Annotated in this window: 44 protein-coding genes and 4 pseudogenes (2 of these 48 cut by a window edge); 36 read left to right on the top strand and 12 right to left on the bottom strand. The window is 62.1% G+C overall.

Features of this window, described 5'->3' with window-relative positions:
• The 6 genes and pseudogenes from NKH91_RS25605 to NKH91_RS25580 form a co-directional block, all read left to right on the top strand.
• Positions 1-4,540: the 3' portion of a HAMP domain-containing protein gene (locus NKH91_RS25605; RefSeq protein ID WP_352483997.1), read on the top strand. Its footprint begins 1,166 nt before the window's first position; 4,540 of the gene's 5,706 nt are visible here — the last part of the coding sequence; the start codon falls outside the window, past its left edge; it ends in the stop codon at positions 4,538-4,540.
• A gap of 52 nt (positions 4,541-4,592) precedes the next feature.
• Positions 4,593-6,632, top strand: coding sequence for a PAS domain-containing hybrid sensor histidine kinase/response regulator (locus tag NKH91_RS25600; protein WP_352847803.1), 2,040 nt, complete (start codon positions 4,593-4,595; stop codon positions 6,630-6,632).
• 78 nt (positions 6,633-6,710) lie between these two features.
• Positions 6,711-7,598: an alpha/beta fold hydrolase gene (locus NKH91_RS25595; RefSeq protein ID WP_352640724.1), complete on the top strand. Its 888-nt coding sequence runs from the start codon at positions 6,711-6,713 to the stop codon at positions 7,596-7,598.
• Positions 7,599-7,801: 203 nt separating this feature from the next.
• Positions 7,802-9,301 carry a helicase HerA domain-containing protein gene (locus tag NKH91_RS25590; RefSeq protein ID WP_352495732.1) on the top strand — a complete coding sequence of 500 codons (1,500 nt, stop codon included), beginning with the start codon at positions 7,802-7,804 and terminating at the stop codon, positions 9,299-9,301.
• Between the two features lie 378 nt (positions 9,302-9,679).
• On the top strand, positions 9,680-10,810 hold the full coding sequence (ampH, locus tag NKH91_RS25585) for a D-alanyl-D-alanine-carboxypeptidase/endopeptidase AmpH (protein WP_352847805.1): 1,131 nt from the start codon (positions 9,680-9,682) through the stop codon (positions 10,808-10,810).
• Between the two features lie 137 nt (positions 10,811-10,947).
• Positions 10,948-11,115 (top strand): annotated as a pseudogene (locus tag NKH91_RS25580) (ATP-binding protein); the annotation flags it as partial.
• Between the two features lie 288 nt (positions 11,116-11,403).
• On the opposite strand, the gene NKH91_RS25575 reads toward NKH91_RS25580, so the two are convergent.
• Positions 11,404-12,243: a hypothetical protein gene (locus tag NKH91_RS25575; protein WP_352847808.1), complete on the bottom strand. Its 840-nt coding sequence runs from the start codon at positions 12,241-12,243 to the stop codon at positions 11,404-11,406.
• A 428-nt stretch (positions 12,244-12,671) separates the two neighbouring features.
• Positions 12,672-12,908, bottom strand: a complete 237-nt coding sequence (locus NKH91_RS25570) for a hypothetical protein (RefSeq protein ID WP_352847810.1) — start codon at positions 12,906-12,908, stop codon at positions 12,672-12,674.
• A 32-nt stretch (positions 12,909-12,940) separates the two neighbouring features.
• Between NKH91_RS25570 and NKH91_RS25565 the strand changes: the two genes are divergently transcribed.
• Positions 12,941-13,540 carry an ANTAR domain-containing response regulator gene (locus NKH91_RS25565; protein WP_352483956.1) on the top strand — a complete coding sequence of 200 codons (600 nt, stop codon included), beginning with the start codon at positions 12,941-12,943 and terminating at the stop codon, positions 13,538-13,540.
• A gap of 2 nt (positions 13,541-13,542) precedes the next feature.
• Positions 13,543-14,781, top strand: a complete 1,239-nt coding sequence (locus NKH91_RS25560) for a CmpA/NrtA family ABC transporter substrate-binding protein (protein WP_352847812.1) — start codon at positions 13,543-13,545, stop codon at positions 14,779-14,781.
• Between the two features lie 243 nt (positions 14,782-15,024).
• On the opposite strand, the gene NKH91_RS25555 is transcribed toward NKH91_RS25560, so the two are convergent.
• The gene (locus tag NKH91_RS25555) at positions 15,025-15,153 is read right to left on the bottom strand and encodes a hypothetical protein (protein WP_352847815.1); all 129 of its coding nucleotides are present in this window, start codon (positions 15,151-15,153) and stop codon (positions 15,025-15,027) included.
• On the opposite strand from NKH91_RS25555, the gene NKH91_RS25550 reads away from it, so the two are divergent.
• The 8 genes from NKH91_RS25550 (at position 15,140) to NKH91_RS25515 (ending at position 26,376) form a co-directional block, all read left to right on the top strand.
• Positions 15,140-16,456, top strand: coding sequence for a CmpA/NrtA family ABC transporter substrate-binding protein (locus NKH91_RS25550; protein WP_352847818.1), 1,317 nt, complete (start codon positions 15,140-15,142; stop codon positions 16,454-16,456). The two genes, NKH91_RS25555 and NKH91_RS25550, sit on opposite strands and share 14 nt — an antisense overlap.
• Positions 16,457-16,530: 74 nt before the next feature.
• Complete coding sequence (gene ntrB / locus NKH91_RS25545) at positions 16,531-17,427, top strand: nitrate ABC transporter permease (RefSeq protein ID WP_352847820.1); 897 nt, start codon at positions 16,531-16,533, stop codon at positions 17,425-17,427.
• Between the two features lie 11 nt (positions 17,428-17,438).
• Positions 17,439-18,236 carry an ABC transporter ATP-binding protein gene (locus NKH91_RS25540; RefSeq protein WP_352847822.1) on the top strand — a complete coding sequence of 266 codons (798 nt, stop codon included), beginning with the start codon at positions 17,439-17,441 and terminating at the stop codon, positions 18,234-18,236.
• 547 nt (positions 18,237-18,783) lie between these two features.
• On the top strand, positions 18,784-20,085 hold the full coding sequence (locus NKH91_RS25535) for an MFS transporter (protein WP_352483961.1): 1,302 nt from the start codon (positions 18,784-18,786) through the stop codon (positions 20,083-20,085).
• A gap of 19 nt (positions 20,086-20,104) precedes the next feature.
• Positions 20,105-22,555 (top strand): nitrite reductase large subunit NirB, encoded by a 2,451-nt coding sequence (gene nirB, locus NKH91_RS25530; RefSeq protein WP_023718002.1) that lies wholly within the window; start codon positions 20,105-20,107, stop codon positions 22,553-22,555.
• A 66-nt stretch (positions 22,556-22,621) separates the two neighbouring features.
• Positions 22,622-22,951 (top strand): nitrite reductase small subunit NirD, encoded by a 330-nt coding sequence (gene nirD / locus NKH91_RS25525; protein WP_352483963.1) that lies wholly within the window; start codon positions 22,622-22,624, stop codon positions 22,949-22,951.
• 3 nt (positions 22,952-22,954) lie between these two features.
• The gene (locus tag NKH91_RS25520) at positions 22,955-25,786 is read left to right on the top strand and encodes a nitrate reductase (protein WP_352847824.1); all 2,832 of its coding nucleotides are present in this window, start codon (positions 22,955-22,957) and stop codon (positions 25,784-25,786) included.
• Between the two features lie 104 nt (positions 25,787-25,890).
• A complete protein-coding gene (locus NKH91_RS25515) occupies positions 25,891-26,376 on the top strand; it encodes a hypothetical protein (RefSeq protein ID WP_023717999.1) in 486 nt (161 codons plus the stop codon).
• Positions 26,377-26,403: 27 nt separating this feature from the next.
• Here the strand turns inward: NKH91_RS25515 and NKH91_RS25510 are convergent, their stop codons facing one another.
• On the bottom strand, positions 26,404-27,435 hold the full coding sequence (locus tag NKH91_RS25510; protein WP_352483965.1) for a hydroxyacid dehydrogenase: 1,032 nt from the start codon (positions 27,433-27,435) through the stop codon (positions 26,404-26,406).
• 177 nt (positions 27,436-27,612) lie between these two features.
• Here NKH91_RS25510 and NKH91_RS25505 point away from each other — a divergent pair, with 177 nt between their 5' ends.
• On the top strand, positions 27,613-29,049 hold the full coding sequence (locus tag NKH91_RS25505; protein WP_352847886.1) for an aldehyde dehydrogenase family protein: 1,437 nt from the start codon (positions 27,613-27,615) through the stop codon (positions 29,047-29,049).
• A gap of 46 nt (positions 29,050-29,095) precedes the next feature.
• The gene (locus tag NKH91_RS25500; protein ID WP_352847826.1) at positions 29,096-29,677 is read left to right on the top strand and encodes a DUF1349 domain-containing protein; all 582 of its coding nucleotides are present in this window, start codon (positions 29,096-29,098) and stop codon (positions 29,675-29,677) included.
• Positions 29,678-29,717: 40 nt separating this feature from the next.
• Here NKH91_RS25500 and NKH91_RS25495 read toward each other — a convergent pair whose 3' ends face one another.
• The gene (locus NKH91_RS25495) at positions 29,718-30,470 is read right to left on the bottom strand and encodes an SDR family NAD(P)-dependent oxidoreductase (protein ID WP_352847828.1); all 753 of its coding nucleotides are present in this window, start codon (positions 30,468-30,470) and stop codon (positions 29,718-29,720) included.
• A gap of 330 nt (positions 30,471-30,800) precedes the next feature.
• On the opposite strand from NKH91_RS25495, the gene NKH91_RS25490 reads away from it, so the two are divergent.
• Positions 30,801-32,072 (top strand): O-antigen ligase family protein, encoded by a 1,272-nt coding sequence (locus NKH91_RS25490; protein WP_352847830.1) that lies wholly within the window; start codon positions 30,801-30,803, stop codon positions 32,070-32,072.
• Between the two features lie 124 nt (positions 32,073-32,196).
• On the opposite strand, the gene NKH91_RS25485 is transcribed toward NKH91_RS25490, so the two are convergent.
• A complete protein-coding gene (locus NKH91_RS25485) occupies positions 32,197-33,438 on the bottom strand; it encodes a polysaccharide biosynthesis/export family protein (RefSeq protein WP_156948041.1) in 1,242 nt (413 codons plus the stop codon).
• A 175-nt stretch (positions 33,439-33,613) separates the two neighbouring features.
• Positions 33,614-34,291, bottom strand: a complete 678-nt coding sequence (locus NKH91_RS25480) for a sugar transferase (protein WP_023717993.1) — start codon at positions 34,289-34,291, stop codon at positions 33,614-33,616.
• A gap of 548 nt (positions 34,292-34,839) precedes the next feature.
• Between NKH91_RS25480 and NKH91_RS25475 the strand changes: the two genes are divergently transcribed.
• The 8 genes from NKH91_RS25475 (at position 34,840) to NKH91_RS25440 (ending at position 43,596) form a co-directional block, all read left to right on the top strand.
• A complete protein-coding gene (locus NKH91_RS25475) occupies positions 34,840-35,169 on the top strand; it encodes an exopolysaccharide production repressor protein (protein WP_352895156.1) in 330 nt (109 codons plus the stop codon).
• Positions 35,170-35,567: 398 nt separating this feature from the next.
• Complete coding sequence (locus tag NKH91_RS25470) at positions 35,568-36,590, top strand: glycosyltransferase family 2 protein (protein WP_352847833.1); 1,023 nt, start codon at positions 35,568-35,570, stop codon at positions 36,588-36,590.
• A 256-nt stretch (positions 36,591-36,846) separates the two neighbouring features.
• Positions 36,847-37,248, top strand: a complete 402-nt coding sequence (locus NKH91_RS25465; RefSeq protein WP_023717989.1) for a hypothetical protein — start codon at positions 36,847-36,849, stop codon at positions 37,246-37,248.
• Positions 37,249-37,384: 136 nt separating this feature from the next.
• On the top strand, positions 37,385-38,251 hold the full coding sequence (gene exoK / locus NKH91_RS25460) for an endo-1,3-1,4-beta-glycanase ExoK (protein ID WP_352483971.1): 867 nt from the start codon (positions 37,385-37,387) through the stop codon (positions 38,249-38,251).
• A gap of 85 nt (positions 38,252-38,336) precedes the next feature.
• The gene (locus tag NKH91_RS25455) at positions 38,337-39,668 is read left to right on the top strand and encodes a UDP-glucose dehydrogenase family protein (RefSeq protein ID WP_352847835.1); all 1,332 of its coding nucleotides are present in this window, start codon (positions 38,337-38,339) and stop codon (positions 39,666-39,668) included.
• Between the two features lie 31 nt (positions 39,669-39,699).
• Positions 39,700-40,779, top strand: a complete 1,080-nt coding sequence (locus tag NKH91_RS25450) for a glycosyltransferase (RefSeq protein WP_023717986.1) — start codon at positions 39,700-39,702, stop codon at positions 40,777-40,779.
• 70 nt (positions 40,780-40,849) lie between these two features.
• Entirely contained in the window at positions 40,850-42,136 is a 1,287-nt protein-coding gene (locus tag NKH91_RS25445; RefSeq protein WP_245278534.1) for a glycosyltransferase, read from the top strand.
• Complete coding sequence (locus NKH91_RS25440) at positions 42,133-43,596, top strand: lipopolysaccharide biosynthesis protein (protein ID WP_023717984.1); 1,464 nt, start codon at positions 42,133-42,135, stop codon at positions 43,594-43,596. Before NKH91_RS25445 ends, NKH91_RS25440 begins: the two co-directional genes overlap by 4 nt.
• A gap of 222 nt (positions 43,597-43,818) precedes the next feature.
• Here NKH91_RS25440 and NKH91_RS25435 read toward each other — a convergent pair.
• Positions 43,819-44,871 (bottom strand): annotated as a pseudogene (locus tag NKH91_RS25435) (polysaccharide pyruvyl transferase family protein); the annotation flags it as partial.
• A 292-nt stretch (positions 44,872-45,163) separates the two neighbouring features.
• Between NKH91_RS25435 and NKH91_RS25430 the strand changes: the two are divergent.
• The 6 genes from NKH91_RS25430 (at position 45,164) to NKH91_RS25405 (ending at position 52,776) form a co-directional block, all read left to right on the top strand.
• The gene (locus NKH91_RS25430; protein ID WP_023717982.1) at positions 45,164-46,336 is read left to right on the top strand and encodes a glycosyltransferase family protein; all 1,173 of its coding nucleotides are present in this window, start codon (positions 45,164-45,166) and stop codon (positions 46,334-46,336) included.
• A gap of 11 nt (positions 46,337-46,347) precedes the next feature.
• A complete protein-coding gene (locus NKH91_RS25425; protein ID WP_352483973.1) occupies positions 46,348-47,343 on the top strand; it encodes a glycosyltransferase family 2 protein in 996 nt (331 codons plus the stop codon).
• Entirely contained in the window at positions 47,343-48,293 is a 951-nt protein-coding gene (locus NKH91_RS25420) for a glycosyltransferase family 2 protein (protein ID WP_023717980.1), read from the top strand. The genes NKH91_RS25425 and NKH91_RS25420 overlap by 1 nt, the downstream gene beginning before the upstream one ends.
• Positions 48,283-49,233: a glycosyltransferase family 2 protein gene (locus NKH91_RS25415; protein ID WP_023717979.1), complete on the top strand. Its 951-nt coding sequence runs from the start codon at positions 48,283-48,285 to the stop codon at positions 49,231-49,233. The genes NKH91_RS25420 and NKH91_RS25415 overlap by 11 nt, the downstream gene beginning before the upstream one ends.
• A gap of 76 nt (positions 49,234-49,309) precedes the next feature.
• The gene (galU, locus tag NKH91_RS25410) at positions 49,310-50,206 is read left to right on the top strand and encodes a UTP--glucose-1-phosphate uridylyltransferase GalU (RefSeq protein WP_352483974.1); all 897 of its coding nucleotides are present in this window, start codon (positions 49,310-49,312) and stop codon (positions 50,204-50,206) included.
• Positions 50,207-50,355: 149 nt separating this feature from the next.
• The gene (locus tag NKH91_RS25405) at positions 50,356-52,776 is read left to right on the top strand and encodes a polysaccharide biosynthesis tyrosine autokinase (RefSeq protein WP_352548918.1); all 2,421 of its coding nucleotides are present in this window, start codon (positions 50,356-50,358) and stop codon (positions 52,774-52,776) included.
• A gap of 65 nt (positions 52,777-52,841) precedes the next feature.
• Here the strand turns inward: NKH91_RS25405 and NKH91_RS25400 are convergent, their stop codons facing one another.
• The gene (locus NKH91_RS25400; protein ID WP_023717977.1) at positions 52,842-54,122 is read right to left on the bottom strand and encodes a glucoamylase family protein; all 1,281 of its coding nucleotides are present in this window, start codon (positions 54,120-54,122) and stop codon (positions 52,842-52,844) included.
• A gap of 166 nt (positions 54,123-54,288) precedes the next feature.
• On the opposite strand from NKH91_RS25400, the pseudogene NKH91_RS25395 reads away from it, so the two are divergent.
• Both NKH91_RS25395 and NKH91_RS25390 read left to right on the top strand, forming a co-directional pair.
• Positions 54,289-55,357 (top strand): annotated as a pseudogene (locus tag NKH91_RS25395) (sensor histidine kinase).
• Between the two features lie 149 nt (positions 55,358-55,506).
• Positions 55,507-55,710, top strand: a complete 204-nt coding sequence (locus tag NKH91_RS25390; RefSeq protein ID WP_352951015.1) for a hypothetical protein — start codon at positions 55,507-55,509, stop codon at positions 55,708-55,710.
• Positions 55,711-55,819: 109 nt separating this feature from the next.
• On the opposite strand, the pseudogene NKH91_RS25385 reads toward NKH91_RS25390, so the two are convergent.
• Positions 55,820-56,152: pseudogene (locus NKH91_RS25385) on the bottom strand (BA14K family protein); the annotation flags it as partial.
• A gap of 222 nt (positions 56,153-56,374) precedes the next feature.
• Here NKH91_RS25385 and NKH91_RS25380 point away from each other — a divergent pair.
• Positions 56,375-56,542, top strand: a complete 168-nt coding sequence (locus NKH91_RS25380) for a Thivi_2564 family membrane protein (RefSeq protein WP_023717974.1) — start codon at positions 56,375-56,377, stop codon at positions 56,540-56,542.
• 102 nt (positions 56,543-56,644) lie between these two features.
• Here NKH91_RS25380 and NKH91_RS25375 read toward each other — a convergent pair whose 3' ends face one another.
• Both NKH91_RS25375 and NKH91_RS25370 read right to left on the bottom strand, forming a co-directional pair.
• On the bottom strand, positions 56,645-57,409 hold the full coding sequence (locus NKH91_RS25375) for a metallophosphoesterase family protein (protein WP_023717973.1): 765 nt from the start codon (positions 57,407-57,409) through the stop codon (positions 56,645-56,647).
• A gap of 128 nt (positions 57,410-57,537) precedes the next feature.
• Positions 57,538-57,671, bottom strand: partial view of a propionyl-CoA synthetase gene (locus NKH91_RS25370; protein WP_023717972.1) — the 3' end only. Its footprint extends 1,774 nt past the window's final position; only the last 134 of its 1,908 coding nucleotides appear in the window; the start codon falls outside the window, past its right edge; the stop codon is at positions 57,538-57,540.

Raw genomic sequence — 57,671 nt, 5'->3', positions numbered from 1 at the left:
GACGACCGCGGTTGCTTCGGGCGACTTGTCGAAGAAGATTACCGTCGCCGTGCAAGGCGAAATCCTCGAGCTCAAGGACACCATCAACACGATGGTCGACCAATTGAACTCCTTCGCCTCGGAAGTGACGCGTGTGGCGCGCGAGGTCGGCACCGAAGGCAAGCTCGGCGGCCAGGCCGAGGTGAAGGGCGTCGGCGGCACCTGGAAGGATCTGACCGACAACGTCAACCTGATGGCCGCCAACCTGACCGGCCAGGTGCGCAACATTGCCGAGGTGACGACCGCCGTGGCCCGCGGCGACCTGTCGAAGAAGATCACCGTCGACGTCAAGGGCGAAATCCTGGAGCTCAAGGACACCGTCAACACGATGGTCGACCAGCTCAATTCCTTCGCCTCGGAAGTGACGCGTGTGGCGCGCGAAGTGGGATCGGAAGGCAAGCTCGGCGGCCAGGCGCATGTCGAGGGTGTCGGCGGCACCTGGAAAGATTTGACCGACAACGTCAATGCCATGGCCGGCAATCTGACCGTGCAGTTGCGCGACGTGTCCAAGGTGGCGACGGCAATTGCGACCGGCGACCTCACCCAGAAGATCACGGTCGATGCATTGGGCGAGATCCTGCAGATCAAGGACGTCATCAACACGATGGTCGACCAGCTGAATTCCTTCGCCTCCGAGGTGACGCGCGTGGCGCGCGAAGTCGGTTCCGACGGCAAGCTCGGCGGCCAGGCGCAGGTGCGCGGCGTTGCCGGCACCTGGAAGGACCTGACCGACAACGTCAATGCGATGGCCGCCAACCTGACCGGGCAGGTGCGCAACATCGCCGAGGTGACGACTGCGGTGGCGCTTGGCGATCTGTCGAAGAAGATCACGGTCGACGTGCGCGGCGAGATCCTCGAGCTGAAGGACACCATCAATACGATGGTCGACCAGCTGAATTCCTTTGCCTCGGAAGTGACGCGCGTGGCGCGCGAGGTCGGCACCGAGGGCAAGCTCGGCGGCCAGGCGCAGGTGCGCGGCGTTGCCGGCACCTGGAAAGATCTGACCGACAATGTGAATTCGATGGCCGAGAACCTGACCGGCCAGGTTCGCAACATCGCCGAGGTCACCACCGCAGTGGCGCGCGGCGACCTATCGAAGAAGATCACCGTCGACGTCAAGGGCGAGATCCTGGAGCTGAAATCGACCATCAACACCATGGTCGACCAGTTGAACTCCTTTGCCGGCGAAGTGACGCGTGTCGCCCGCGAGGTCGGCACCGAGGGCAAACTTGGCGGCCAGGCACGGGTGGAGGGCGTCGCCGGCACCTGGAAGGACCTGACCGACAACGTCAATCTGATGGCGACGAACCTGACCAACCAGGTGCGCGGCATCGCCGATGTCGTGACCGCGGTCGCGCAAGGCAATCTCAAGCGCAAGCTGACGGTCGATGCCAAGGGCGAGATCGCCTCGCTCGCCGACACCATCAACGGCATGATCGAGACGCTTGCGACCTTCGCCGACCAGGTCACCAACGTCGCCCGCGAAGTGGGCATCGAAGGCAAGCTCGGCGGCCAAGCCCGTGTGCCCGGCGCTGCCGGCCTTTGGCGCGACCTGACCGACAACGTCAATCAGCTCGCCGCCAATCTGACCACGCAGGTGCGCGCGATTGCCGAGGTGTCGACGGCGGTGACCAAGGGCGATTTGACCCGCTCGATCAGCGTCCAGGCCTCCGGCGAGGTCGCGGCGCTGAAGGACAACATCAACGAGATGATCCGCAATCTGAAGGACCAGACGCTGAAGAATGCCGAGCAGGACTGGCTGAAGACCAATCTCGCCCGGTTCTCGCGCATGCTGCAGGGCGAGCGCGACCTGGCCACGGTCTCGCGTCTCATCATGTCCGAACTCGCGCCGCTGGTGAATGCGCAATATGGCGTGTTCTACGTGACCAACCGCGACGAGGATGAATTCTATCTGGAACTCGCCGCCTCCTATGGCGCCGAAAGCAAGGCGGAGATCAAGCAACGCCTCGATCTGCGCGAAGGCCTTGTCGGGCAAAGTGCCGCCGACAAGCGCGCCATCATGCTGGACAATGTGCCGCCGAATTTCCTGCGCGTCACGTCGGGCCTTGGCAATGCCGCGCCGGCCAACGTGATCATTCTTCCGGCTCTGTTCGAGGACGAGGTGAAGGCCGTCATCGAACTCGCCTCGTTCAGCGAATTCCGCGACACGCACCAGTCATTCCTCAACCAGCTGATGGAATCCGTCGGCATCGTTCTCAACACCATCGCCGCCACCATGCGCACCGAAGGCCTGCTCAAGCAGTCGCAGCTGCTGACCTCGGAGCTGCAGGCGCGTCAGACCGAGCTGACCAAAAAGCAGGAAGAGCTGCACGCCACCAACGAGGAGCTGCAGGAAAAGGCGCAGCTGCTCGAGAACGAAAAGAAGCAGGTGGAGAACAAGAACCTCGAAATCGAGATGGCGCGCCGTGCGCTGGAGGAGAAGGCCGAGCAGCTGGCGCTTACCTCGAAATACAAGTCGGAATTCCTCGCCAATATGAGCCACGAACTGCGTACGCCGCTGAACTCGCTGCTCATCCTTTCAAACCTGCTCGCAACCAACCAGCAAGGCAATCTCAACGACAAGCAGGTCGAGTTCGCGCGCACCATCAACTCGGCCGGCACCGACCTTTTGAGCCTCATCAACGATATCCTCGATCTGTCGAAGATCGAATCGGGTACCGTCTCGATCGATATCAACGACATGCCGGTGGTGCATCTTCGCCAGCATATGGAGCGAACCTTCCGGCAGCTGGCGACCGACAAGGGGCTTGGCTTCGCCATCAACGTCGATCCCGAGCTTCCGGAGACCGTCCGCACCGACGAGAAGCGCTTGCAGCAGATTGTGCTCAACCTCTTGTCGAACGCGTTCAAGTTCACCTCCGAGGGCGAAGTCAGCTTGAATTTCCGGGCCGAAAAGACTGGCCGTCACAACGGCTCGGTGCAACCGATGGAAGCGCTCGCTATCGCGGTCACCGATACGGGCATCGGTATTCCGCAGGACAAGCAGAAGCTGATTTTCGAGGCCTTCCAGCAGGCCGACGGCACCACCAGTCGCAAATATGGCGGCACCGGGCTTGGGCTCTCGATCAGCCGGGAGATCGCCCGGCTGATCGGCGGCGAATTGCGGGTCGAGAGCACGCCGGGCAAGGGTTCGACGTTCACGCTGGTCATCCCGTTCGACGGACCTCGGATGGCCTTGGCCCCGCAAGCGGCCTTGCTGCCGGCGATGGAGGTGGTCGCGACGACGGCGCAGCCGAGCCCGCCATCCTCCGAATTGCTTGATGACCGCGATACGATCTCACCGGAAGATAGGGTCGTGCTGATCGTCGAGGACGACCCGACCTTTGGCGGTTTGCTGCTCGGCCTGGCGCGTTCGGCCCGGCTGAAGGGCGTCCTGTCGACCGCGGGCTCTGGCACGCTGGCTTTGGCCCGCAAGCTGGTTCCCGATGCGATCACGCTGGATCTCGGACTATCGGATATCGACGGCTGGGTGTTGTTCGATCTGCTTCGCCATGACCCGAAAACCAAGGACATTCCCGTCCATGTCATCTCGGGTGCCGAAGATATCGAGGTGCTTGCCCGCAAGGGCGCATCCACCATTTCAACCAAGCCCGTGTCGGCGGACGAACTGATGAAGGTCTTCCAGGACATTCACTCCAGAAAGCTCCGCGTCCAGCGCCGCGTTCTGATTGCCGATACCGATCCCGAGCGCCGTCTCTCGTTGATCGAGGCGATCCGCGACGGCGTCACCTCGGTCACCGCGATCGGCCGCGTCGCGGCGAATGCCGACGACATCGGCATCGCCGGCTATGATGCCGTTGTGCTCGGCCTTGGCCGCTCGGCCAAGGACAACGCCCAGATGCTGGATGAGATTGCCGTCCTGTTCGGGCAGTCCGTGTCGCGACTGTTGTTCTTCGCGCCGCATCCGGAAGCGCTGCAACAGTCGCTCGCCTTGCATCCGGCATTGGCGGACGTTCCGCGGGCGGAGAATTTCGCGCAGCTGGCTCTCCTGATATCCGCAACGCTCCCGGGGCGAGGCCACGACAGTTCGGCAGCCGAACAGCCGGATAAATTCGACCTCGCCGGCGCAAAGGTCCTCATCGTCGACGACGACATCCGCAACATCTATTCGCTCACCAGCGTTCTTGAGACCTATGACATCCAGGTGCTGCACGCGGAGCGCGGTAGGGAAGGTATTGCGCTTCTGGAGCAGAGCCCGGATATCGACGCCGCATTGATCGATATCATGATGCCGGAGATGGACGGCTACGAGACGATGCGGCAGATCCGCGGCATGCCGGCAATCGCCCATATCCCGTTGATCTCGGTTACCGCCAAGGCAATGAAGGGCGACCGGCAGAAGTGCCTCGACGCCGGCGCCTCTGACTATATCGCCAAGCCGGTCGACCTCGACCTGCTGCTGGCCTTGCTGCGTGTCTGGATCGGCCGCTCGCGATCCCGTGTCCATCGTCCGGAAAAGACGCTCATGGCAGTGAACTGACGGCCGCTCGATGCAGAAACTGTCGAGAAACGGAGCGAGGAAGCTGGAGGTTATGGCCCCGGCGACAGGGCCGGCAAAGGCGCGCATCCTGGCCGTGGATGACGACGAGCGCAATCTGCTGGCGATCGGCGAGGTTCTGGCCCCTGTCGGCGAAGTCGTCTGCGTGCAGTCGGGCGAAGAGGCGCTGCGCGCTCTGCTGAAAGAGGATTTCGCAGTCATCCTGCTGGATGTGCTGATGCCTCGGCTGGACGGCTACGAGACCGCTGGATTGATTCGCCAGCGCGAGCAATCCAGGCGAACGCCGATAATCTTTCTCACCGCCATCAACAAGGAAGACGCCCACATGCTGCGCGGCTATGACGCCGGCGCGGTGGATTACGTGTTCAAGCCCTTCGACCCGGCCATGCTGCGTTCCAAGGTAGCCGTGTTCGTCGAACTTCATGAGAAGACGCTCGAAATCCAGCAAAAGGCGGCTGCCGAGCAACGGCTGCTGGCCCAGGCACTGCAGGCGCAGCAGGAAAAACTCGAGGCCGAGCGGGCGCTGCGTAGCGCCCAGGAGCGGCAGCATGCCATTTTGAGCTCTCTTCCGGTCTGCTTCCACGCAAGGGCGGCGGAGCCGCCGTTCGGCGCCAGCTTTGTCACCGAAGGGGTCGAACGCTTGACCGGCTTTCCTGCCGAACGGCTGACCTCCGATCCAGGCTTCGGCCTAAGCCGGGTTCATCCCGACGATCTGCCGAGAGTGAGGCAAGCCCTGCTCGCAGCCAACGCCATCGGCTCCTACACCTGCGAATTCCGCTGGCAATGCGCCGACGGCAATTACCGGATTTTCCTCGACCAGGGCGTCCTGTCGAACGGTTCCGATGGCCAGAGGCCCGAGATCCTCGGCACATTGCTGGACGTTACCGAGCGGCGCGAGCTTGAGAACCAGCTGCTGCAATCGCAGCGCCTCGACGCGATTGGCAAGCTTACCGGCGGCCTGGCGCATGATTTCAACAATCTGCTTGCCGCAATTCTCAGCGGATTGGGATTGCTCGAGCGCCACGCCGAGTTCGATGGACAGGCCAGGCAAGTTCTGGAACTGACGCGCCGGTCGGCAAAACAAGGCGCCGAGCTCGTCAACCGCATGCTTGCGTTCTCGCGCCGCCAGACACTGAGGCCGCAGGCCGTGCGCCTCGCTGCGCTTGGCGGCACCATGAACGGGTTGGTGGCCCCGGTTCTGGGCGGCCTGATCCGTTTCGATTGGCTTGTCGACGACACGGTGTGGCCGGCGCATGTCGATGCCGGCCAGCTGGAGCTGGCGCTGATGAACCTGGTTTTCAACGCGCGCGATGCCATGCCGTCCGGCGGCACGATAATCGTGGAGGCGCAAAATCGAACGCTGGGCAGTGCAGCCGAGGATATTTCGGCGGGCGACTATGTCGTGGTCACCGTCAAGGATACGGGGTCGGGCATACCGGCCGACATTCTCGCCAAGGTCGTCGAACCGTTCTTCACCACAAAACCGGTCGGCAAGGGCACTGGCCTCGGTCTGAGCACGGTGCATGGCTTCGTCAAGCAATCGGGCGGCACGCTCCGCATTGAGAGCACCGTCGGCAGTGGAACATCCGTCCAGCTCTGGCTGCCGCGTTCAATCGAGCGCCCGGTGGAAATCGCCGACAAGTCCGATGCCGACAACACCGTCGTGAATGCCGGCGAGGACTATCCGTCGGTCCTGCTGATTGACGACAGCAATGTGCTGCGGGAACTGACGGCGCAATCGCTTCGCCAACATGGCTTTGCGGTTACCTGCGCCGGGGGCGGTGCGGAAGCGCTGGCGATGATCGAGCGGGCGCCGTACGATTTCGATGTCATCGTCACCGATTTTGCCATGCCGCTCGTCTCGGGGCTCGAGGTCATCCGGTTCGCCCGCAATCTGCGGTCCGATTGGCCGGCGGTGATGATAACCGGATATGCCGACGCCGACGCGATCGCCGACCGGCCCCCCGACGTGCCGCTGCTCGGCAAACCCCTGCGCGAAAAGGACCTGATGGAGAGCATTCTTGCAGCGGCTGCGCGCGCCGGATCGCCGAGGGCCAAGCAGGCCAGCCGGTGAAAGGCGGACCATTGGAACCTGATCCATGGGTTGCCGTTGGGTAGGTCTCTGGCTGCGCTAGGATCGGAGGAGAGACTGATGGCGACAGCGGACTGGCCTCTTCCTGAACGCTTCACCTTTCAAGGGAACTCGATCGCCTGGGGCGCGATGGGCGAGGGCTCACCCGCGGTATTGCTGCATGGCACGCCTTTCTCATCGTCGGCATGGCGTAGAATTGCGCCTTTGCTCGGCCAACAGAGGCGAATCTATTGCTTTGACATGCTCGGCTATGGTCGATCTGATAAACCCGATAGCGACGTGTCTCGTGGCATTCAGAACGAGCTTTTCGCGGCCCTTTACGATCATTGGGGCCTGCGTGCCCCCGATGTCGTCGCGCATGATTTCGGCGGCTCAACAGCGTTACGCGGTCATTTGCTCAATGGGCTCGACTATCGGTCGCTGGTGCTGATCGATCCGGTCGCAATCAGCCCGCAAGGCTCACCACTTGTTCAGGCCGCCAAGAAACACGAGGCGGTCTTTTCCGGCCTTCCGCACTACATTCATGAAGCAATCCTGCGCGCCTACATCGGCGCCGCCGTAGCGAATGCGCTGCGCGAGGAAGAGATGGCGCTCTACCTCGCGCCGTGGCTGGGAGCCGAAGGTCAAAAAGCTTTCTGGCGCCAGGTCGCTCAGATGGATGACAAATACTCGCAAGAGGTCGAGTGGCGCTACGGCGAGATTCGTTGCCCCGTTGCCATCCTGTGGGGCGAGGACGACCAGTGGATTCCCATCGATGACGGTCGCGAGCTCGCGCGCCGCATTTCGAGTGCTTCCTTCCATGTCGTGCCGAACGCGAAGCATCTTATGCAGGAGGACGCGCCGGAAGCGATCGTGGCGACAGTGCTTGGCTTCTGGCGAGACCTGGAGGAGCGGGCAAATGTCCGCAAAAAACCGGCTTCGGCCGCTCGATCTCCATCGCGTCAATGAAGGCTTTGGGCGATCGGTTTGATCCGGTTGCCGATGCCAAGGACAGGAATCCACCCCTTAGCGGCAGTCTCGAATCGAAACGGTACGTTTCGTATCTTTGACCCTAGCAGCATCCAGCCTGTGCGCAACACGGAGCGCCGGCCATGGCGCGCTCGACGGGCTGTGATGCGGTTGATAAGCCCTCTCCCCAAGGAGAGTCGGACATGACCGTTGCGATCGAGATGGGCCAGACGAGCGCGGGCGCCCCGGCGGCGCTGGATCTTGAGGAACTGCTGGCGACGCGGCTTCTGGTGCAGGGCAATTCGGGTTCCGGCAAATCCCATCTGCTGCGCCGGCTCTTGGAGCAGAGTGCGCCCTGGGTACAGCAGACCATCATCGATCCCGAAGGCGACTTCGTCACGCTTGGCGACCGTTTCGGCCATCTGGTGATCGATGCCGAGGAGCATACCGAGCGCGGCCTGCAGAGCGCCGGCGAGCGGGCGCGCATCCACCGCGTCTCCACGGTGCTCAATCTCGAAGGGCTCGACGCCGAGAACCAGATGCGGCGCGCCGCCGCCTTTCTCGGCGGGCTGTTCGAGGTCGCCCGCGACCACTGGTATCCGATGCTGGTGGTGGTAGACGAGGCGCAGCTGTTCGCGCCGGCGGTTGCCGGCGAGGTTTCCGACGAGGCGCGCAAACTCTCGCTCGGCGCCATGACCAATTTGATGTGCCGTGGCCGCAAGCGCGGGCTGGCCGGCATCATCGCCACCCAGCGGCTGGCCAAGCTCGCCAAGAACGTCGCCGCCGAGGCTTCCAATTTCCTCATGGGCCGGACTTTTCTGGACATCGACATGGCGCGCGCCGCCGATCTTCTCGGCATGGAGCGGCGCCAGGCGGAGGCTTTTCGCGACCTCGAGCGCGGGCAGTTCATGGCGCTCGGCCCGGCGCTGTCGCGCCGTCCGCTCGGTCTGCGCATCGGCCCGACCGATACGAGTCCGCGCAACGCGACCCCGCGCCTGATGCCGCTGCCGGAATCGGCGCTGGAGGATGCCCGCGCGATCATCCTGGCGGCCCCGCCGCCGGAAACCGTCCGGCCGCAGCGCCGCTCCTCGCCGGACCTGCTCGATCAGCTGATGGCGGCGAAATCGGCGGCGCTGGAAATCCGCCCCGAACCGGTGGAGCCGCCGATCAGCGCCGAGGATCTGGCGGAGCGGCGCGAGCGCGTCGACCGGGTGCTGCGCGCCGTGCTGGCGCAGCCCGATGCCGGCTTCCGCGTCATCGGCGTGCTCTATCAGGAGTTCGTCGTCCGCTGCCGCATAGAAGGCCTCGCCTCGGTCGTGCCGGACCTGCCGGAGTTCCGCCGCATGCTGACGCGCGCCCGCGCCGGGCTCGGCTCCGACATGATAGGCGACGATGCCTGGCAGGACGTCTCGGCGCGCGCCTCGCTGCTGCCCGAGGACATGCAAGGCGTCTTCATGATGATCGCCCGCGCGGCGAAGGAAGGCTGGCCCTGCCCGAGCGACGCCGCGATCGCCCGCGCCTACGGCTCGCACTCGCTACGCCGCGCACGGCGCCTGCTGACCTATATCGAGGAGCAGAGGCTGATCGTGTGTCAGCTTGACGGGGGCGGACGGCGGACGGTGACGCTCGTGGAGCTGGCCTGGGCGACGGCGCCGGGCGATCCGAATGCGGTGGAGGCGGAGCAGCGGAGTGCGGTGGGGTGAGGCGGCGGCCGAGCGCGGTCTTCATCATACGACGACGATTGGCGCGACGCAGATCCGCTATTGTAAGTTGTTCGACGCTACAGCACTCCCTCTTGCCGACGGCGCTTTACATATCTTCTAATTACCAGCGGGTCGGTTTGCCAATGAAGAGATCAGCCGCGATCAACTGACGAAGACAAGAAATACGGCAGGACTGTAGCGCAAATATCCGCCGAACCTACGCTACCTCCGCCGATTACCCCTTCGGTTCATTCTGTTGACATCTCCTGCTTCTGGAGAGATGGTAAGATACTACGCGGCGGCCCTTTTTCCGAAGATTTTATTCTGCAGCTTTATCAAAGGATTTTGGCAATGCGTTTGTCTCGATCGCGCCGACTTATGGCCATCGCTTTGACGGCAATCGCAGCCGTCACGCTTCCCTCTTATGGACATGCCGAGGACAAGCTGCTGACGGAAGCGGTGCAGTTCAACGGTACGATCCTGTATCTCTCCACCAAGGTGCCTGGCCTGATCTTCGGCGCCGTGCGCAACGGCGAGACGGCCTTGGCCGGTTTCGGCAAGATTGCCGACGGGAGTGAAAAAGTGCCCGACGGCGACACAATGTTCCGCATCGCGTCCGTGAGCAAAGTGTTCTGCGGCGGTGTGCTTTCCTCGCTGGCGATCGACGGCAAGGTACAACTCACCGACCGGCTGCAGGATCGCCTTGGCTGGGACGTCACGCTCCCGGAGAAGGACGGCCGCGCCCTCCGCCTGATCGATCTCGTCGCGCAAGCTTCCGGCCTTCCGCGGGAGGTGCCAGTGGCCGAGGCGCCCCCCTCAGACCCTTTCTCTACGAACACCAAAGAGGCGCAGATTGCCGCCCTCAAGGACAATCCGCTGCTGTTCGCGCCGGGCACCGCCGTTCTCTATTCGAACTTCGGATACGACCTCCTCGGAGCGGCGCTCGCTAATGTCTCTGGAAAGCCTTATGCCGAGGTCCTTCGAGAGCGTGTCCTCGATCCCCTCGGCATGAAAGACACGGTTTTCAATCCAAGACCGGAGGACGAGCCGCGCCTGATGCAGGGCCATAACTTCGACGGCAGCCCCATGCCAATCGTGCCGACGAGCACAGCCATGGAGTGCGCCGGTGGATTGTACTCGACCGCGGACGACCTGCTGCGCTGGATGAACTGGCATGTCGACAACAAGCCTTCCGCGGCCGACGCCGAGTTGCGCCTTTTGAACCACGCGGCTTTTTTGTACCGGGACGGGCTCGCGTCGGTGATGGGGCTGGATGACGGCGGGCCGATGGACGCCATGGGTCTCGGATGGGTCATCATGCTCCCTAACGAGCATCGCCCGCTCATCCTCCAGAAGAGCGGCGGCCTGCAAGGGATGTTTCTCTATGTTGCGATTGCACCGACACGCGGCGTCGGCGCTTTCTTCGTCATGAACGAATTCAATGCCGCTGGCTTCATGGCTGGGGTCAAGACGACGAACGATCTCGTCGCAGAGATCGCTCCACGCTGATTTTCGCGCTGATCGGGAGGACGTGCGCGATGATTGGCGCTATGGAGGGGCCTGACGGACGGCATATTTCCCGGCAAGGCAAGCGCGACATCGGCTATTTCCGGCCGCTTAGCCTCCTGAGGATGACCTTTGCCGGCTTGCGCCGCGCCCGGCGCCTGCTGACTTACATCGAGGAGCAGGGGCTGATCGTGTGTCAGCTCGACGGGGTCGGACGGCGAACAGTGACGCTGGTGGAACTCGCCTGGGCGACGGCGCCGGGGGATCCGAATGCGGGAGAGGTGGAGCAGGGGCGTGCCGTGGGGTGAAGCGGCGGGGCAGGCGCACTGAGAAAGCGCCGCTGGATCAGGCCGGGGTGAAGTCTGCTTTGCGCCGCATTAACGTCATTCTCCATTCGAAGCGCTCAGGCCGGAAGCTGCCGTGCGTAAGGCGCCCAGTCATTGCCCGCCGCGGATAAGTTTGCAGCTGGACAATAATGGCCAGCCGGGGCGATCCCGGTATTTAGCGTTGCTTCGGCGAGTCAATACTGAGCCTGCGCTTACACGTCATTCCTCTCGACAAGACCAACGGCTGGATGCGATCGAGCGCAGGCGGGTTCAGTTGGTGCTGGTTGTGGCGGTGAACCCGCACTGCTTCTGTTCCATATCGATCTGCTTCGTGATGCGGACGGCGTTCTGTGCGTAGGCCTCCGTTACGGAGCCACTATTCACGGTCTTGTCCTTCAGCGGACTCACGCCTGCGCAGAGGTGGAAAACATGCGGCTCGGTGGACTTCGCGGCTCCGTTTTCGGGCGCGATCCAGTAGACGACATCCTGACCGGCGGGGTGGCTCGCGTCCCGCGTCGCCGCCGCCACCGCGGCGGTGTCCGTCGCGATCGCCTGCGCCTGAGCGGCGACGTCGGGCGAACAGGCGGTGGTGGGCTGCCCCGACTTGATCTGAGCTGCGCATGCGTTCATATCTTGGGTGTACTGTTCGACCGATGGGGGTTTGAAACTGATCCCCATGACCGTCGCGAGCACGGCGAGCGCAGCGCCGATGCTGCCGGCAACCTTCTTGGTCTGCGGATCCATGTTTTTGTCGGTGAGGATCAGGAAAACCAGCGGGAGGAAGGCAATCAGCGTGATGATTGCGCCGAGCTGGTTTTGGAAGAAGAACCTGGCCGCGTCGGATGCACGGGCCGGATCGTGCCTGTTGGCCGCCTTCCACAGCAAGTTGCCGGCGATTGCGAAAATCGCGATGCCGACCAGAAGGCCGATGATCAGCGGCAGGTGTCCCTGGTCGAACTTGTTCTGGCGAAGCAGAATAATCCCGTAGATCTCGCCGCCAATGGCGACGATCCACGAGAGTGCGGCGAAAAGGCGAAGACGCGTGGCGGAGGACTTCTGGCCCTGCGTCGCTTGCCAATCCTTGGTAACGTCTGGCTTGTTGTCGGTCATCGACCAGATCCCCTGATATCGACACTTCTGCAGGCGGCAACCCGCCCTGCGCAGCGTCATTGAACGAACGTCACCTGCCTCAGCGACGCGGCGAAAATGTGAGCGCCACGGCAGGCCTCCCCATCCATATTGCGCATGAGTGAATCCGTCCATACCCACGGAGGCAGACGCATGTGCGGCGATGGCTCCGTTCTTCTTAATCTCTGGCTCGAACTTGACGCTGCCTTGCCTCGCTTCCCTGGCGATCCGGTAGAAGCCGCGGTGGTCACAGGACCGGTCGAAAGCAACGTCGGCAGATCCGAACTGAGGCCGGATCGATGGTCCAAGGACCTAAAAGCGGCCAGTCCGCTTGCGTGAAAAGCAGCCATTCAGGATTTGGTCTGCGACGGTCGGCTTCGGCTCAAAAGCAGCTGGTGGTGTCGCGCCCCCTATCTCTCCTCCACAATCCGCAAACAAGCCGCCGCCACAAACAGCACGATCAGCCCAACAAAATCCGCCTCGTTGTCGCCGACGGCATAGAGCAGAAGGGCAAAGCCGGTGCGGCTCAAGGTGAAGGCTGGTGCCGGCTCCCGCGGCGTCAAGTTGGTCGCTGCGGCCGTCGCGTCCAATGCCTCAGGCGGCGCCTGAACGCTGGCTTTGTTTGCGTGAATCTCGCCATGCCGCATTGCACAATCGTCTCGCCTGCGCAAAATGCGGCATGATCCGCAAATCCCTCACTGTCCTGGTGATCGATGAAAACCACATCCGCGCTTCGATAATCGAAGCGGGGCTGCGGGAGGCCGGGCACCAGCAGGTCACCGTCATCCATGACGTCGCCGGCATTGCGCGGCGGATCGCCGAGATCGAACCCGACGTGATCGTCATCGACCTCGAAAATCCCAACCGCGACATGCTCGAAAACATGTTCCAGCTGTCGCGCGTGGTGAAGCGGCCGATCGCCATGTTCGTCGATCGCTCGGACCAGGCTTCGATCGAAGCGGCGGTGGAAGCCGGGGTGTCAGCCTATGTTGTCGACGGCCTGCGTCAGGAGCGGGTCAAGCCGATCCTCGACATGGCGATCAGCCGCTTCAACGCGTTTTCGCGCATGGCGCGCGAGCTGGAAGAGGCCCGCAGCGAATTGGAAAGCCGCAAGGTGATCGATCGCGCCAAGGGCATACTGATGAAGTCGCGCGGCCTGTCGGAGGACGCGGCCTATACGCTGCTGCGCAAGACCGCCATGAACCAGAACCGCAAGATCGGCGAAATCGCCCAGAGCCTGGTGACGGCGGCAGGCCTTCTGGATCCCGAGGAGAGTTGACGATGGCGGCCGAGCACCGGATCAATGCTGGCTTCATGCCGCTCTTCGACAGCGCTGTCCTTGTCGCGGCGAAGGAAATCGGCTTCGCCCTGCGCGAAGGCATCGATCTGATGCTCAACCGGGAAACGTCCTGGGCCAACATCCGCGACCGCATCGCCATCGGCCATTTCGATCTCGCGCACATGCTGGGGCCGATGCCGATCGCCTGCAATCTGGGGCTGACGCCGCTCGCCTCCGATACGGTCGTGCCGTTTTCACTCGGCCTTGGCGGCAATTGCGTCACCGTTTCGAACGCCGTCTGGGCGGGCATGGCCGCGCACGGCGCCCGACCCGACCTCGATCCGGCACGGGCCGGCAGGGCGTTGGGGGCGCTGATTCGTGAACGGGCGAATGCCAGTGGCGATCTGCTTCGCTTCGCCGTCGTCCATCCGCACTCCGGGCACAATTACGAACTGCGCTACTGGCTCGCCGCCTGCGGCATCGACCCGTCGCATGAGATCGAAATCGTCATCGTGCCGCCCCCCTTCATGGCGGACGCGCTCGCTGCCGGCAGGATCGACGGCTACTGCGTCGGCGAACCCTGGAACAGCGCCTCCGTCGTCGCCGGCACCGGCCACATCGCCACGGTCAAGGCGGCCATCTGGAAGACCAGCCCGGAGAAAGTCGTCGGCGTGCGCAAGGCATGGGCGGAAAAACAGCCGGACGCGCTCTCAGCCTTGCTGCGCGCGCTTCATCACGCGGCGCGCTGGTGCCAGGATCCGGCAAACCGCGGCGAACTTGCGGCCCTGATGGCGCAGCCGGCCTTCCTCGGGCTTGAGCCGGCACTGCAGATGCCGATCCTCAGCGGACATCTTGCGCTCGGCGGCGGCGCCGAACTGAGCGTCGGCGATTTCTTTCTGCCTTTCGACAAGGCGGCAAACTTCCCGTGGAAGAGCCATGCGCTGTGGTTCTACACGCAGATGGTGCGCTGGGGGCATGTCGCGCACACGCCGGAAAACCTCGCTATTGCCCGCGACTGCTACCGCCCCGATCTCTACCGCTCGGCGTTGAAGCCGCTTGGCGTGGCGCTTCCCGGTGCCAATGCCAAGGTCGAGGGCGCGCTGAAGGCCGCGACTCCGGTCGGTTCGGCGGGGGCAAGCCTGGTGCTCGGTCCCGACGGTTTCTTCGATGGCCAAATCTTCGATCCCGACGAGATCGACGCCTACATTGCCGGCCAGAAATTGGCGCGCGCCGAAGCCTGATCATTTCCGCGGCATTCTTGTGCGCTGCACAAAAAATGTGCGTGCAACTGCGCTAATGAACAATCTTTGGCTTGCTCGCCCAGCGGGCCGGCGCGCCGACGATTTTGGCATGCCGTTGATATCATTTATGTTTGTCGTCCACTCCGAAACTGGCACGGTTCCTGCTTTGTAATAGGTAGACTCTTGTCGGGTCACGGAATACGCGTCCAATGGCGGGCGCTACAGGCAAAGCTGCCGCTCAGGTCAACACGCGATCCCGGATGGACGGACGCGCGCGGCCTGGCTGGCGGCTTTTTTGTTTTGGTCGAACACGCAATCGACGGCGCCGATCCCAAGCCGCGCCCAACCGGAGATGACGATGACGAAACGCACCAATAGCCATTCCGCCCAACCGGCGATCAGCCGCCGCGATTTCCTGAGGATCAGCGCGGCCACCGCGGCAACGCTGGCCGCGGCGCGTGCGCTGCTGCCCTCCGGCGCCTATGCGGCGACCGCCGTACCGGAAGTCACGGGCGCCAAGCTCGGCTTCATCGCATTGACCGATGCAGCACCGTTGATGATCGCCAAGGAGAAAGGCCTGTTCGAGAAATTCGGCATGCCCGATGTCGAGGTGCTCAAGCAGGCCTCGTGGGGCGCAACGCGCGACAATCTGGTGCTCGGCGGCGAAGCCAACGGCATTGACGGTGCCCATATCCTGACGCCGATGCCCTATTTGATGCACACCGGCAAGGTGACGCAGAACAAACAGCCGCTGCCGATGGCGATCGTGGCCCGGCTCAACTACGACTGCCAGGGCATTTCCGTCGCCCAGGAATATGCCGCCACCGGCGTCGGCCTCGATGCCTCAAAGCTGAAGGAAGCCTTCGCCGCCAAGAAGGCCGCGGGCAAGGAGGTCAAGGCCGCCATGACCTTCCCGGGCGGAACGCACGACCTCTGGCTGCGCTACTGGCTGGCTGCCGGCGGCATCGATCCCGACAAGGATGTCTCGACCATCGTCGTGCCGCCGCCGCAGATGGTCGCCAACATGAAGGTCGGCAACATGGACGTGTTCTGCGTCGGCGAGCCATGGAACGAGCAGCTCGTCCATCAGGGCGTCGGCTTCACCGCCGCCACCACCGGCGAACTGTGGAAGGGCCATCCGGAAAAGGCGCTCGGCCTGCGCGCCGCCTTCATCGACAAATATCCGAACGCCACCAAGGCGATCCTGATGGCCGTCATGGAGGCCCAGCAATGGTGCGAGGCAAAAGAAAACAAGGACGAGATGGCCGCCATCATCGGCAAGCGGCAGTGGATGAACGTGCCGACCGCCGACATCATCGGCCGCCTCAAGGGCGACATCAACTACGGCAATGGCCGCGTCGCCAACGGCACCGATCTCTACATGAAGTTCTGGCAGGGCGGCGTGTCCTATCCCTTCAAGAGCCACGACAGCTGGTTCCTCGCCGAGAACATCCGCTGGGGCAAGTTCGCGCCGACCACCGACATCAAAGCACTGGTCGGCCAGGTCAACCGTGAGGATCTGTGGCGCGAGGCGGCCAAGGATCTTGGTGTCGCCGCGGCCGATATTCCGGCGTCTTCGTCGCGCGGCACCGAAACCTTCTTCGACGGCAAGATCTTCGATCCGGAGAATCCGTCGGCCTATCTCGACAGCCTGAAGATCAAGGCGTCGGCCTGAGCCCGACATAGATGCCCGACAGTGCGTTGGCAACGCCGCCCGTTGTGCATGTGCTGCCAAGGAGTTTTCGAGAAATGTCTATCCAAGCCATCGAGGACAGCAAGGTGAAGCCGTTCCCCGCGCCGGCCAAGCCCGCCGAAATCATCGCTTTCACCGCCAGGGCGCGGCGCCGCTTCGACCCGGCCGCGATCGCCGGCAAGCTGGCCAGCACGCTGGTGCCGCCGGTCATTGTCATCACCATCATGCTCGTCGTCTGGCAGGTCGCCTGTTCGTCGCCCACAGCCAGCCTGCCACCGCCAAGCCAGGTGTGGAACGAGGCCTATGACCTGATCGCCCATCCGTTCTTCGACAACGGCCCGCAGGATATCGGGCTCGCCTGGCGGGTGCTGATCTCGCTGCAGCGCGTCGCCGTCGGCTTCGGCCTTGCGGCGATCGTCGGCGTTGCGCTCGGCGCGCTTGTCGGTCAGTCGATCTGGGCGATGCGCGGCCTCGATCCGGTGTTCCAGATCCTGCGCACGGTGCCGCCGCTCGCCTGGCTGCCGCTGTCGCTGGCGGCGTTCCGCGATTCCAGCCCGTCGGCGATCTTCGTCATCTTCATCACCTCGATCTGGCCCATTATCATCAACACCGCGGTCGGCGTCCGCAACATCCCTGAGGACTACCGCAACGTCTCCCGCATCCTCAGGCTCAACCAGTTCGAATTCTTCGTGAAGATCATGGTGCCGGCAGCTGCACCTTACATTTTCACCGGCCTGCGCATCGGCATCGGTCTGTCCTGGCTCGCCATCGTCGCCGCCGAAATGCTGACCGGCGGCGTCGGCATCGGCTTCTTCATCTGGGACGCGTGGAACTCATCGCGGCTGCCCGACATCATCGTCGCGCTCGCCTATATCGGCGTCACCGGCTTCTGCCTCGACCGCCTGGTCGCGGCGGTCGGCGTCTTCGTCACCCGCGGCACAACGGCAAAGTGAGGAGAGGGACGATGACGGCCTATCTGAAACTCGACCACATCGACAAATCCTTCGCCCGCGGCAGCCAGGTCAGCGACGTGCTGAAGGACATCCGGCTGACCATCGACAAAGGTGAATTCGTCTCGATCATCGGCCATTCAGGCTGCGGCAAGTCGACCTTGCTCAACCTGATCGCCGGCCTGACCAAGGTCTCGGCCGGCGCCGTGCTGCTCGAGGACAAGGAAGTCGACAGCCCTGGCCCGGAACGCGCCGTGGTGTTCCAGAATCACTCGCTGCTGCCCTGGCTCACCGTCTACGAGAACATCAATTTGGCAGTCACGAAGGTCTTTGGCCGGAGCAAGAGCCGGGCCCAGCGACATGAATGGATCATGCGCAATCTCGATCTCGTGCAGATGGCGCATGCCAAGGACAAACGTCCGGCCGAGATTTCGGGTGGCATGAAGCAGCGCGTCGGCATCGCCCGGGCGCTGGCCATGGAGCCGAAGATCCTGCTGCTCGACGAGCCCTTCGGCGCGCTCGACGCGCTGACGCGCGCCCATCTTCAGGACGCGGTGATGGATATCCATTCGAGGCTCGGCTCGACGACGATCATGATCACCCACGATGTCGACGAGGCGGTGCTGTTGTCCGACCGCATCGTCATGATGACCAACGGCCCGGCGGCCACCATCGGCGAGGTGCTTCCCGTGCCGCTGGCCCGGCCGCGTCGGCGGATCGAGCTTTCCTCTGACCGCACCTTCCTGCGCTGCCGCGAGGCGGTGCTGAAATTCCTCTACGAACGCCACCGCTTCGTCGAAGCCGCGGAGTAAGGCAATAACCGGAAAACTCGTCATCATCATTGGCAATCTGCATCGGCAATGGGCAATCTGCCGCATTGCACAAATATTATGCTGCTGTGCAAGGCATTCTGACTGATCTTTGATCCGCTGCCGAGCTTGGTCAAGAGTCGCGCGGCTGCAGTTCACATTGATTTCATTCGATAATTCAGAGCGCTGTCGACTTGGCACGCTTCCTGCTTTTCAAAATGTAGGTCCGCAAGGGCCAAGTGACACGGCGTCCAATGGCGGGCGCTACAGGCAAAGCTGCCGCTCAGGTCCACACGCGCTCCCGGAACTCCGGACGCGAAGACTTGGCCGGCGGCTTTTTTGTTTTGACGCAATCGACGGCGCTGGTCCCAAGCGGCGCCCAACCGGAGACGACGATGACGAAACGGATCGGAACTGGCGCGTCCCTCGCGGACTTCACGCGCCGCGATTTTCTCGCCGTCAGCGCGCTGCGGGCGATGCCGCGCCGCTGACAGTCGCGAACGAACAGCACAAGGGCGGTGCTTCCCACGCCGCTAACCGGAGCCAGAAAATGACCGCAAATCTCCCAGCCGCGCCCAGCCAGGACAGTGCTCCCCGGCAGGCGCTTGTCATGTCCACCATCGCCTTCACCGTCTGCTTCGCGGTGTGGACGATCTTTTCAATCATCGGCGTGCGCATAAAGCAGGAGCTGGGGCTGAACGAGACGGAGTTCGGCCTGCTCGTCGGCACGCCGATCCTCACCGGCTCGCTCGTGCGTATGGTGCTCGGCGTCTGGACCGACCGTTTTGGCGGACGGCTGGTATACACCGCGACCATGCTTGCGGCGGCGGTCGCGACCTTTCTGCTCGCTTTTGCGCACACCTACGGGCAGATGCTGGTCGCTGCGCTGGGCGTCGGGCTCGCTGGCGGTTCCTTCGCCGTCGGTGTCGCCTATGTCTCGCGCTTCTTCCCGGCCGGCAAGCAGGGCACGGCGCTTGGCATTTTCGGTGTCGGCAATGTCGGCGCCGCGGTCACCAAGTTCCTGGCACCGTTCGTGCTTCTCTCCTGGGGCTGGCAGTCGGTCGCGCTGATCTGGGCGGCAGCACTCGTCGTCATGGCCGCCGTCTTCTGGTTCACGACCGGCGACGATCCGGTCATCCGCGAGCGCCGCGCCGGCAAGGCCGCGCCCTCGAGAAGCTTCTGGCAGGAGTTCGCGCCCCTCAAGAACCTGCAGGTCTGGCGCTTCGCCTTCTATTATTTCTTCGCCTTCGGTGCATTCGTGGCGCTCTCGCTATGGCTGCCCCGCTACCTGATCGGCGTCTACGGCTTCGGGCTTGCGACCGCCGGTATGATCGGCGCGGCCTATTCAATTCCGGCAAGTATTTTCCGCGCCTATGGCGGCGTGCTTTCCGACCGGATCGGCGCCCGCACCGTGCTCTACTGGACCTTCGCTGTCAGTGCCGCCGCGACTCTCGTTCTGTCTCTCCCCTCGGCAGACTACGTCGTGCGCGGTGTCAGCGGGCCGATCGCCTTCCATTTCGAGGTCGGCCCGCTCGCCTTCATAGCCGTTGCCTGTGTGCTCGGCTTCTTCATGAGCCTTGGCAAGGCTGCCGTCTACAAGCACATCCCGGCTTACTATCCGCAGAGTGTCGGCGCGGTCGGCGGCGTTGTCGGCATGATTGGCGGGCTCGGCGGCTTTATCCTGCCAATCGTCTTCGGCGCGCTCAACGACCTCACCGGCGTCTGGTCGAGCTGCTTCATGCTGCTCTTCGTCATCGTCGCCACCTGCTTTGCCTGGATGCATTTTTCCATCCGGCGGATGGAGCGCACGGCGTCTGACGAAGCTTCAGGCCTTTCCTACGCGGCTGAGTGAGACCGGAGTGGATCAGGATATGACCGAGAAACTCGTTATCATTGGCAACGGCATGGCCCCCGGGCGCATGCTGGAGCACCTCCTGGAAAAGGCGCCTGGGCGCTACCAGGTCACCATCTTCAACGCCGAGCCGCGCGTGAACTACGACCGCATCATGCTGTCGCCGGTTCTGTCGGGCGAAAAGGCCTATGAAGAGATCATCATCCATGGCGACGGCTGGTACATCAAGCACGGCATCACCCTCTACAAGGGCCACAAGATCGTCGCCATCGACCGGCAGGCAAAGACCGTCACCTCCGATCATGGCGTGACCGAGCCCTATGACAAACTCGTCATCGCCACCGGCTCGGTGCCGTTTATCATTCCGGTGCCGGGCCATGACCTGCCGGGCGTGCTCACGTATCGCGATCTGGACGACGTCCGGGCCATGATGCTTGCCGCCCAGTCGCGGGCCAAGGCTGTGGTCATTGGCGGCGGCCTGCTCGGGCTCGAGGCAGCAGCGGGCTTGAATGCGCAAGGCATGGACGTCACCGTGCTGCATGTCATGCCGACGCTGATGGAGCGTCAGCTCGATCCGGCCGCCGGATATCTCCTGCAGCGCGCCGTCGAGCAGCGCGGCATCAAGGTCATCACCAAGGCCAACACCCAGGCGATCACCGGCAACGGCAAGGTCGAGCGGGTGGAGCTTGCCGACGGCACTGTCATTCCCGCAACGCTCGTCGTCATGGCCGTGGGCATCAGGCCGAACGCGGTCCTGGCGAAGGAAGCCGGCATTGCCGTCAATCGCGGCATTGTCGTCGACGCCGGCATGCGCAGCAACGATCCCGACATCTATGCAATCGGCGAATGCGCCGAGGTCAACGGCCAGGTCTACGGGCTGGTCGCGCCGCTCTACGAGATGGCGCGCGTCGCCGCCAGCCATCTGGCCGGCAATGAGGCAGCGGCTTTCGTCCACATGGACACGCCGACCAAGCTCAAGGTCACCGGCATCGAACTGTTCTCGCTCGGCGACTTCGCCGAGGGCGATGACCGCCAGGAGATCGTGCTGCGCGATGCGGCGGCCGGCGTCTACAAGCGCCTGGTGCTCAAGGACGACCGCATCATCGGCACAGTGCTCTACGGCGAGACGGCCGACGGCGCCTGGTTCAACGACCTCAAGAAGAAGCAGACCGATATATCCGAGATGCGCGATACGCTCATCTTCGGCCAGTCCTACCAGGGAGGCGCCCCCCTGGACCCTATGGCGGCCGTTGCAGCCTTGCCGGATGATGCGGAAATCTGCGGTTGCAACGGCGTATGCAAGGGAAAGATCACCGGCGCGATCACGGCCAAGGGCCTGACCTCGCTCGACGACGTGCGCGCACACACCAAGGCGTCTGCCTCCTGCGGCTCGTGCACCGGACTGGTCGAGAAGTTGATGGTGCTGACCATCGGCGACAAATACAACCCCGCGGCGGTCCAGCCGATGTGCAGTTGCACCGCGCTTGGTCATGACGAGGTCCGCCGGCTGATCAAGGCCAAGGGCCTGAAGACCATTCCCGCCGTCATGCAGGAGTTGGAATGGAAGACCTCCTGCGGCTGCGCCAAATGCCGGCCGGCGCTAAACTATTATCTCGTCTGCGACTGGCCCGACGAATACGCCGACGACTACCAGTCGCGCTTCATCAACGAGCGCGTTCACGCCAACATCCAGAAGGACGGCACCTATTCGGTGGTGCCGCGCATGTGGGGCGGCGTCACCAACGCCGCCGAATTGCGCGCCATCGCCGACGTCGTCGACAAGTTCGAGATCCCGATGGTCAAGGTCACCGGCGGCCAGCGCATCGACATGCTCGGCATCCGCAAGGAAGACCTGCCGGCGGTGTGGGCCGATCTCGGCCAGGCTGGCTTCGTCTCCGGCCACGCCTATGCCAAGGGGCTGCGCACCGTAAAGACCTGCGTCGGTTCCGACTGGTGCCGCTTCGGCACGCAGGATTCGACCGGTTTGGGCATCCGTATCGAAAAATTCATGTGGGGCTCGTGGACCCCTGCCAAGGTCAAGATGGCGGTATCGGGCTGTCCGCGAAACTGTGCCGAGGCGACCTGCAAGGATGTCGGCGTGATCTGCGTCGATAGCGGCTACGAGATCCATTTCGCCGGCGCCGCCGGGCTCGACATCAAGGGCACCGAAGTGCTCGGCCTGGTCAAGACCGAGGACGAGGCGCTGGAGCATATCGTGGCGTTGACGCAGATGTATCGCGAGCAGGGCCGCTATCTCGAGCGTATCTACAAATGGGCCAAGCGCGTCGGCATCGCCGAGATCAAGCGCCAGATCATGGACGATGGCGAGAAGCGCAAGGCCTATTTCGCGCGCTTCGTCTTCTCGCAGAAATTCGCCCAGGTCGACCCGTGGTCGGAACGTGCTTCCGGCAAGGACAAGCATGAATTCCGGCCGATGGCTTCGGTCGGCTTTGCACAGGCGGCGGAGTAGGCGCGTGTTCCCGAAAAGTGGAATGCGGTTTCCGGACAAGAACACGCGCAAAAGAGGAATAGCCACATGAATTGGGTATCCATCGGCACGCTCTCGGACATTCCGCGTCGCGGTGCGCGCTGCGTCGCCACACCCGAAGGAAAGATCGCCGTCTTTCGCACGGCCGACGATCAAGTCTTCGCCATCGACGACCATTGCCCGCACAAGGGTGGGCCACTCAGCCAGGGCATCGTCCATGGCACGGCGGTGACCTGTCCTTTGCACAATTGGGTGATCTCGCTCGAGACAGGCAAGGCGCTCGGCGCCGACGAGGGCGTGGTGCGCACCATTCCGGTGCGGATCGACGGCGAGCGGCTGTTCATTGCGCTGGAAGCGCTGGCCAGCCGCGCGGCGTGAACCATGCAGATTGATGAAGCGCGCGAGGTGAGGACCACCTGCCCCTACTGCGGGGTGGGTTGCGGCGTGCTGGCGAAGGTCGCCGCGGACGGTGAAATAACCGTTCGTGGCGACCCGGACCACCCGGCGAATTTCGGCCGCCTCTGCTCCAAAGGCTCCGCACTGGCCGAGACCATCGATCTCGACGGCAGGCTGCTTCATCCGGAAATCCACGGTCGCCGTACCGACTGGGACCAAGCGCTCAATCTAGTCGCTTCGACCTTCTCGCAAACCATTGCCGAACACGGCCCCGATTCGGTCGCCTTTTATGTTTCCGGCCAGTTGCTGACCGAGGACTACTACGTCGCCAACAAGCTGATGAAGGGGTTTGTCGGCTCGGCCAATATCGACACCAATTCGCGCCTGTGCATGGCCTCGTCGGTCGCCGGCCACCGCCGCGCCTTTGGCTCGGACACGGTTCCGGGAAATTACGAGGATCTGGAACTTGCCGACCTGATCGTGCTCGTCGGCTCCAATCTCGCCTGGTGCCATCCGGTGCTCTATCAGCGCATTGCCGCTGCCCGGGAAAAGCGGCCCGAGATGAAGGTGGTGCTGATCGACCCACGCCGCACCATGACATCGGATATCGCTGACATGCATCTGGCGATCGCGCCCGATGGCGACGTCGCTTTGTTCACAGGGCTGCTCGCCTATCTCGGCCAGCATAACGCGCTGGACCGTACCTATATCACGGCGCACACGACCGGATTCGGGCAAGCGCTTTTCGCTGCCTCGGCGCTCGACCTTGCCGGCATCGCGGCTGCCACGGGTCTCAGTGAGGACGAACTGTCCCGCTTCTACAGCCTGTTTGCCGCGACGGCGAAGACGGTGACCGTCTACAGCCAGGGCGTAAACCAGTCGTCTTCGGGCACCGACAAGGTCAACGCCATCATCAACTGCCATCTCGCCACCGGCCGCATCGGCAAGCCCGGCGCCGGGCCGTTTTCGGTGACCGGCCAGCCCAATGCTATGGGCGGCCGCGAGGTCGGCGGCATGGCCAACATGCTGGCCGCCCACATGGAGATCGAAAACCCCGAGCACCGCAACCGCGTGCAGCGCTTCTGGAACGCGCCGACCGTCGTCGAAAAGCCCGGCCTGAAAGCGATCGGGATGTTCCAAGCGGTGGCCGACGGACGCATCAAGGCGCTGTGGATCATGGCGACCAATCCGGTCGATTCGATGCCGGACGCCGATACCATCGAGGCGGCGATCAAGGCTTGCCCGTTTGTCGTTGTCTCGGACGTGCTGGGCGAGACCGACACGGTCCGCCATGCTCAGGTCCGGCTGCCGGCGGCGGCATGGGGCGAGAAGGACGGCACCGTCACCAATTCGGAGCGCCGCATCTCGCGCCAGCGGGCTTTTTTGGCCACGCCCGGCGAGGCAAGGCCAGATTGGTGGATCATCGCTGAAGTCGCCAGGCGGATGGGGTTTGCCGAAGCTTTTTCGCATGTGTCGGCGGCCGACATCTTCGCCGAGCATGCGGCGTTGTCGGGTTTCGAGAATGACGGCGCGCGCGATTTTGATATAGGCGCGTATGGCGCGATTGATTCAGGGACCTTTGAGAAATTGGCGCCATTCCAATGGCCAGCGCCGAGCCAAGGCACCCCCCTCTGGCCTGCCGGCCATCTCCCCCTCAAGGGGGGAGATTGGATGTCGCCACCGGTTTCGCCAATCGTTACCATTGCTGAAAAGGCGGTGCCGGCAAAACTGCCAATCTCCCCCCCTGAGGGGGAGATGGCCGGCAGGCCAGAGGGGGGTGCGTGGCGCCAGCCGGAGGACAAAAGCACCCGCTTCTTTGCCAACGGCAATTTCTACACACCCGACGGCAAGGCACGCTTTATTGCCATCCGCCCAACCGCCCAAACCCGCACCAGCCTGGACTACCCGTTGGTGCTCAACACCGGGCGCGTGCGCGACCACTGGCACACCATGACGCGAACCGGCAAGAGCCCGCGCCTGTCGCAGCACATGGCCGAGCCTTTCGTCGAAATTCACCCGGCTGATGCGCAGCACTACGGCATCGGCGATGCCGATATTGTGCGCGTCTCGACAGCTTATGGCGAGGTCGTGGTCCGCGCGCTGGTGACAGGGCGCCAACGCCAAGGCTCTGTGTTCGTGCCGATGCACTGGACCGATCAGTTTTCCGCGCGCGCGCGCGTCGATGCCCTGGTCGCGCCGACGACTGATGCGATTTCAGGCCAGCCGGCCTCAAAGAACGTTGCCGCCCGAATCGAGCGGTTCGCCGCCACGGCCTTCGGCTTCGCGGTGCTTGCGGAACGGCCCGCATCCATCGACGCCGATTATTGGAGCCTCGCCCGCTGCCCCGCCGGCTGGCGCCTTGAAATTGCGTTGCAGGACAGCCGCGACTGGACCGGATTTGCCGCCGCGCTGTTCGGCCCGGAAGGCGAGGCGCTCGCCTATCACGACATCGCCGGCGGGCACCATCGCTTCGCCCGTTTCGCGGGCGGTCGGCTGGTCGGCGCGCTCTATCTTGCGCCTACCCCGGTAGCGGTGTCGCGCGGCTGGGCGGCCGAACAACTGGGTGCCGACCATGCCGATCGGCAGGCGCGGCTGGCGATCGTCGCCGGCAGGCCTGGCGGCAAGAGCGTCGACCGCGGCGCCATCGTCTGCGCCTGTTTCGGGGTCGGTGCCAACCAGATCGCGGAAGCGGTGCGCGGCGGCTGCACCAGCGTCGCGGCAATCGGCGCCGCCCTTCACGCCGGCACCAATTGCGGCTCCTGCCGCGCCGAGATCAAGACCATTATCGACGGGCGGCGTCTGCAAGCTGCAGAGTGAATGCGCCGAGGAACTCTGCCGCGCCGCTGCATGATGCTTACTAGCAATTTACAAACCATAGGCTACCACCGTTCTGACTTCGATTCGTTCGGAACGGGAGCCCCATGAGTAAAGCCCTGACCTCATTCGCGCTTGCGGCCGTGCTGACGGCTTTGCTGATGGCGCTCAGCCTGGCGGTGGCCAGGCATGGCTATCCCTATGGCGCGATCGGCGCCAAGCGCTTGAGTGACGTCGCCGATGCAGGGGCATTCATTCCGCTCGCGGCGGTCTACTTCCTCAGCGCACTGCTGATGATGGTTCTGCCGATCAGGCTCGCCGGCATCGTCCTGACGCATGCCGCCGATGCAATCTTCTGGACGGTCATCGTGTTGTTCGCGGTCATCGTTGGATGTCTCGCCGCCAGATTTGCTTTCGGTCAGCACGATGTGCTCTCGGCACTGCTGAACTGGCGGTTCCTGTTTGTCGCAGCCATCGTCGGATGCCATCTCTTCATCAACGAACTGCGGCGCAACATCCTGTTGAGAAGCCTGTTCTTCGTCGTCTTCGCCGCTGCGACACTGGCCTGCCTGTTTTGGTCCTTCACGATCTGAGCATGTGCGACCGTCGGGACAGACGGCTTAATTCTTGTCGACCGGCTTTGAGCGCATTCGCGAAACGGTCTCACGCTCGGCCCGCTTCGAACGCATCGGCGGCAGGCCGCGGTCGACCAGGTCCATGTCTTCCAGCACCATGTCGCCCATCCGCTTGAAAGCGATGTCGAGTGCGCCGGCCCGGTGGGCGGAGCGCAGGAACCCTGGCAATGTGCGGACCGGGTGATCTTGGGCCAGCGGCTCCTCAGGAAAAACATCACTGGCGGCGACGATGTGGCCGCTGCGGACAGCATCCATCAGTGCCGGAAAATCGACCACGCCAGCCCGGCTGAGTAGGATGAAAGCGGATCCCTCGCGCATCCTGGCAAAGGCTTCGGCGCCGAGGAAACCCTGGTTTTCGCTGGTCACCGAAGTGACGACGAAGACGAAATCGCTGCTCGACAGGACTTCATCGAGCGAGGCCGGCTCAACGCCGTTCTCGATCAGGATCGACGGCGGCAGCCACGGGTCGAAGACTTTTGTCCGCGTGCGAAAACCCGTCAAAAGCCGGTTGAGCGCGCGGCCGAGATCGCCGAAGCCGATGATGCCGACATCCGCGCCGGAAAGAAGCCGCGCCGTCCGGTTGCCGTCGCCGCCCCACAATTCCTTGCCTTGACGAAAAGCGAGGTCGGCATCGACGATGTCGCGGGCAAGGTTGAGCGCCATGGCAAGGCCGAGCTCGGCCACCGGTTCGGCAAAGACCAGCCCAGTGGTGACGACATGGATGCCGCGCGAAAACAGCGTCTCATATGGCATGTTGTTGATGAGGTTGCTCTCGACATTGAAGATGCAGCGCAGCGCCTTCATTTTTTCCAGTGTCTCTGGCGCGATCGGCGGCTGGCCGACAATGTAGCGCGCCTCGCCAAGGATATCGGCCGGCAGCGCCGCGACACCTTCGGGCGATGTTTCGACGATGCGGTATTTCGACCGAAATTTCGTCAGCGCAGCCGGCGTGAAGATCAGGTCGAGCGTGCGTGGATGGGGTGCGCTGATCACCAGCGGCAACGCGTTGTCGGACATGATACTTTTCCTCCCGTGCGATCCACGACGCACCATACTGGAATCATCTTTTCCAGCCCGACCCCTATCACATGCCTGTCGAGGAGGAGAAGTTTGCCCGCCTTTCGGCCTTGCGGTGTGGCGGTCGGTGGTCCAGATAGACGGCGATCGAAGGACGACAAGGAAGACAGCGACATGATCCCGTTTCGAAAGAACCTCATCGATGGCGAGTGGGTGGGCGATGCCGGCTCCCGCAATATCAACCCGTCCAATCTCGACGACGTGGTCGGCGAATATGCATCGGGAGACGCCGAGCACGCCCGGCAGGCCATCGCGGCGGCGAAGGCGGCATTTCCGGCATGGTCCCGATCGGGCCTGCTGGCACGCCACGCGGTGCTGAGGAAGGCGTCGGACGAGATCACCGCGCGGAAAGATGAAATCGGCCGGGCCTTGGCGCGCGAGGAAGGCAAGACGCTGGTCGAGGGCATTGGCGAGACTGTCCGCGCTGCCCAGATATTCGACTTCTTCGCCGGCGAGACGCTACGCCTGTCGGGCGAGCTGGTGCCAAGCGTGCGGCCCGGCGTCGGCGTCGAGATCACCCGCGAAGCGGTCGGCGTCGTCGGCATCATCACGCCGTGGAATTTCCCGATCGCCATTCCGGCCTGGAAAATCGCTCCGGCGCTGGCCTACGGCAACACTATCGTCTTCAAGCCGGCGGAACTCGTTCCGGAGAGCGCCTGGACAATTGTCGACATCCTGCACCGCGCCGGACTGCCCAACGGCGTGCTCAACCTGGTGATGGGCAAAGGTTCGGTGGTCGGCCAGGCCATGCTCGACAGCCCTGATCTCAACGCCATCACCTTCACCGGCTCGGTCGGCACCGGCAAGCGCGTGGCCGCCGCCAGCGTCGAGCACATGCGCAAGTTCCAGCTCGAAATGGGCGGCAAGAACCCGCTTGTCGTGCTCGATGATGCCGACCTTGCCGTCGCCGTCGACTGCGCGGTCAACGGCGCCTACTTCTCGACCGGCCAGCGCTGCACGGCGTCGTCCCGCCTGGTGGTGACGGACGGCATCCATGACCGCTTCGTCGAGGCGATGAAAGATCGCCTGGGCAAGCTGGTCATCGGCGACGCTCTCGATGCCAAGACCCAGATCGGGCCGGTGGTCGACCAGAGCCAGCTCAAACAGGACGAGGACTATATCGCCATCGGACGTCGGGAAGGTGCCGATCTCGCTTTCGGCGGTGAGCGGCTCGATCGCGAAACCCGCGGCTTCTATTTGCAACCGGCGCTGTTCACCGAAACCACCAACGCCATGCGCATTTCCCGTGAGGAGATTTTCGGACCGGTCGCCAACGTCATCCGCGTCAAGAATTATGATGAGGCGCTGGCGGTGGCCAACGACACACCGTTCGGGCTGACGTCCGGCATCTGCACCTCGAGCCTCAAGCATGCCACGCATTTCAAGCGCAATTCGGAAGCCGGCATGGTCATGGTCAACCTGCCGACGGCGGGCGTCGACTTCCACGTGCCTTTCGGCGGGCGCAAGGGATCGAGCTATGGCCCGCGCGAGCAGGGCCGTTACGCCGCGGAGTTCTACACCACCGTGAAGACCGCCTATACCTTCGCTGGCTGATCACGGCGGCACTCATCCGGGACCAGCCAGGCAGGCGAGCAAATCGATGGCATCTGAAAATACGGACCTGACCTGGCTCAATCCGCCGCCGCACTACGAGTTCGGCGACAATACGGTGCATGTGCGGACCGGCAAGGAGACAGACTTCTGGCGCGAGACGTTCTACGGCTTCTGGCGCGACAATGGCCATTTCCTCTATCGTGAGGTCGAGGGCGATTTCAGCGCCGAAGTCACCGTCAAGGGGCGCTATGAAGTGCTTTACGACCAAGCCGGGCTTATGGTCCGCCTGAGCGAGACCCATTGGATCAAGGCCGGCATCGAATACACCGACGGGCTGATGTATTTTTCCGTCGTCGTCACCAACGATGCCTCCGACTGGTCGCTGGCCAATATTCCGGCCGACCCGGACGGCGTCAGGATCCGCTTGACGCGTCATGCCGAGACGATCCGTGTCCAGTATCTGGACGCGTCCGACAAGCATTGGAAGCCGGTGCGGCTTGCCTATTTCCCACCCTCGAAAACGGTTGATGTCGGCATGATGTGCTGCTCGCCGCAGCGCGAGGGCTTCGAGGTCATATTCAGCGATTTTTTGATCGGCCCGCCGATCTCGCGGCAGCTCCACGACTGAGGCGCCGCGATCCGGTCGAGCGGTTGCCGTCCGGCCGGCCTCAGTAGGTCGCCCGGCCGCCGGAGACGTCGAAGACGGCAGCCGTCGTGAACGAGCATTCCTCGGACGCGATCCAGCAAATCAGCGCCGCTACCTCCTCGACCTCGCCGAACCGTGCCATTGGTATTTTAGAGAGCATGAAGTCGATGTGCTGCTGGCTCATCTGTTGGAAGATCGCGGTGCGCACGGCCGCCGGCGTGACGCAGTTCACCGTCACCTTGGTCTTGGCCAATTCCTTGCCGAGCGACTTGGTCATGCCGATCACCGCGGCCTTGGAGGTGCTGTAGGCCGAGGCGTTCGGGTTACCTTCCTTGCCGGCAATCGAGGCGATGTTGACGATCCTGCCGTAATTGCGTTCGAGCATATGCGGGACCAGCGCTTTGTTGCAGAAGAAGACGCCGTTGATGTTGATGTCGATGACCCGGCGCCAATCCTCTACGGAATACTCCCAGGTCGTCATGTTCGGTCCGGTGATGGCAGCGCTGGTGACAAGGACATCGACTGCGCCAATCGCTTCTATCGTCTCTCGGGCGGCGGCTTCGACCGCTATGGGGTCGGCGACGTCTAAGGTGACGCTGTGCAGGCCTGGAACAATGGCCTTGGCCTGCTCGATCTGGGCGGCATCGCGATCCCAGACCGAAACACGCCCGCCTTCCTCAGTGATCCTTTGCGCGACGGCAAGGCCGATGCCTGAGGCGCCGCCGGTGACAACAACAGACCGTCCGGCAAATCGTCCCGCGAAACTCATCGGCATGTGGTCTTCCTCCCAATCGGCGGCGAATGTGAAGTCAACGGCGCACAAGTTCAAGCGCGGACTTGCAGCCTCCGAACAGCTTCGTGATGGGCCAGCACCAGGCAATTGAACGGCACTGCCTCCTGGCCAAATCGTCTCGTCCGGCATGGGAGAACTGCAGGAACGACTTCGCCCAGTTTGTCATCCGGGTGACATGCGGCGCCGGATGCGCTATATTGCACTGCACAATGCGAGCGCCTGCAGGCGAGGCTCCCATCGATCCAATGAATCGACCCATGAGCGGCCCATGAAATCGGCATTGAGCTGCAAGGGCGGAAAACCGATACCGAGATGAAGATTCCAAAATCTCTGTTGATCGATCCGGACAAGAACACGGTCTATGGCAGCTTTGCCGTTGCCGTCTCGATCTGGGCGTTCTCCTACTCGACCATTTTCGGCCAGGCCATGATCCTGGCCTATTATGCAGTCTGGCTGCCGCTCATCCTGGTCGACTACCGGAAAATATTAAGGCACGCTTCCAGCGCCTGGCTTCCGCTGGCGTTTGCAGCCTATGTCTGCTTCTCGGTGTTCTGGTCGGCAGCTCCCGGCACCACGGCAAGGACGGCCGTGCAATATTGTTCCCATATCGCATGCGCCTACATTGCCGCGCGCACGGTCAGCGTCCGGACCTTGACCATAGGCGCCCTAATAGGGATTTTCGTCGTCCTGCTCTACTCGCTCAAGGTCGCGAGTTATTCCTACGACGTTCTCGACGGGACATACAATTTCGTCGGCGCTTTCAGCTCCAAGAACCAGATCGGCTTTGTCGCATCGCTTGGCATCTATTTCTGCGTTGTCTACCTGGCCTTTCTCAGGCGCGGCCGCATAGGTTTTTTGTTGATTGTACCAATCGTCCTTCTGTCGGGCTATCTGCTGGTCGTGTCGCATTCGGCCACTTCGATGGCATCGACCCCGGCGGTTCTCGCCCTGGTCGCGCTGCTTTCCATGGGCAAGCTGCTTTCGCTCCGCCATCGCCGGGTTATTTTCGTGATCGGTGCAGGCGGGCTGGTCGCCTGCACCGTGATTGCGCTGAATCTCGGGCTAATGGACTTTGTCCTTGGCCTCTTCGGCAAGGATTCGACGCTCACCGGACGGACCTACCTCTGGCAGCAGGGCTGGAATGCCGCGCAGCAATCGCCCATCCTCGGCGTCGGCTACGCGGCGTATTGGGTGCAGGGCTTCTCCGAGGCCGAGCGGCTGTGGAATGAATTCTACATCGCCGCGCGAAGCGGCTTCCACTTCCACAACACCTACATCGAGACCTTGGTGGAACTCGGCTTCGTCGGTGCGACACTGCTGTCGCTGATCATCCTGCGCACGCTCTGGGGGCACGTCTCGGCGCTGATATTCAGGACATGGCAAGCCGAGTCTGTGATTCTCGCTGGCGTCATGGTGCTTTTGTTCATCCGCTCCTTCGTCGAGGTCGAGACCCTCAATCCCTACATCATGGGATCGTTCCTGCTGTATTACAGCTACTTCAAGCTGGTGAAGGTGCCGTCCGTCGCCCGTTCCCGGCGGAGCGCCGTGAACCATCTCGAGGAACCGGACGCCGTGCGAGGCTAAAGCGGGCCGATCCGGGCTGTTCGTCGCCCAAAGGCCGCCTTGTTTTCTGATCCATAAACTACGAAGCCCAAAACCCCGCAGGCCGCCGCCTGCGAGGTGGGTGCTTCGCTCCGGTGGAAAGAAGCTACTGGATGGCCAGGGGCGCCGGTTTGACCTTGATCACGTCCCCGGGCAGTACCGGCGTGTCTTCGTCGGCGGTGATTTCGCTGGTCTTGCCGTCGACCACCCGCACCAGGGAAAACGACATGGCGGCTGGTTCGTTGTTGCCATAGAATTGCGGCATGGGGTTGCCCGACAGGGCTTCGGTCATCAAGCCTTTTTCCATATTCAGCTTCAGCGTCGCTTCGTTGAGGTCGGCTTCCGTCTGTTGCCGGTCGGTCGCGAGGGTGGAGTTCTGGGTGTTCTCCAGATCGATAGCGTCCTGAGTGGCCTTGCTGATCGACTGTTTGGCCGTGAGAATCGCCGTTTCGTAATCCAGTATCTGGCCTTCGAGGTCGGCGATGGTTTGCTGGGAATTCAAAACCCGGGTGTTGACGACCAGGCCTTTTTGCGCCAGCGAGCCGATACCGTTGAGCTGCTCCTTCGCCAGATCGACCTGCTTCTGCTGGTTGACGATCTTTTTCTGCAGCGAATCGATCTCGCTCTGCAGCAGCGCCTTCAAGTCGTCGAGCGCCTGCAAGCGTAGGTTGAGTTTCTTCTGGTCGGCCGCCAGGATCGCCGTCTCATCGGCAACGATGCTGGGCAGCTTCGGATCGTCGGCCACTTCTTTCGGCACTTCGAATGACGGTTTGTTCGCCAGTTCCGCTTCGATGCGGGCGCGCTTGACGATCAGCCTGACCTGTTGGTCTTGAAGTACGTCGAAATTGCCCTTGGCATTGATCAGGTCGCGGTCGTAGCGCTGCCCGCTCTCCGAGTTCCGCCGCGTTCCGCCGGCAATGCTCATCGCTTTCAGCACCGTCAGCCCAGGCACGCAAGGATACTGTCCGGGCGATTGCACCTCGCCAGAAATATAGAACGGCCGGTACTGCGCCATTTCGACGGAAGCCTCGGGCTTGTCAGCCAGGGCGAGCTTACGCTGTAGCGCCTCGCCGAGCGATGCCGCGATCTCCGAGGTCGTCTTGCCGGATGCGGGCATCTCGCCGACGAACGGCACCGACAAGGTTCCTGCCGGCCCGACCGTGTATTCTCCATTGATGGCCGACCAGTCACGGAACGTGCCTTCGACGGTCTGCCATTCCGCTACGCGGATGGTTAGCTTGTCTTGTGCTCCAAGCCGATAGTCATCGGCGAAGGCAAACTGCGGCAGGGCCAGCGACAGGCCGGTCGCCAGCGTGAGGCAAGTCGTCAAAAGTCGTACTCGCCGCATGCGTCTGGAGAGAATGCCGGTGCAAAAGATATCGATTATATCTGCTTTCAACTGAGCGTTTCCGATCTGGTTTGCCCCGCCCGATGCCTGAGTCCCGATGCCTGAGTCCCGGGGCCTGAGTTCCGGGCTCGAATTCTGGACAGTCGCTCCTCGATGCACGGCCAGCAAGCGGCCGTCAGTAGCAGCCTCGCGACATCCAGACCGCAGGTACGGTCTTGATGATGATGCGAATGTCTTCGAACATCGACCAGTTCTCGACATAGTGTCGATCGAACGCGACGCGGCTGTCGTAGGAAACATCATTGCGTCCGCTAACCTGCCAGAGCCCGGTCAGGCCGGGGCGCGATTTCAGGTAATAGACGGCCGAATTGCCATAGATCTCCAACTCATCGCGTACCACGGGACGAGGCCCAACCAGGCTCATATCCCCCTGCAGGATGTTGATGATCTGCGGCAACTCATCGAGGCTGAGCTTCCTCAGCACCGCTCCGACGCGCGTGATCCGCGGGTCGTTCTTCAACTTGCGGGTCGCTATCCATTCGGCGTTGGCCTCCGGATTCGCGGCGAGATAGGCAGCAAGCACCCGCTCGCCGTCTGGAACCATAGTGCGGAACTTGAGGCACGGAAAAATCCGTCCTCCGCGGCCGATCCGGCTATGACCATAGAAAATCGGCCCGCCATCGGAAAACCTGACAAGCAGCGCTATCATCACGAACAGCGGGCTGAGAGCGACCAGGCCGATCAGCGAACCGGCAATATCGAAGCTGCGTTTGAGCAGGCCGCCGATCGGCGGCGGAAAATCGACGCCGGCCTGCGAAAAATCCGCGTCGGCCGGCTTGGCTACGTCCCTCATGCGTAAACTCCATACGTTGAACGGATGGTTTAGCGCACGATACCAAAAAAATGTTGCAGCGCAACACACAATTTCCCAGCCGGCTGTAATAGTCGCGTCATGAACTGACTAAATAATGAACTCGTCCTGCACAAAATTTTGCCTTTATGTCGCAAAGGCGACAGATTATGGGCAATTTTGGAAAATCTAGTCCAATTTTGGGGCTGATTTTGGGCGAATCGCTCTTTATACCCGGTTGTGGAGCTTTGCCGTCATTTAGAAGTTCAAAATATCGACTGATGTTATGATAAGATACTGGTCAATATTATAAATCTTACTGGAGCGAGTCGATATCCGTCAATCAGTGGTGATGCCGACGTGTGCATTGCACCATGGCAGAGGCGATCCTGAGGATTCGCTTAAAATTATTCCGTAGCTGCCCTTGCCGCCTATTGCTCGCCTCAATAGAGTTGCAAATTGTTTCTGTCGGAGTATGGACAGATTGGGCAAGGCCGGAAGCAACCGGCCAGAAGCGGGCAACCTAAACAAGCTCGCAGAGTTTAAGGGAGGTGCTCGGGGTGGGCTTGTCGACATTTTTTCCCGAGCCGGTTGATGGGCTATCGGGTATGTCACTGCCAAAGTTCATTATCGGAATGTGTTTTGCGCTGGCGATCGTGGTCGTCTGGTCCTATTTGGGCGGCGCCTCGCTCGGCACGACGCTTTTTCGCGTCATCGGCTGCGCCATAGTCATCCAACTCGGTTATTTTCTGCTGGTCTTTGCCATGGTCGCAAGAAATGCCCCGACCTCGGCCGACAAAATTCGCGACGCAGAACGAAAGCTGAGTTCGAACGAAGCGGCCGAAGGCGAGAAATTAAGCGCCAGGAGAGGCCTTCACTGATTTCGGGCGTTGGCCTCCAGCAACACGCCGCAAGTCGGCATCCCGTTTCTTCAATTCCTCGATGCTCCCGGCCTCCACCAAGCGGCCGCTCTCCATCGCCACGACCTACTCGGCAGTGACTGGTGGGCCAACTGAGCGCGCCAGTGGCTTGATCCGGGCCGTGCAGGAGCGGCTCTGCCAAGCGGCGCCTTTCGGGAGCTATCCCGATTGCGGTTCGCCGCCTGCCCAGCCGCGTCATGACACCCAGCCAAATGAAAAACTGGACGGCGCCGATGATTTTGGCGATGCTTGCTTCGCACTTGCAGCATAGGCATTTGGGCCGATGCATGTCAGACGGGCGGTGAGGCATTGAACGGGGAGGGCGAGGAAATCCGCAACGATTTCTGCAATCGAGAGGCATGTCCATGACATCATCCCAAGTCTGCGTGATCATCGCTGCCCGTAACGCGGCGCGGACAATCCCGGCTGCCATTGCATCGGCATTGCGCGAGCCGGAGGTTGCGGAAGTCGTCGTCGTCGACGACGCGTCCACCGACGATACCGCGAAAGTCGCCCATGCAGCCGACGACGGCACGGGCCGCCTTTCCGTCATCCGCTTCGACGTCAATCGCGGCCCCTCCTTTGCCCGCAACGCCGCGATAGCCGGTTCCAGGTCGCCGTTCATCAGCATCCTGGACGCTGATGATTTCTTTTTCGAAGGCAGGTTTCACAGACTGTTCGCCAGCACCGATTGGGATTTCGCGGCAGACAACATCATGCTTGTCAGGGATGACGCGGCAACCGACGTCTCGAAAATCGTCGCTCCACCGTTTTCGCCCGAGCCGGAATTCCTCGATTTCGAGGGTTTCATCGACGCCAACATCTCCAGGCGCCGTGTGCAACGAGGGGAACTGGGCTTCCTCAAACCCGTGATCAGCCGCGCCTTCCTCGATCGGCATCGGCTGCGCTACGACGAGAAGCTGCGCCTTGGCGAAGACTATGAACTCTATGCGCGCGCGGTTGCGCATGGCGCGCGCTTCAAGGTCATCAAATCCTGTGGCTACGGCGCGATCGTGCGCGCCGATTCGCTGAGCGGACGGCACAACACCCAGGATCTGAAGCATCTGGCCGATGCCGACCTGGCACTGCTTGCGATCGACAGTTTGCCGGAGGCATCGAAGGCTGCGCTGAGAAGGCACGAGCGGCACATTCGCGACAAATACCGGTTGCGGAAGTTCTTAGACGTGAAGACTGAGCGCGGGCTGGCGCCGGCTGTGGCCTATGCCTTGGCCGGCTCGTCCAACCTCACGGCCGTCGTCCGCGGCGTTGCCTCCGACAAGCTGGATGCGCTGTTTCGCCGCGCTGGCTTCGCCGCGAAGCGTCAGCATGTGCCGCCGCTGCGCTTCCTCATGGCCGGAACCAGCACAGCCGGCGAAAGCTAGGCTCGTCAACGTGGCGATCGCCTTACCTCGGTCGGCTCGCACCATTTCGACGCGATTTATGAGTTTACGATCTAGGTGGTTGCCTATGCGCGCGGGGAATGGCAATCTATGTTGCGGTGCAGCAATTTTGGACGGCCAACCGAACTGGCCCGAGACATCCCCTGTCAGAGGAGCTGGACGATGCGAGAAATGTCTTTTGAACGTGGACGGGCGCCAAGGCCGGTCATCGTCTCGACGATGATGGGGCGCTGACTGCATGGCCTCGATCTTTCGCTTCCGATCGAGAGATCCGGCGCGCGACACGCAGACCGACACCGCGCGACTCGATCGCTTGGCGAAGCTGCTGGACCAGATCGCGGCCGAGGTCGAGGCGGAGAAGAACGGACTTGAGAACCGCTACAGGACAACGGCCACCAATGCCGCCTTCCTGGTCGAGGCCATGGAAAACGGGGCGGTCTCCTCCCGCAGGTCTTCCGAAGTTGGCGAACTGACGAGGTCGATCCTGAATTGCGAGCGGCGCATCGCTGCGCTCTCGCGCCAGAAGCAGATGATGAAGGATCTCCGTCATTCGCTGGATGAAATCTTCGAGGAGGATCGGCAGAACGGCCCAGACATAAGGACCGATTTTGTGAAACCCGCCGGTCCCGGCACAGGTTGAGCGAATATCCCGGAGTCGGCGCAATGGTTTTGGGCACGCTACACGGAGCCTAGGAGCGACAGAGGTCAAGATTAGCTTGTTTCGTCACGGTTCGAACGATCGCTTTGGGGGCGCACAGCACAAAGGTGAGTTTGATATGAACGCAGATCCTAAAAGCACGTCCACCCCGGCAACCGGCGGCACCCCGTTCACGCGCCCGATCCCAGGCAAGCTGCGGCGGCTCCGTTCAGACGGCGCGTTTCTGCTGATCGTTCTCGGCAGCCTGGTTGCGGGCCTGGTGCCCGTCCGCGCCCAGGATCTCCCAACCGCGCCGTCCTTTGTCGATGATTTCACCAGCCTCAGTCGCGCGCGCTGGTACATTTCCGACGGCTGGACGAACGGCAAGCATCAGAACTGCACCTGGTCCAAAAGCCTGATCGGCCTTTCCGACGGCATGCTGACGCTCGGTTTCGAGAAGCGCAAGCTGAAGGATCGCGAATTCGCCTGCGCCGAGATCCAGACCAAGCAGCGCTTCGGCTACGGCACCTACGAGGCGCGGATGAAGACCGACACGGGCTCCGGCGTCAACGCGGCATTCTTCAGCTTCGTCGGCGATGCCGACAAGCAGCCGCATGATGAAATCGACTTCGAGGTGCTGACCAAGGACACGTCCAAGGTCCAGGTCAACGCCTACATAGCCGGCAAGGGCAAGAACGAGAAGCTGGTCGACGTCGCCGGGGGCACCGACAAGGCCTTCAACGACTACGCCTTCGTCTGGGAAAAGGACCGGCTGCGCTGGTACGTCAACGGCAAGCTTGTCCACGAGATCACCGATCCGGCGAAGCTGCCCACCCATTCGCAAAGAATCTATTTCAGCCTGTGGGGCAGCGATACGATGAAGGGCTGGATGGGGCCGTTCTCGGATCCGGGCCGCAAGCTCGCCATGCAAGTGGACCGCGTTGCATTCACCGCACTCGGCCAGCCCTGCCAATTCCCGGAATCGCTGGCATGCAAAACGAACTAGAAGCGCATCTGAACCCGCCGGGCCGAAGGTGGTCCGAGCCCGAAGCTCGAACAGGCCCCGAAGCCTTGAACAGGAATGAAACCGAATGAATTTGACTGTCTTTGGAATCGGCTATGTCGGTCTTGTACAGGCGGCGGTGCTTGCCGAAGTCGGCCATCAGGTGGTCTGCGTCGACATCGATGCAAAAAAGGTCGAGCGGCTCAACCAGGGTCATGTCCCGATCTTCGAGCCTGGGCTCGAAAACATGGTCAAGGAGAACCATGCCGCCGGCCGCATCAAGTTCACCACCGACGCCGCCGCGGCGATCAAGCATGGCCAGATCCAGATGATCGCGGTCGGCACGCCTCCGGGCGAGGATGGTTCGGCAGACCTGAAATATGTGCTGGCCGTCGCCGAGGCCATCGGTCGTGAGATGGACGCGCCCAAGATCGTCGTCGGCAAGTCGACCGTGCCGGTCGGCACCTGCGAAAGGATAAAGACCAGGATTGCCGAGACGCTGAGGGCGCGCGGGCGCGAGGATCTGGCTTTCGACGTCGCCTCCAATCCGGAATTCCTCAAGGAAGGGTCCGCTGTGAGCGACTGCATGAAGCCCGACCGCATCATCGTCGGCACCAGCAACGAGGACACCGAGGCGGTGATGCGCGAGCTCTACGCGCCGTTCAACCGCAACCACGAAAAGATGATCGTGATGGACGTGCGCAGTGCCGAGTTTACCAAATACGCGGCCAATTGCATGCTGGCGACCAAGATCAGCTTCATGAACGAAATGGCCAATTTGGCCGAGCAACTGGGCGCCGACATCGAGGAGGTCCGCAAGGGCATCGGCAGCGACCCGCGGATCGGCTACCACTTCATCTATCCGGGCCTCGGCTATGGCGGCTCGTGCTTCCCGAAGGATGTGCGCGCCCTGATCAAGACCGCCGAAGCCATCAAGTTCGACGCCAAGCTGCTGCGTGCCGTCGAGGAGCGCAACAACCAGCAGAAGTCGGTCCTGTTCGAGAAGGTGGACCGCTATTTCAAGGGCAATCTCAAGGGCAAGACCTTTGCGCTGTGGGGCCTGGCCTTCAAGCCCAATACCGACGACATGCGCGAAGCCCCGGCCCGCACGCTGATGGAGGCGCTCTGGGCCGCCGGTGCCAATGTGCAGGCCTACGATCCCGAGGCGATGCAGGAATGCCAGGCGATCTACGGGTTGCGCGACGACCTGCAGCTGTGCGGCACCAAAGAGGCCGCTGTGCGAGGCGCCGACGCGCTCTTGATCGTGACCGAGTGGAAGAGCTTCAGTGCGCCGTCCTTCGATGCATTGAAGGACGCGCTGACCACGCCCGTCATCTTCGACGGACGCAACCTCTACGACCCCAAGGTCATCGCCCGCCACGGCATCGAATACCACAGCATCGGCAGAATGGCGGCGTGACGATAGGGCGGTCCAGCAAGGAGCCAGGTCCATGAAAGTTCTGTTTGCAGGCGGCAACGGCTACACGCCGCAGTTCAGCGGTGGCGTTCAGTCGAGCACGCACCATCTGGTCGAGCAGCTGCGCGAGCACGGTCATGACGCCTCGGTCCTGGCGGCACTGTTCGGTGATGGCATGTTCGGCTTCAAGGCGCGCGCCAAGATGAAGCTGCTTCGCCAGCGTGCGGTCATCGACAGCTATCCCGGCTATCCGGTCGTGCGGGCATGGTTTCCCTGGGAGGCGGCGCGCTTCGCGGTCGAACGGCTCGATCCCGATGTCGCCGTCGTGCAGTGCCACAAATCGGTGCCGATCGGAAAGGCGCTGCAGGCGCTCGGCGTGCCGCTGGTGGTCTATCTGCGGAACGTCGAATTCCACGAGCTGGCCGGCGACCTGCGCGAATTGCATTCGGCGCTTTATATCGCCAACTCCGAATTCACCGCGCGCACCTATAAGGAAAGGTTCGGCATCGACTCGACCGTGATTCCGCCGACCATCAATCCCGGGCTCTACAGCACCCCGACGACCGGCGAATTCGTCACGCTGATCAACCCTTACAATGAAAAAGGGTTCGAACTCGCCGTGCGCATCGCCGGCCAATGCCCCGAAATCCCGTTTCTGTTCGTCGAAAGCTGGAAGCTCGACGACGACCACCGGGCGCAGATCGAACGGACCATCGCGCCGCTGCGCAACGTCAGGCTGGAAAGCCGTACCAGCGACATGAAGACGGTCTATGGCCGCACCAAGATCCTGCTGGCGCCCAGCAAATGGGAAGAGGCCTGGGGGCGCGTGGCATCCGAGGCCCATTGCAGCGGCATTCCGGTCGTCGGGTCCCGCCGCGGCGGCCTGCCGGAAGCGATCGGCGCCGGCGGCGTTGTACTTGACTATGACGCACCGCTCGACGACTGGGTCGCCGCGGTCAGGCGGCTATGGAGCGACAAGGCCGAGTACGACAGGCTGTCGGCGGCGGCGCAGCTGTTTTCGGAGCGGCCGCAAATGAATCCAGACATTCAGTTCGCGACCTTCCTCGGTGTTCTCGACAACGCCAGGCAAGGCGCGCTGGAGCATGCCGCCTGATGCATTTCGTCCAAAACCATACACGTTGCCCAAAAGCCGGCTCTCGCGCCTGACCGGGGTGGGAGCTGCTTTGGGACAACGGCACGCACAACACCAGACGCTTGGGGCGCCTCGCACGGCGGCGACGGGCTTCAGCCCTCATCCGCGCGAGCAGATCGCCGACCGGCCTCGAAAGATCGTCCATTCGATGAAGATTTGCTTCGTAGTTGATAAGTTCCCCTCTTTGTCGGAGACCTTCGTCCTCGACCAGATAGAAGGGTGCCTCGAGCGCGGCATGCAAGTCGGCGTCGTCTGCAACGAGACGTCGTTCGGCAAGGACAGCAACATCGACGATCGCCGCTGGCAGGCGCTGCCTGGCAAGGTCGTCTGCTGGTGGGGCGGACTGGGGCGCTTTCGCCCGACGCTCAGGAGATGGTCGGGCAGGTTCTGGGATAAGCTCTCGACCGTTATCGACATCGCCTTTGCGCGCAAATTGCAGAACGCCGATGTGATCGTCGCGCATTTCGGCAATAACGGCATGCGCGTTGCCCGCGCCATGAAACGAGGCCGGATTTCCGCTCCTTTGGTAACCATATTCCACGGCCGCGATGTCGGCGAACCGCTGCATGACGACACGCTCGCGCGCTACAAGGTTGTTTTCGAAAAGGGCGTTCTCCAGCTGCCGGTGAACGCGTTTTTCCGCGACGCCCTGATCGGCGTCGGCGCGCCTGCCGCGCAAGTCATGGTTCACCATATGGGCGTGCGGCCGGGCGAGATCAGCTATCATTGGCGTTCCTGGGACCGGGACACGCTGTCCTTCATCTCGGTCTGCCGGCTGACCGAAAAGAAGGGCATCGAATTCGCCCTGCGCGCCCTCGCCGGCCTTCCGCGGCGCGACTGGGTCTATACGGTGATTGGCGGCGGCGAATTGCTGGAAGAGTTGAAGAAGCTCGCCGCAAATCTCGGCGTTGCCGACAGGGTGACTTTCCTCGGGCCGCGCCCGCACGCCGAGGTCAAGCAGCGCCTGCGCGACGCCCACGTATTCCTGCTGCCCAGCGTTGCTGCACAGGACGGCGATCTCGAGGGTATTCCGGTGGCGCTGATGGAAGCTATGGCCGCCGGGCTGATTGTTGTCAGCACCTATCACTCGGGCATCCCCGAGTTGATCGAGGATCAGGAGACAGGCTTCCTCGCACCGGAGCGAGACGTTGCGGCGTTGGCCCGCAAGCTTGTCTGGGTGGCCGAGAACCCGGACAAATGCGAGCGCATCGCACGTGCGGCGCGCCGCAAGATCGAGCAGGATTTCAACGCGGACCTGCTCAACGAACGTTTTGCGCAGATCGTTGCTCAACTGGCCGAAGCCAGGCGCCCGGCATGAACGCCAACCCGCCCCCCCAGTTCGGTCGCGTCGCTCTGCGCGGCGGCGTGGTGACGATCGGCGCGCAAGGCTTCAAGATGGCGATCCAGTTTCTCTCGGTCATCGTGCTTGCGCGTCTGCTGGTCCCCGAGGATTTTGGTCTCGTGGCTTCCGTCGGGCCGATCGTGGCCTTTGTCGGATTGCTTCAAAACCTAGGCCTGCAGCAGGCTGTGGTCCAGCGCAAGGACATCAGCACCGAACAGCTCAACCAGGTATTCTGGATCAGTGCGCTGGTTGGGCTGGGCAGTGCCGTGGTGGTGGCATGCCTGGCGCCCGCCATCGCCGCCTTCTACGGCGATCAACGCATGGTCGGGATCACCATCGGCTCTGCCTTGCCGCTGCTTCTTGGCAGCCTCGCCGCGGTGCCGCTGGCGCTGATGAACCGTCATTTGCGCTTTGGCCAGCTCGCGCTGAACGATGTGATAACCGCCGCTGCCGGACTTGCGACTACCGCAATCGCCGCCTATGCGGGACTGGGCTACTGGTCGCTGGTCATCGGCCCGGCGGTTTCGGCTGTTGTCGCGCTGGCCGCGGCATGGCAGGTGGCGCGCTGGACGCCGTCGCGGCCGGACCTGAAGGTCGATACCGACATATTGTCCTTCGGCGCCAATCTGACCGGCTTCAATCTGGCCAACTTCTTCTCGCGCAATCTCGACAACATCCTGATCGGAAAATATTCGGGCGCGATCGAACTCGGCTACTATGACCGCGCCTATAAGCTCCTGCTGTTTCCGCTGCAGAACATCAACCAGCCGCTGACACGCGTGATGGTGCCGCTGCTGAGCCGCATCCATGAGGACAAGGCGCGGTTTCGCGACATCTATGTGCGGACCAATTGGATGCTGGCGGCCATCACCATGCCCGGCATCGCGGCGCTGACGCTGACGTCGGACCAGGTCGTCGGGCTTCTCTTCGGCGAGCGCTGGACAGCGGTGGCGCCGATCTTCGCCTGGCTGGGCATCGCCAGCCTGATCCAGTCCGTCTCAAGCACCACCGGATGGATCTTCATCTGCCAGGGCAAGACCAAGACCATGTTCCACTGGGGCATCTACTCGTCGCTGACGACGGTCGCCGCCTTCATCATCGGCCTGCACTGGGGCGCCGTCGGTGTCGCCGCGGCCTACGCGATCAGCGGCTATATGCTGCGCGTCCCGGTGCTTGCCGTTCTTGTCCACCGGGTCGGCCCGGTGACCGCAGCCGACTTCCTGATCATGCAGGGGCTTTTCATCATGTCGTCGCTGCTTGCCTGGTCCGTCTACCGGGAGTTGCCCGTATCGCTGACCGGCCAGTCAGACCTGCTCGCGGTGGTCCTGGCGGTTGCCCTCAATTATTCGATCGGCCTGATCCTCATGCTTGCCCTTCGCCAGTCGCGCAGTGCGTTGTTCACCACGCTTTCCAGCGCCATGCGCAACGCCCGCTAGGTAGGCAATAACCGGCCTCAAAAGCTCACCTGCCGACATCGCCGACGCATGCTCCTCAAGCACTGCCTGAAGGCTCGTCCTGCGATAGAGGTCGAGATTGGCGGTAAGTCTGCCGAGCTTCTCGCTCGCTTCCTCGGGCGTTACCGTGTCGATGTCGAGCAGCAGGTCGGCGACGCCGATCCGCTTGGCGAGTTCCTTGGTCTTGAATTCATAGGCGATCGGCAGCACCGGCGTGCCGACGCAGAGCGACATGATCATCATGTGCATGCGCGTCGCGACGACGAAGTCGAAGCCTTTCACCAGGGCCATCAGTTGCTCCGGCGTGTGGAACGAAGCGTCCACGCTCACATGCTTGGCGATCTCCGGATCGAGTTCGGCAACGATCGCCCGCGCCGTCTTGGAATCGTCATGGGCGTATTCCGGCACGCCCTGGCAGGTAGAGACGAAGGTCACCTGCTTGGCGTGGTCCCTGACCAGGATGGTCGCAATCTCGCGGATCGAGTCGATGTAGCGGCGCATGCCGCCCTCGCCGTCGCTGACATAGTTCCAGTGACGGACGGAAATGGCGACGCGGCCGGTGACAGTCGCCGACTGGCCGGAGGCCAGAAAACTTCCGATCCTGTCGGTATCGGCCAGCGCAAAGACGGCGTCGGCCACGACGTGGCATTTGCCGGGGTCTTTCACCATGTCCACAATGTGGCCTCTCGAACGTTCATCGCGCAGCAGGATGAGCGGGCTCCGGTCGAAGATCGGGCTCAACTCCTGGCGATTGTAACTTTTGTTGAACGGGCCGAGCGATTGCGTGAAGAAGACCGGGTCCTTGCCCAGAATCGCGTCGATCCGGAATTGATTGAGGCGCCGTTCCAGATTGTAGGTCTCGACGAGATAGGTTCCGCCTGTCGTGACCACGAGGTCGGCGTCTTTGTAGATCTCGAGACCACGGCGATTGCTTGAGCTGAACAAACGCCCGAGAACGCCGCGGATGCCGAACCGCCGCAGGGCATTGAGTACGAGCCGATTGTAGATCGGCTTGAACAGGTTCTTCAGCCCACTGCCGTATTTGTAGCGGAACAGCGATTCCGACAGCAGCTTGTGGAATTCGAGATCTGGATACTCCTTCTTCGTGTAGAGCCTCGCCGCCACCTCCGGCTGGCTGTCGAAGACGTAGAACTGGATATCGTCCTGCACGATCGTCTTGAAAACATGGCGAATCGCCAGGAGAATCGCTGCGTCTCCGGTATTCAGGCAGACGGTGTTTTCAACCGCGATCTTCATTGAATGACCTCATTTCGTGAGTAGTCCCGCGGTTCGGTCGACGGATGCCGAGGTGCGGGTTGGCCGAAAATGCTGCACGCCAAGGATGGTCCTCGCGTCGTGATTATTGGCGCGCAGCCCAATGGCAGGGCCAACGCGCGGTCCATGCGGCCCAAGCAGAGCGAGATTAACCCATCGATTTTGCAGTGCAACAAAAAATGTGGATCTTTGCTACGCTGCAACCAAAAATGTTGCGATGCAGCAAGAGCTGTACTAGCATTGTCGCGGGCGGGCCAACAGCGGTCGAGTTTTCATGCTGCATGTCTTGTACTTGGTACACGACGTCTCCGACCCGGCAGTGCGCCGGCGGATCATAATGCTCAAGGCAGGCGGCGCCCAGGTTACGCTGGCGGGCTTTCGTCGAACGGCAAGCGCGGTTGCTGATGTCGAGGGCTTGCAGCCGATCGATCTCGGCCCGACGCGTGATGGCCGATTCGCCCAGCGTCTGGCGGCGATCATGAAGGCGGTGGTCTCGACCGGCTCCAAGCTGGGTTCAATGCAACGGCCCGACCTCATTATCGCGCGCAATTTGGAAATGCTGGCGCTTGCCCGGCGGGCCAGGTCGGCTTTCCAGGCAACGGTGCCGATTGTCTACGAGTGCCTCGACATCCATCGTCTGCTGCTTCGCGACGATCCGCTGGGCTGGGCGATGCGCGGCGCAGAACGCTTCCTGGCCAGGGATGTGAAGCTTCTGGTGACCAGCTCTCCGGCCTTCATCGCCAATTATTTCAAGCCGTTCGGACAGATTGCCGCGCCGGTCGAACTGCTCGAAAACAAGTATTTCGAGCCAGCCGCGGCTTCCCTGGATGACCGCATGACGGAGGAGAATCCCGTTGCGCCGCCTTGGCGAATCGGCTGGTTCGGGGCGCTCCGCTGCCGCCGCTCCCTGGAGCTTCTGGCCGAATTTTCGCGCCGCCTCGACGGCCGCTTCGAAATCGTCCTCAGAGGCCGCCCGGCGTTGTCCGAATTTCCCGATTTCCACGGTTTTGTTGAATCGGAACCCTGGCTCTCGTTTGGCGGACCCTATCGCAATCCGGAGGATATGGCGGCGATCTACCGCGAGGTTCACTTTTCCTGGGCCATCGACTTTTTTGAGCAGGGCCTGAATTCCGAATGGCTGCTGCCCAACCGTCTCTATGAGGGCTGCCGCTTCGGAGCCGTGCCGATCTCGATGGGCAACACCGAGACCGGCCGGTTCCTCGATCGGCAAGGCATCGGCGTTCTTTTGCCAGAAGCCACGCCCGAGGCGCTCGAAGCTGCCCTCGGCACCATGGAGCAGCATCGGTTCGAGACATTGAGGGCACGTGTTCTCGCCCGCAATCCGCGCACCTGGAGCTACGACCGCGCCGATTGCCGGGCGCTCGTCGAAAAACTCCGCGGCCTTGCCGCGGCGCCCGGTCCATATGCTGCCGAAGCATTGGCATAGAAGGACGGCCGATGACGCAAACCGAAACGCTCCCATCCTGCATGATCGTGGTTCCGTGCCTGAACGAAGCGCCCCATATCGGCGCGTTGCTTCGAGAGCTCCGCCCTGCGGCCAAGAGGCTGGGCGCCGTGATCATCGTTGCCGATGGCGGCAGTACGGACGGCACCAGGACGATCGTCGCGGATATCGCCGCAAAAGATCAGCGGGTGGTCCTGCTCCACAATGAAAAGCGTTTGCAGAGCGCGGCGATCAATCTCGCCGTTGCCAGGTTCGGGGAGGGCGTCGACTATCTCATTCGCATCGACGCGCATGGCGGCTATCCCGCCGACTATTGCGACCGGCTGGTCGAAGAAGCGCAGGCCACCGGGGCGGATTCGGTCGTCGTCTCGATGCTGACCAGTGGCAGCGGCATGGTGCAGAAGGCGGCGGCCGCGGCCCAGAATTCCAGGCTCGGCACGGGCGGCTCCAAGCATCGGCACCTTTCGGCGGGGGAATGGGTCGATCATGGCCACCATGCGCTGATCCGGATATCGGCCTTCACCGCGGTCGGCGGCTATGACGAGACGTTCAGCCACAATGAGGATGCCGAACTCGACTATCGGCTCCGTCAGGCCGGTTACCGGATCTGGATGACCGGTAAGACACAAATGGTCTACTACCCGCGCTCCTCGCTGAAGGGCCTCTATTTTCAGTATCTCGGCTATGGCCGCGGCCGGGCGAAGAACGTTCTCAAGCACCGCATGATCCCGAAGATCCGGCAGATGGTGCCGCTTCTGGTGTTTCCCGTGGTTCTTCTCGCCGCCTTTTCCTTCGTCCACTGGCTGGCGGCCGTGCCGCTTTTGCTATGGGTCTCGGTCTGCCTTGGCTACGGCTTCTGGACCGCGGTCAGTCAGCGCAAACCCGACATTGCGCTTGCCGGGGTCTCGGCAATGGTCATGCATTTCGGCTGGTCGGTCGGCTTCTGGCTGCAGCTGCTAGCACCGCGACCGCAGCGCGGGGTAGCGTGATGGACCCGGTCAAGAAAAATCGAAGCATCGATATTTGCGTCTGCACATTTCGCCGGCCGGAGCTTGTCGACACGCTCCGCTCCGTAGCAGCCATGGATATGCCCGCGGGATTCGATGTCGGTGTCATCATCGCGGACAACGACGATACGCCGACGGCCGAAACGCTGGTCGCCAAGCTAGCGGGGGAGTTGAAGCTGCCGGTGACCTACCGGCACGCCCCGGCCCGCAACATTTCGATCGCGCGCAACGCTTGCCTCGATGCCAGTGCGGCGGATTTCGTCGCCTTTATCGACGACGACGAGACGGCCACCGCTGGCTGGCTTGCCGAACTGGTGGCGGCGGTGGAAGCAACTGGTGCTGCGGCCGTGCTCGGGCCGGTGCAAGCCCGTTACCTGCCGGATGCGCCCGACTGGATGCGCAAAGGCGATTTCCACTCGACCTCGCCGGTCTGGGTGCGCGGCGAGATCCGCACCGGCTACACCTGCAACGTCCTGCTCAGAATTGGCGCTGAGAGCCTGCGCGGCCGGCGCTTCAGCCTGGCACGTGGCCAGACCGGCGGCGAAGATACGGAATTCTTCGACCAGATGGTCAAGGCCGGCGGCAGTATCGCCTTTTCGCCAGAGGCTTGGGTCGATGAAGTGGTGCCGCCTGCCAGGGCGGCATTCGACTGGCTCGGCCGCCGCCGGTTCCGCGTCGGGCAGACGCATGGTCATCTCCTGGGGCGCAACGCGCGCGGCCTTGCCCGGCTCAAGCAGGTCGGCATTGCCGCGGCAAAGGCCGGCTATAGTTTCCTGTCGGCAATTCCGGTCGCCATCGACCCCGTCCGACGGAACCGCAGCGTCCTTCGCGGCATTATGCATGTCGGCGTCGTCAGCGGCCTCGTCGGGGTTCGTGAAATCCGCCAATACGGCCTGTCCTCGCCGCAGCAAGGGGGCAAGCGTGCAGCCTGACGTGAGCTTCGTGATTGCCGCCTACAATGCCGAGGCGACCATCGATCGGGCGATTGCCAGCGCCGTCGCCCAGCGCAATGTCAGCCTCGAGGTCATCGTCGTCGACGACAAGTCGCGCGACCGGACGCTCGACCTGGCGAGATCCTACCCCGAAGACATCGTACGCGTTGTCGCGCTTGAGCAAAACCGTGGGCCTGGCGGCGCCAGGAATGCCGGCCTTGAGCTTGCCCGCGGCAGGTGGGTAGCGGTTCTCGATTCCGACGACGCGGTCTATCCCGGGCGAATCTGCACCATGATCGAACGCGCGGAAAAAGCCGGCGCCGAGATCGCGGTCGATAATCTGCAGGTCGTTCGGGAGGACGGCGTTGCGGAAGAGACGATGTTCCCGGCCGACTATCTGGAAGGGCTCAGTGAAATCTCGCTGGCGGATTACATCGGCGGCAATGTCCTCTTCGAATCGAGGTTCAATCTCGGCTATCTCAAGCCGATCTTCCAGCGCCGGTTCCTGAACGAGAACGGGCTTCGTTACGATGAAAGCCTGATCATTGGCGAAGACTACATCCTCCTGGCCAGTGCTCTGGCCAAAGGCGGCAAATGCGTGGTCGAGCCGACGACGGGCTATATTTACCACATTCGCACCGGTTCCATCTCCCGGGTGCTCGAACTTCATCACGTCGAGGCGATGCGCCGGGCCGATGCCACCTTCGCCGCGACCCATTCCATGGATGCTGCGGCCGCGGCGGCGTTCGCCAGGCGCGCTCGCAGCCTGCGGCGGGCGGCATCATTCCTGTCGCTGGTTCAGCACATCAAGGCGCGGTCCCCGCTCAAGGCGATATGGACGGCGCTCAGCGATCCGGCGGCGGTTCGGCATATGAGCATGCCGATCGCCGTCCGGCTGCGAAGGGTAGCGGCACAGTTTGCCGTGGTGGCGGGGAGGTAAAGGGCTGCAGGCGAATGAAGACAAATTTCGCCGCCTGCGACAGGGTTGAAATCGATCTCCTCAGAAGGAACATGCAATGAAAAAAGTCAGGAAGGCAGTCATACCGGTGGCGGGGCTTGGAACGCGGTTCCTGCCGGCGACCAAATCCATGCCGAAGGAAATGCTGCCGGTGGTCGACAAGCCTGTGGTGCAATATGCGGTGGACGAGGCATTCGAGGCCGGCATCGAGCACATCGTCTTCGTCACCGGCCGCAACAAGGCGGTGATCGAGGACTATTTCGATCTGCATCCTGAACTGATCGGAACCCTGGAGCAGAGCGGCAAGAAGGCGCAGCTCGAATCACTCGAGAGCCTGCTTCCCGTCGCCGGCGCGACGAGCTTCATCCGTCAGCAGTCGCCGCAAGGCCTCGGCCACGCCGTCTGGTGCGCGCGAGAGGTCATCGGCGACGAACCTTTCGCGTTGCTGTTGCCGGATATGGTGTCCTTTGGCGGGCGAGGGTGTCTTGCCGAAGTCGCCGATCTTTATGCGCAGACTGGCGCAAACGTTATCGCCGTCGAGCGTTGCGATCCGACCGAGACCAACAAATACGGCATTGTCGGGCGCGGCGCGGATGTCGGCACCGGCTTCGAGGTGACGGCCATGGTCGAAAAGCCGGCACCGGCCAACGCGCCGTCGAACTTCTACATCAACGGCCGCTACATCCTGCAGCCCGAGATATTCTCGCTGCTGGGCAGCCAGCAACGCGGCGCCGGCAACGAGATCCAACTGACCGACGCAATGGTGCGTCTCGCACAGACGCAGGCCTTCTTCGCCCAGCCTTTCAACGGCCGCATGTTCGACTGCGGTTCGAAGGAGGGCTTCATCCAGGCCAATGTCGCTTTCGCGCTGGCGCGTGAGGACATGAAGGGTCCGATCTTCGAGATGCTGCAGGAATTCGTCCGGTCGCATCAGCGTCGGGAAGAAGCCGCATAATGTCCATTTTTTCGAGGCATTGTGGGTGCGGCTGATGACGCAGGACAGGCCGTTGCGCCGCGCGTAACGCGCACTGTCCGGCGCAAGGTTTGCACCCTATGTGCCGATCTTCGAGGCGGTAGCGCCTGCAAACTAGAATTGGACCGAAGATGAACTATGCCAATTTTCCTGTCGACAAGAGGACGCCATTGCCGACTTCGAGTGCGGCAAACGCCGAAGACTTCATCGACATCGAGCGTCTGCTTGGCATGGCCGCGCGGCAGGCGAAAGTGGTTGCCGCCTGCGCCATCATCGGTCTCTTTCTCGGCGTGCTCTATTTGCAGACCACGCCTCCTACCTATGTGGCGACGAGCAGCGTGCTGATCGACGAAGGATTGAACAAGGTCGTCGACGATATTTCGGCGGCGTCGGTCAGCATGCAGACCGACTCCGCCGTTCTGAGCCAGATCGAAATTCTACAGTCGGCCAGGCTGGCGGGGGTGGTCGTCGACAAGCTGAAGCTCGATCAGAACGACGCTTTCATGAACCCTCCGACATCGGCCCTGTCTAAGGTCGCAAGCTTTGTACGCGGTATCATCCAGTCTGTCCGCCCCAAGCGCGCCGCGAGCACAACCGATGTCACTCAGCTTGATGCCGCGACGCGTGACGCGATCACCGCATCGTCGTCGTCCCGCGACTACGCAATCTTCAAACTGCAGAACCAACTCGATGCCGAGCGGATCGGCCGAAGCTTTGTCATCAGCATCTCCTTTCAGGCGACGGATCCGGCGCTTGCGACCGCCATCACCAAGGCCTATGCCGACGCCTATCTCGCCGATCAGCTTGATGCCAGCTTCGACGCGACCGAGCGGGCGGCTGTCTGGCTGCAGGGCCGGCTGACCGAGCTTCGTGAGAGCTCCCAGGCGGCCGCACTGGCGGTCGAAAAGTTCAGGGCCGAACATGGATTGGCCGTCAATGACGGCCAGCTGATCAGCGACAAGCAACTGTCCGATCTCAACACTCAGCTGATCGTCGCACAGGCCGATACCGCACGTGCCGGCGCCCGCTATCAGCAGTACAAGTCGATCGTCGAAAGCGGGTCGGACAATGCGTTCAAGGACGCCGCGATATCGAACGACCAGCCGAGCAGCTCCGTCATCACGACGCTGAAGAACCGCTATCTCACAGTCGCCAAGCGGCAGCAGGACGTCGAAGCCAATTTCGGCCCGCAACATCCGCAGGCCGTCGCGCTCGCCAAGGAGAAGGCCGACATATCGGCGCAGATTTTCGGCGAGCTGAAGCAACTGACCGAAAGCTACCGCAACGAATACGAGGTCGCTCTGGCGCGCGAAACCGCGCTCCGCGCAAATGTCGCCCTGGCGGCAGGCAAGAGCTCCATCGACAACCAGTCGCAGGTCAAGCTGCGTGAACTGGACCAGAAGGCGACGGCGCTCTCGACACTCTACCAGACATTCCTGAACCGCTATGAGGAGGCCGCCCAACAGCAATCCTTCCCAGTCGGCAAGATCCGGGTCATCTCGGACGCGACGATGCCACAGTCGGCCGCAACCCCGCGAACGGCCATCGTGCTGGGGCTTTCGCTGGCGCTTGGCATAATGATGGGGGCAGGGGTTGGTGGTCTGAATGAATTCAGGGAACGCTTCTTCAGGACCGGCGAGGATGTGCGCGACCGTGTCGGCCTCAAATTCCTCGGCTATCTCCCGGTCATCGGCAAGGCTGGCAAGGATGACCAGCGCAATGGCGGTCAGCCTGACGTCAAAGTCGTTGAATCCAAGACCGTCAAGTCCTCCAAATCCCAGCCCTCCAAAACATTGTCGGCAGCCGAAAAACGTGCGCGCATGCGGGTAACCGTCGATGCACCGGCATCGATGTTCTCCGAGACGCTGCGCAACGCAAAGATCGCCTTCGACGTCGTGATAGAAGGCCAGGGCAGCCGGGTCATCGGCGTGGTCTCGGTGCTTCCGGGCGAAGGCAAGTCGACGGTGGCGGCCAATCTTGCCGGGCTGCTTGCCGCCAACGGATCGAAAACGCTGCTGATCGACGGCGACTTGCGCAATCCCGGCCTCAGCCGCAGCCTCGGCATGGAGGCCGAGCAGGGCTTGATGGAAGCGGTGGTGAGCGGGCAGACCTGGCAGTCGGTCGGCAAGATCGACCGGCAGACCAAACTGGCGATCATCCCGGCCGTCCTGCGTGGCCAGTTTTCGCATACCAGCGAGCTTCTGTCTTCGGCCGGCATGCGGCGCTTCATCGACAACGCGAAGGAAACCTTCGAGTACATCATCGTCGATCTGCCGCCGCTCGGGCCCGTCGTCGACGCCAAGGCCTTCGCTCCGCTTGTCGACGGCTTCGTGCTGGTCACCGAGTGGGGACGCACGCCGCGTGCGATGGTGCAATCGATGCTCAGCTCGGAACCCTACATCGCGAAGAAGATCATTGGCGCGGTCCTGAACAAGGTCGAGCTGAAGAAACTCGCCAAGTATGGCGCGATCGGCGGCTCGGAAAAATTCTTCGACAAATATTCGAGCTATTATCTGGAAAAATCGGAAGCGCGCACAAAGGCGGCTGCCTGAGTGCGGTCCGCGCGTTTCGAGCATTTTTGCACCGAAGCGGAATCACCCGGCGTCGCAAAGATCTATTAGGGTGTTGACATTCTGAGATGCTTGCTGATGAAGCTAAGCCTCTCCAAGCCTCTGCGCACTTCCGGCGCCCTCATGAAAAGCCGCCACAACAGCCCTGTACGATGGTTCTCGATCATCGCGATGATCGGCCCCTGATTGATCGCCAGATAGGTTCGGGAGTACCAGTTGCGGCTTTCGCAAAACGCGTCAACAAAGCCGAAGCGGCCCCATATGCGTTTTCGAGGCTTGCCCAGGAAGCCACGCAGTGCGCGCATCGCCTCCGCCGGGGCATAGGGAAAGCTCGACAGGGCAGCAGACGGAGTGATCACGCCAAAGTCCCTGTCGGGTGCATGCGCGACGTATCCTCGCGGCCCATGGCTCGCGGTCAGACCCCAGCAGTCCGGTCCATATCCCAAATGGCTATGGGGATTGCGAACGCAATGCCGATAATTGATCTGCGTATGACTGACGTTCTGTTGCCAGTAATCGGCGTAGCGGTCACTTAGGCCCCGGGGATCGAGCCCGCAGAAAGAATAGTGCGAAAAGAAGAGCGGGCCACCAGAATTCATTCCCAACGGCAGCACGATCCCGTCATGGTCGCGCCCGTTTCGAAAGCCAGGTCCTACAGCAAAACCCTCGTGATAGATTCCCGGATCAATAGGGTGGCGCGCCGATCCCGCCGCCAGCACGAAAGTGAGCAGGCATTCGTTCCAACCCCTGATCGGGCTGTCCATCGCCCAGCCAAAATTAGGGCTCCAATGCCACATGAGTTGCCGAGCGCCGCGTGTAAACCAGTTCCATTCGGCCTGTAGCAACAGCGCGTCCACGCGCTGGCGCAGGCGCACTTCGCCAGTTGTCATCCCGGCGAAATACTCACGGGCGCAAATCAGACCCTGAAACAGGAAGGTGGTTTCGACGAGATCAGCGCCGTCGTCCTTGCGACGAAACGGGATCGTCGCACCAGTTCGCCCGTTGATAAAATGCGGAAAAACGCCGTGGTAGCGCGGGGAGTTCTCCAAGAAATCGAGCATGCCGTGCAATCGCAGCAAAGCCACGGTGCGGTCGATCCATCCCCGCTCGACCGCAACGATGATGGCTGCAATGCCAAAACCGGCCCCCCCGATCGTCACCAGATCGTTGGCAGGATCACCTGTGGTCTTTTGCCGGTCGCGGGCAAGACCGCTGACGGGATGCGCGCCTTCCCAGAAATAGCGCACCGTCTGCCGCTGCACGACATCCAACAGCGCATCATCGTCGAGCTCGAGAGTATTTTCCGGGAGGTCGAGTGCTGGAATCATCGAGCCGGTGTTAGTGCCTCGGGTGTCCTAAGGCCATTCCTAAAACAATTGTGCGCACGGACCGGCCGCTCACTCGTGTCAGGCCGATTCAATTCGCGACAGGTGCCTGGCGACCCGGTAGAAAGAAAATCAAGGGGAAACAGCCCCTGGATTGGCCTCGAAGCCTATGTTCCATCCCATTGCGAATATCGAAGACGCGCAGACGCTGGCACAGGCCATCGTCAATACGATGGTCGAACCCTTCCTCGTTCTCGATGAGAACTTTCGCGTGCTGGCGGCCAACCACTCCTTCTATCAGACCTTCAGGGTCGACCCCGAGCAGACGCACGGCTCGCTGCTCTACGCGCTGGGCGACGGCCAGTGGGACATTCCAGCGCTTCACCTGCTCTTGGAGACGATCATTCCCGAGAAGACCGCCATGGACGGCTTCGAGGTCGAGCATGATTTCCCCGATATCGGCCGGCGCACGATGCTGCTCAACGCGCGGAAGGTCCTTTACGACCACAGTTCAGCCGCGACCATCCTGCTCGCCTTCAATGACATCACGGCGCGCCGCGCCATAGAAAGGGAAAAGGAAGAACTTCTCGGCCGCACCGAAGACCTGCTGCGGCAGAGATGTGCTGCTGCGCGAAATGGAGCACCGGGTCGCCAACAGCTTGCAGATCATCGCCAGCATTTTGCTGCTGAAGGCCCGGTCCGTCACCTCAGATGAAACGCGGCAGCACCTGAAGGATGCCCATCAACGCGTGCTGTCGGTAGCAGAAGTGCAGCGGCATCTCCATGCCTCAACCGGTGCCGACGAAATCGAGGTTGGTTCTTATCTGTCGAAGCTTTGCAGTAGTTTGGCCGCTTCGATGATCGGGGAAGCACAGGCTATTGCTGTAAACGTTATGGCGGAAAATGGAAGGATAGACTCCCAGAAGGCGGTCAGCCTTGGCCTGATCGTGACCGAGCTCGTTCTCAACGCCATCAAGTATGCATTCTCGACAGAAAAGGTCGATGCGCTGATCTTGGTGACCTATGAGACCGATGCTGAGGATTGGAAGTTGACCGTATCGGACAACGGGTGGGGCAAACCCGTTCGCGACATTCCAGGTGCGGGACTGGGGACAGCGATCGTGGAGGCGCTTGTTAAACAGCTTGAAGCACGCATTGACACGGTCACGGGCAATACTGGCACGACGATTGCCATTACCAGAGCGACGTTCACGTCGCGGATGCCGAAAGCAGCATAGTTTGGTGCTTGGCATGCGTTTCAAGCGGCTGTTCCGAATATCGCCTTGAAGGTCGTGTCCCCTCAGGTGGTGTAGCTCGAACGTTGCGAAGCCGCTCGCGAGCGGCTGCCGCTGATGTTCCTATTCTCTGTGCTATAGGTTCCGTTTAATTGAAGAAGAAACCAATGCAGCGGACGGTGACAGTAATCGAGAAAATTACGGGCCGGGTGATCGGCGCGTATCCGATCGATCTTTCGGGCCAGGATCACCAGACTTCCGATGATCAGTATTTTGCCAGAGCGTTCGAAGCCGCCGTCGACGGCGGCCTCATTGCCGAGGCTGAAGCGCACGCTGTCGAATTCCGTCTGGAATAGACACTCAAGCCGAGATCCACGCTACTTTCGCTTTTCCATCGCCGCCTTGGCGCCGCTACGAAAACCCCGCGCGATGCGAGGTTGTTGATGCGGTCAAAAACCTTACGTTTCAGTACGGCGAATTACACTGCTGCCGAGGGCCATAGCTAGGCTGGAATGTATCGTCTGAAGCTCGATAGCTCCGGTATCGGTCGTAGCACCACTGTACATGCGAATCGCCGCGATCGACCGGGTTCTGGTTGTTGTTAATGATCACGCCGCTGATCACCGCGCCGGCAGCGAAGGCCGCCAGAGGAAACCAGTAGTCACCATGACGGCGATAACCGCGATGGTATTCACGATAGCCGCGATGACCGATCCAGTTTACGCCATCGTTGCGCGAAAAATTGCGATTGCGGTTGGATTTCCGCTTCATCCACGGCTTGTAGTCGACCGTCGCCACATATCTTGTTCATAAATCTCCTTTGAAGGAATGGTTGATATCCCTTCTCGGATTTAAAACGATTTAAAGAGGTTAAGGTTCTGTGGCGTGCCAGACAGCCTTCGACACCGCCAGCCAGGCTGTTCGAATCACTTGTCAGGTGCTACGGCTCGAACAAGCATGGGCAATCTTCACTCGACGCGGTGTGCTGGCTTTTTTCTACGTTTCATACAGTGAGGGACAATGGCCGGCACTCCGTTGATCAGCATTCTGATCACTTTCCTTGTCATCATTCTGGTGCTGTATCTGGTCAATCGGCTGCCGCTTGATGGTCGCACTCGTCAGATTGCCCAGATTGTCGTGATCATTATTGGCATCATTTCGCTGCTGAAGTACCTCGCAGTGTTTTAAGCCATCACGGTTGGGATATGCGACGCTGCTGGCGTCCGAGCGAGCAAGACAACCCAGCGCTTTACACCCACTCATGAGCAGGCGGCTTGAGACCTTCCCGCTCTAGGAAAATATCAGCCTCGCGCGGTTGTCGACGATCCTGAGGGCGGCCAGCTGGCCGGTTTGGAAGGCGCCGGTGTCTATGCCAAGCCGGCGTCCCTCAAGCTTCGGAATGTCGACCGGCGTATGCCCGTGCACGACATAACGTTCGAGAAGATGCGCGGCTTCGAAGAACTCCGAGCGGATGTTGAGCAGGTCGTCCTCGTCTTGCGCGGCCAGCTCGATGCCGGGCCTGATGCCGGCGTGTACGAACACGAATTTGGCCGAATAGACCATGACCGGCAGCGCACGCATGAAGCTGACATGGCCGGCTGGAATGATCTCCCGGATGCGCCGGTCGACCTCCTCGCTTGAACCGTAGAGATCGGCCATGCGCGACGGATCAACGCCGTAGGAAAACAGCGTTTGCAGGCCACCTATCGCCAGCCACGATTCTCTCGAAATGATCCCGTCGAGGTAGTTCAGCATCACGACTTCGTGGTTGCCGGCAAGGCAGACGCGCTGGAAGCCTTGGAGTGGCGGCGCCAGCAGATGATCGAGCACGCGCGCCGACTGGGGGCCACGATCGACGTAGTCGCCGAGCATGATGATGAGCTTGCGCCTTTCGAAAGACGCAGAATCGACCAGGATGTTCTGCTCCAGGGAGCGAAGCTCCTTATAGCAGCCATGCACGTCGCCGATCGCATAGACGACCGTGTCCTGCAGATCCATCTCGAGCCGCTGGCGCGCCACGGTCCGGGGCTTTCTCGATCGCTGGAACAAGGTCACGAATGGCGTCTCGTATGGCTATGAATGCGCCTCGATCTCGAAACAACATGGCGACGCAGCGCGTGGATACCATGTCTGGCACCGGTCGTTCCATACCGGAGCTTCGGACGCAACTCGGCTTCGGCGTCCTACAGGCCGATGCCACGGCCGTTCAGCGCGGCGGTGATCTCGTCGAGGATGGCGGGGTCGTCGATCGTCGCCGGCATGCTCCATTTCTCCTTGTCGGCGATCTTCTGCATGGTGCCGCGCAGGATCTTGCCGG

The organism is Mesorhizobium sp. M0894 (genome assembly GCF_040319725.1).
Classification (GTDB): domain Bacteria; phylum Pseudomonadota; class Alphaproteobacteria; order Rhizobiales; family Rhizobiaceae; genus Mesorhizobium.
The sequence above is the reverse complement of the archived record's forward strand: the minus strand, read 5'-3'. Positions and strand labels throughout refer to the sequence as shown.

Excerpts from the sequence above, each read along its gene's own strand:
- NKH91_RS25600 (WP_352847803.1), top strand. The coding sequence starts at position 4,593 with ATGGCCCCGGCGACAGGGCCGGCAAAGGCGCGCATCCTGGCCGTGGAT.
- NKH91_RS25595 (WP_352640724.1), top strand. The coding sequence starts at position 6,711 with ATGGCGACAGCGGACTGGCCTCTTCCTGAACGCTTCACCTTTCAAGGG.
- NKH91_RS25590 (WP_352495732.1), top strand. The coding sequence starts at position 7,802 with ATGACCGTTGCGATCGAGATGGGCCAGACGAGCGCGGGCGCCCCGGCG.
- ampH (WP_352847805.1), top strand. The coding sequence starts at position 9,680 with ATGGCCATCGCTTTGACGGCAATCGCAGCCGTCACGCTTCCCTCTTAT.
- NKH91_RS25575 (WP_352847808.1), bottom strand. The coding sequence starts at position 12,243 with ATGACCGACAACAAGCCAGACGTTACCAAGGATTGGCAAGCGACGCAG.
- NKH91_RS25570 (WP_352847810.1), bottom strand. The coding sequence starts at position 12,908 with ATGCGGCATGGCGAGATTCACGCAAACAAAGCCAGCGTTCAGGCGCCG.
- NKH91_RS25565 (WP_352483956.1), top strand. The coding sequence starts at position 12,941 with ATGATCCGCAAATCCCTCACTGTCCTGGTGATCGATGAAAACCACATC.
- NKH91_RS25560 (WP_352847812.1), top strand. The coding sequence starts at position 13,543 with ATGGCGGCCGAGCACCGGATCAATGCTGGCTTCATGCCGCTCTTCGAC.
- NKH91_RS25550 (WP_352847818.1), top strand. The coding sequence starts at position 15,140 with ATGACGAAACGCACCAATAGCCATTCCGCCCAACCGGCGATCAGCCGC.
- ntrB (WP_352847820.1), top strand. The coding sequence starts at position 16,531 with ATGTCTATCCAAGCCATCGAGGACAGCAAGGTGAAGCCGTTCCCCGCG.
- NKH91_RS25540 (WP_352847822.1), top strand. The coding sequence starts at position 17,439 with ATGACGGCCTATCTGAAACTCGACCACATCGACAAATCCTTCGCCCGC.
- NKH91_RS25535 (WP_352483961.1), top strand. The coding sequence starts at position 18,784 with ATGACCGCAAATCTCCCAGCCGCGCCCAGCCAGGACAGTGCTCCCCGG.
- nirB (WP_023718002.1), top strand. The coding sequence starts at position 20,105 with ATGACCGAGAAACTCGTTATCATTGGCAACGGCATGGCCCCCGGGCGC.
- nirD (WP_352483963.1), top strand. The coding sequence starts at position 22,622 with ATGAATTGGGTATCCATCGGCACGCTCTCGGACATTCCGCGTCGCGGT.
- NKH91_RS25520 (WP_352847824.1), top strand. The coding sequence starts at position 22,955 with ATGCAGATTGATGAAGCGCGCGAGGTGAGGACCACCTGCCCCTACTGC.
- NKH91_RS25515 (WP_023717999.1), top strand. The coding sequence starts at position 25,891 with ATGAGTAAAGCCCTGACCTCATTCGCGCTTGCGGCCGTGCTGACGGCT.
- NKH91_RS25510 (WP_352483965.1), bottom strand. The coding sequence starts at position 27,435 with ATGTCCGACAACGCGTTGCCGCTGGTGATCAGCGCACCCCATCCACGC.
- NKH91_RS25500 (WP_352847826.1), top strand. The coding sequence starts at position 29,096 with ATGGCATCTGAAAATACGGACCTGACCTGGCTCAATCCGCCGCCGCAC.
- NKH91_RS25495 (WP_352847828.1), bottom strand. The coding sequence starts at position 30,470 with ATGCCGATGAGTTTCGCGGGACGATTTGCCGGACGGTCTGTTGTTGTC.
- NKH91_RS25490 (WP_352847830.1), top strand. The coding sequence starts at position 30,801 with ATGAAGATTCCAAAATCTCTGTTGATCGATCCGGACAAGAACACGGTC.
- NKH91_RS25485 (WP_156948041.1), bottom strand. The coding sequence starts at position 33,438 with ATGCGGCGAGTACGACTTTTGACGACTTGCCTCACGCTGGCGACCGGC.
- NKH91_RS25480 (WP_023717993.1), bottom strand. The coding sequence starts at position 34,291 with ATGAGGGACGTAGCCAAGCCGGCCGACGCGGATTTTTCGCAGGCCGGC.
- NKH91_RS25470 (WP_352847833.1), top strand. The coding sequence starts at position 35,568 with ATGTCCATGACATCATCCCAAGTCTGCGTGATCATCGCTGCCCGTAAC.
- NKH91_RS25465 (WP_023717989.1), top strand. The coding sequence starts at position 36,847 with ATGGCCTCGATCTTTCGCTTCCGATCGAGAGATCCGGCGCGCGACACG.
- exoK (WP_352483971.1), top strand. The coding sequence starts at position 37,385 with ATGAACGCAGATCCTAAAAGCACGTCCACCCCGGCAACCGGCGGCACC.
- NKH91_RS25455 (WP_352847835.1), top strand. The coding sequence starts at position 38,337 with ATGAATTTGACTGTCTTTGGAATCGGCTATGTCGGTCTTGTACAGGCG.
- NKH91_RS25450 (WP_023717986.1), top strand. The coding sequence starts at position 39,700 with ATGAAAGTTCTGTTTGCAGGCGGCAACGGCTACACGCCGCAGTTCAGC.
- NKH91_RS25440 (WP_023717984.1), top strand. The coding sequence starts at position 42,133 with ATGAACGCCAACCCGCCCCCCCAGTTCGGTCGCGTCGCTCTGCGCGGC.
- NKH91_RS25430 (WP_023717982.1), top strand. The coding sequence starts at position 45,164 with ATGCTGCATGTCTTGTACTTGGTACACGACGTCTCCGACCCGGCAGTG.
- NKH91_RS25425 (WP_352483973.1), top strand. The coding sequence starts at position 46,348 with ATGACGCAAACCGAAACGCTCCCATCCTGCATGATCGTGGTTCCGTGC.
- NKH91_RS25420 (WP_023717980.1), top strand. The coding sequence starts at position 47,343 with ATGGACCCGGTCAAGAAAAATCGAAGCATCGATATTTGCGTCTGCACA.
- galU (WP_352483974.1), top strand. The coding sequence starts at position 49,310 with ATGAAAAAAGTCAGGAAGGCAGTCATACCGGTGGCGGGGCTTGGAACG.
- NKH91_RS25405 (WP_352548918.1), top strand. The coding sequence starts at position 50,356 with ATGAACTATGCCAATTTTCCTGTCGACAAGAGGACGCCATTGCCGACT.
- NKH91_RS25400 (WP_023717977.1), bottom strand. The coding sequence starts at position 54,122 with ATGATTCCAGCACTCGACCTCCCGGAAAATACTCTCGAGCTCGACGAT.
- NKH91_RS25380 (WP_023717974.1), top strand. The coding sequence starts at position 56,375 with ATGGCCGGCACTCCGTTGATCAGCATTCTGATCACTTTCCTTGTCATC.